General features: G+C 71.2%; 44 protein-coding genes and 1 pseudogene (1 of these 45 running past the window's edge). 33 read left to right on the top strand and 12 right to left on the bottom strand.

Annotated elements, in window-relative coordinates; translation table 11 throughout:
- Positions 1-326: 326 nt before the first annotated feature.
- The 6 genes from ACGFYN_RS33045 to ACGFYN_RS33020 all read left to right on the top strand — a co-directional run bounded on the left by ACGFYN_RS33045 (position 327) and on the right by ACGFYN_RS33020 (position 5,533).
- A complete protein-coding gene (locus ACGFYN_RS33045; RefSeq protein ID WP_393869596.1) occupies positions 327-905 on the top strand; it encodes a TraR/DksA family transcriptional regulator in 579 nt (192 codons plus the stop codon).
- Between the two features lie 61 nt (positions 906-966).
- Positions 967-1,542 (top strand): signal peptidase II, encoded by a 576-nt coding sequence (gene lspA, locus ACGFYN_RS33040; RefSeq protein ID WP_393869595.1) that lies wholly within the window; start codon positions 967-969, stop codon positions 1,540-1,542.
- A gap of 77 nt (positions 1,543-1,619) precedes the next feature.
- Positions 1,620-2,564, top strand: a complete 945-nt coding sequence (locus ACGFYN_RS33035; protein ID WP_393869594.1) for an RluA family pseudouridine synthase — start codon at positions 1,620-1,622, stop codon at positions 2,562-2,564.
- Positions 2,561-3,043, top strand: coding sequence for a GNAT family N-acetyltransferase (locus tag ACGFYN_RS33030; protein ID WP_393869593.1), 483 nt, complete (start codon positions 2,561-2,563; stop codon positions 3,041-3,043). Before ACGFYN_RS33035 ends, ACGFYN_RS33030 begins: the two co-directional genes overlap by 4 nt.
- 74 nt (positions 3,044-3,117) lie before the next feature.
- Positions 3,118-4,704: a Na+/H+ antiporter gene (locus tag ACGFYN_RS33025; RefSeq protein WP_393869592.1), complete on the top strand. Its 1,587-nt coding sequence runs from the start codon at positions 3,118-3,120 to the stop codon at positions 4,702-4,704.
- A gap of 88 nt (positions 4,705-4,792) precedes the next feature.
- On the top strand, positions 4,793-5,533 hold the full coding sequence (locus ACGFYN_RS33020; protein ID WP_393869591.1) for an SDR family NAD(P)-dependent oxidoreductase: 741 nt from the start codon (positions 4,793-4,795) through the stop codon (positions 5,531-5,533).
- Between the two features lie 107 nt (positions 5,534-5,640).
- On the opposite strand, the gene ACGFYN_RS33015 is transcribed toward ACGFYN_RS33020, so the two are convergent.
- Positions 5,641-6,795 (bottom strand): mechanosensitive ion channel family protein, encoded by a 1,155-nt coding sequence (locus tag ACGFYN_RS33015; RefSeq protein WP_393869590.1) that lies wholly within the window; start codon positions 6,793-6,795, stop codon positions 5,641-5,643.
- A 52-nt stretch (positions 6,796-6,847) separates the two neighbouring features.
- Here ACGFYN_RS33015 and ACGFYN_RS33010 point away from each other — a divergent pair, with 52 nt between their 5' ends.
- Positions 6,848-7,474 (top strand): dienelactone hydrolase family protein, encoded by a 627-nt coding sequence (locus ACGFYN_RS33010; RefSeq protein ID WP_393869589.1) that lies wholly within the window; start codon positions 6,848-6,850, stop codon positions 7,472-7,474.
- Between the two features lie 4 nt (positions 7,475-7,478).
- Here the strand turns inward: ACGFYN_RS33010 and ACGFYN_RS33005 are convergent, their stop codons facing one another.
- The 5 genes and pseudogenes from ACGFYN_RS33005 to ACGFYN_RS32985 all read right to left on the bottom strand — a co-directional run bounded on the left by ACGFYN_RS33005 (position 7,479) and on the right by ACGFYN_RS32985 (position 12,720).
- The gene (locus tag ACGFYN_RS33005; RefSeq protein ID WP_393869588.1) at positions 7,479-7,817 is read right to left on the bottom strand and encodes a hypothetical protein; all 339 of its coding nucleotides are present in this window, start codon (positions 7,815-7,817) and stop codon (positions 7,479-7,481) included.
- A 103-nt stretch (positions 7,818-7,920) separates the two neighbouring features.
- A pseudogene (locus ACGFYN_RS33000) lies at positions 7,921-9,590 on the bottom strand (alkaline phosphatase D family protein).
- Between the two features lie 122 nt (positions 9,591-9,712).
- On the bottom strand, positions 9,713-10,522 hold the full coding sequence (locus ACGFYN_RS32995) for a thioredoxin domain-containing protein (RefSeq protein WP_393869587.1): 810 nt from the start codon (positions 10,520-10,522) through the stop codon (positions 9,713-9,715).
- 108 nt (positions 10,523-10,630) lie between these two features.
- Positions 10,631-11,326, bottom strand: coding sequence for a hypothetical protein (locus ACGFYN_RS32990; protein WP_393869586.1), 696 nt, complete (start codon positions 11,324-11,326; stop codon positions 10,631-10,633).
- Between the two features lie 68 nt (positions 11,327-11,394).
- On the bottom strand, positions 11,395-12,720 hold the full coding sequence (locus ACGFYN_RS32985) for a DUF2252 domain-containing protein (protein ID WP_393869585.1): 1,326 nt from the start codon (positions 12,718-12,720) through the stop codon (positions 11,395-11,397).
- Between the two features lie 204 nt (positions 12,721-12,924).
- Between ACGFYN_RS32985 and dnaE the strand changes: the two genes are divergently transcribed.
- Positions 12,925-16,464 carry a DNA polymerase III subunit alpha gene (gene dnaE / locus ACGFYN_RS32980; RefSeq protein WP_393869584.1) on the top strand — a complete coding sequence of 1,180 codons (3,540 nt, stop codon included), beginning with the start codon at positions 12,925-12,927 and terminating at the stop codon, positions 16,462-16,464.
- An 85-nt stretch (positions 16,465-16,549) separates the two neighbouring features.
- Here the strand turns inward: dnaE and ACGFYN_RS32975 are convergent, their stop codons facing one another.
- Positions 16,550-16,714, bottom strand: coding sequence for a hypothetical protein (locus ACGFYN_RS32975; RefSeq protein WP_393869583.1), 165 nt, complete (start codon positions 16,712-16,714; stop codon positions 16,550-16,552).
- 236 nt (positions 16,715-16,950) lie between these two features.
- Here ACGFYN_RS32975 and ACGFYN_RS32970 point away from each other — a divergent pair, with 236 nt between their 5' ends.
- The 4 genes from ACGFYN_RS32970 to ACGFYN_RS32955 all read left to right on the top strand — a co-directional run bounded on the left by ACGFYN_RS32970 (position 16,951) and on the right by ACGFYN_RS32955 (position 20,909).
- Positions 16,951-18,165 carry an NYN domain-containing protein gene (locus tag ACGFYN_RS32970; protein ID WP_393869582.1) on the top strand — a complete coding sequence of 405 codons (1,215 nt, stop codon included), beginning with the start codon at positions 16,951-16,953 and terminating at the stop codon, positions 18,163-18,165.
- Between the two features lie 123 nt (positions 18,166-18,288).
- Entirely contained in the window at positions 18,289-19,263 is a 975-nt protein-coding gene (locus ACGFYN_RS32965) for an ABC transporter ATP-binding protein (RefSeq protein ID WP_393869672.1), read from the top strand.
- Positions 19,264-19,363: 100 nt separating this feature from the next.
- Entirely contained in the window at positions 19,364-20,185 is an 822-nt protein-coding gene (locus ACGFYN_RS32960) for an ABC transporter permease (RefSeq protein WP_393869581.1), read from the top strand.
- Positions 20,186-20,219: 34 nt separating this feature from the next.
- Positions 20,220-20,909, top strand: coding sequence for an AAA family ATPase (locus tag ACGFYN_RS32955; protein WP_393869580.1), 690 nt, complete (start codon positions 20,220-20,222; stop codon positions 20,907-20,909).
- 253 nt (positions 20,910-21,162) lie between these two features.
- Here the strand turns inward: ACGFYN_RS32955 and ybaK are convergent, their stop codons facing one another.
- From ybaK to ACGFYN_RS32935, 4 genes are all read right to left on the bottom strand, one after another.
- Positions 21,163-21,666, bottom strand: coding sequence for a Cys-tRNA(Pro) deacylase (ybaK, locus tag ACGFYN_RS32950; RefSeq protein WP_393869579.1), 504 nt, complete (start codon positions 21,664-21,666; stop codon positions 21,163-21,165).
- 12 nt (positions 21,667-21,678) lie between these two features.
- Positions 21,679-22,419 carry an LON peptidase substrate-binding domain-containing protein gene (locus ACGFYN_RS32945; protein WP_393869578.1) on the bottom strand — a complete coding sequence of 247 codons (741 nt, stop codon included), beginning with the start codon at positions 22,417-22,419 and terminating at the stop codon, positions 21,679-21,681.
- Between the two features lie 11 nt (positions 22,420-22,430).
- The gene (locus ACGFYN_RS32940) at positions 22,431-23,477 is read right to left on the bottom strand and encodes a hypothetical protein (protein WP_393869577.1); all 1,047 of its coding nucleotides are present in this window, start codon (positions 23,475-23,477) and stop codon (positions 22,431-22,433) included.
- Between the two features lie 136 nt (positions 23,478-23,613).
- Positions 23,614-25,191, bottom strand: coding sequence for an oxidoreductase (locus ACGFYN_RS32935; protein WP_393869576.1), 1,578 nt, complete (start codon positions 25,189-25,191; stop codon positions 23,614-23,616).
- A gap of 164 nt (positions 25,192-25,355) precedes the next feature.
- Between ACGFYN_RS32935 and hisD the strand changes: the two genes are divergently transcribed.
- From hisD to ACGFYN_RS32885, 10 genes are all read left to right on the top strand, one after another.
- Positions 25,356-26,681: a histidinol dehydrogenase gene (gene hisD, locus ACGFYN_RS32930; RefSeq protein WP_393869575.1), complete on the top strand. Its 1,326-nt coding sequence runs from the start codon at positions 25,356-25,358 to the stop codon at positions 26,679-26,681.
- Positions 26,678-27,793 (top strand): histidinol-phosphate transaminase, encoded by a 1,116-nt coding sequence (locus tag ACGFYN_RS32925; RefSeq protein WP_393869574.1) that lies wholly within the window; start codon positions 26,678-26,680, stop codon positions 27,791-27,793. The genes hisD and ACGFYN_RS32925 overlap by 4 nt, the downstream gene beginning before the upstream one ends.
- A complete protein-coding gene (hisB, locus tag ACGFYN_RS32920) occupies positions 27,790-28,383 on the top strand; it encodes an imidazoleglycerol-phosphate dehydratase HisB (RefSeq protein ID WP_007381383.1) in 594 nt (197 codons plus the stop codon). The genes ACGFYN_RS32925 and hisB overlap by 4 nt, the downstream gene beginning before the upstream one ends.
- Positions 28,380-28,544: a hypothetical protein gene (locus ACGFYN_RS32915; protein WP_393869573.1), complete on the top strand. Its 165-nt coding sequence runs from the start codon at positions 28,380-28,382 to the stop codon at positions 28,542-28,544. Before hisB ends, ACGFYN_RS32915 begins: the two co-directional genes overlap by 4 nt.
- A complete protein-coding gene (gene hisH / locus ACGFYN_RS32910; RefSeq protein WP_393869572.1) occupies positions 28,535-29,182 on the top strand; it encodes an imidazole glycerol phosphate synthase subunit HisH in 648 nt (215 codons plus the stop codon). The genes ACGFYN_RS32915 and hisH overlap by 10 nt, the downstream gene beginning before the upstream one ends.
- On the top strand, positions 29,179-29,904 hold the full coding sequence (priA, locus tag ACGFYN_RS32905; protein ID WP_393869571.1) for a bifunctional 1-(5-phosphoribosyl)-5-((5-phosphoribosylamino)methylideneamino)imidazole-4-carboxamide isomerase/phosphoribosylanthranilate isomerase PriA: 726 nt from the start codon (positions 29,179-29,181) through the stop codon (positions 29,902-29,904). Before hisH ends, priA begins: the two co-directional genes overlap by 4 nt.
- On the top strand, positions 29,901-30,293 hold the full coding sequence (locus ACGFYN_RS32900; RefSeq protein WP_393869570.1) for a RidA family protein: 393 nt from the start codon (positions 29,901-29,903) through the stop codon (positions 30,291-30,293). The genes priA and ACGFYN_RS32900 overlap by 4 nt, the downstream gene beginning before the upstream one ends.
- Positions 30,294-30,325: 32 nt before the next feature.
- Positions 30,326-31,081: an imidazole glycerol phosphate synthase subunit HisF gene (hisF, locus tag ACGFYN_RS32895; RefSeq protein ID WP_393869569.1), complete on the top strand. Its 756-nt coding sequence runs from the start codon at positions 30,326-30,328 to the stop codon at positions 31,079-31,081.
- Between the two features lie 148 nt (positions 31,082-31,229).
- Positions 31,230-31,820, top strand: a complete 591-nt coding sequence (locus ACGFYN_RS32890; protein WP_393869568.1) for an ArsR/SmtB family transcription factor — start codon at positions 31,230-31,232, stop codon at positions 31,818-31,820.
- Positions 31,813-33,069, top strand: coding sequence for an MFS transporter (locus ACGFYN_RS32885; protein ID WP_393869567.1), 1,257 nt, complete (start codon positions 31,813-31,815; stop codon positions 33,067-33,069). Before ACGFYN_RS32890 ends, ACGFYN_RS32885 begins: the two co-directional genes overlap by 8 nt.
- Before the next feature lie 7 nt (positions 33,070-33,076).
- On the opposite strand, the gene ACGFYN_RS32880 is transcribed toward ACGFYN_RS32885, so the two are convergent.
- A complete protein-coding gene (locus ACGFYN_RS32880; RefSeq protein WP_393869566.1) occupies positions 33,077-33,712 on the bottom strand; it encodes a TIGR03085 family metal-binding protein in 636 nt (211 codons plus the stop codon).
- Between the two features lie 83 nt (positions 33,713-33,795).
- On the opposite strand from ACGFYN_RS32880, the gene hisI reads away from it, so the two are divergent.
- From hisI to lgt, 11 genes are all read left to right on the top strand, one after another.
- Positions 33,796-34,188 (top strand): phosphoribosyl-AMP cyclohydrolase, encoded by a 393-nt coding sequence (hisI, locus tag ACGFYN_RS32875; RefSeq protein ID WP_393869565.1) that lies wholly within the window; start codon positions 33,796-33,798, stop codon positions 34,186-34,188.
- Between the two features lie 11 nt (positions 34,189-34,199).
- Complete coding sequence (locus tag ACGFYN_RS32870) at positions 34,200-35,678, top strand: anthranilate synthase component I (protein WP_393869564.1); 1,479 nt, start codon at positions 34,200-34,202, stop codon at positions 35,676-35,678.
- Between the two features lie 70 nt (positions 35,679-35,748).
- Positions 35,749-36,390 (top strand): TIGR02234 family membrane protein, encoded by a 642-nt coding sequence (locus tag ACGFYN_RS32865; protein WP_393869563.1) that lies wholly within the window; start codon positions 35,749-35,751, stop codon positions 36,388-36,390.
- A gap of 144 nt (positions 36,391-36,534) precedes the next feature.
- A complete protein-coding gene (locus tag ACGFYN_RS32860) occupies positions 36,535-36,795 on the top strand; it encodes an HGxxPAAW family protein (RefSeq protein ID WP_393869562.1) in 261 nt (86 codons plus the stop codon).
- Between the two features lie 88 nt (positions 36,796-36,883).
- The gene (locus ACGFYN_RS32855) at positions 36,884-37,333 is read left to right on the top strand and encodes a DUF2752 domain-containing protein (RefSeq protein WP_393869561.1); all 450 of its coding nucleotides are present in this window, start codon (positions 36,884-36,886) and stop codon (positions 37,331-37,333) included.
- Between the two features lie 145 nt (positions 37,334-37,478).
- On the top strand, positions 37,479-38,288 hold the full coding sequence (gene trpC, locus ACGFYN_RS32850; protein WP_393869560.1) for an indole-3-glycerol phosphate synthase TrpC: 810 nt from the start codon (positions 37,479-37,481) through the stop codon (positions 38,286-38,288).
- A 21-nt stretch (positions 38,289-38,309) separates the two neighbouring features.
- On the top strand, positions 38,310-38,525 hold the full coding sequence (gene trpM, locus ACGFYN_RS32845; RefSeq protein WP_393869559.1) for a tryptophan biosynthesis modulator TrpM: 216 nt from the start codon (positions 38,310-38,312) through the stop codon (positions 38,523-38,525).
- Between the two features lie 60 nt (positions 38,526-38,585).
- Entirely contained in the window at positions 38,586-39,869 is a 1,284-nt protein-coding gene (gene trpB / locus ACGFYN_RS32840; RefSeq protein ID WP_393869558.1) for a tryptophan synthase subunit beta, read from the top strand.
- Entirely contained in the window at positions 39,866-40,684 is an 819-nt protein-coding gene (trpA, locus tag ACGFYN_RS32835) for a tryptophan synthase subunit alpha (protein ID WP_393869557.1), read from the top strand. The genes trpB and trpA overlap by 4 nt, the downstream gene beginning before the upstream one ends.
- 88 nt (positions 40,685-40,772) lie before the next feature.
- Positions 40,773-41,546, top strand: coding sequence for a DsbA family protein (locus tag ACGFYN_RS32830; RefSeq protein WP_393869556.1), 774 nt, complete (start codon positions 40,773-40,775; stop codon positions 41,544-41,546).
- Positions 41,547-41,628: 82 nt separating this feature from the next.
- Positions 41,629-42,540 carry the 5' portion of a prolipoprotein diacylglyceryl transferase gene (gene lgt, locus ACGFYN_RS32825; RefSeq protein WP_393869555.1) on the top strand. The gene runs 111 nt beyond the window's last position, so the window shows 912 of its 1,023 coding nt (coding positions 1-912); the start codon lies at positions 41,629-41,631; its stop codon lies off the right edge, out of view.

Raw genomic sequence — 42,540 nt, 5'->3', positions numbered from 1 at the left:
CCGCAGGTAGGGAGACCGCAGGCGGTAAGGCTGCGGGTAAGGAGACCGCAATCGAAAGGGCCGCGGACAAGGCGTCCGCAGTCGGCAAGGCCGCAGGTAGGGAGACCGCAGGCGGTAAGGCTGCGGGTAAGGAGACCGCAATCGAAAGGGCCGCGGACAAGGCGTCCGCAGTCGGCAAGGCCGCAGGCAGGGAGACCGCAGGCGGCAAGACCGCAGGTAAGGAGACCGCTGCCGATAGGGCTGCGGGCAAGGCGTCCGTAGTCCGCAAGGCCGCGGGGAAGAAGGCCGTGGCCGGCGGGCGGGCGGATGAGGGGAGCGCGGTCGAGGTGGGTAAGGCCACGCGCGCCAAGGGTGCGGGTGTGGGCAGGAAACGTACGGCCAAGACGGTGGGTGCGGCGGAGGCCGCGGAGGAGACGGGAGCCACGACGGTGGTTGCGAAGAAGACTCCAGGCACGGCCACGGCGGCGAAGACAGCCCTGCCCAAGGCGCGAGTCGCCGCGGCGGAACCCGGCGAGCTCGCGGTACGCCCCGGTGAGGACCCCTGGACCCCGAAGGAGGTCGAGGAGGCGCGGGCCGAACTGCACGCCGAGGCGACCCGGCTGAACGAAGAGATCACCTCGTCCGAGAACGCCGTGGCCGGCCTGATGCGGGACTCCGGCGACGGCGCGGGTGACGACCAGGCGGACACCGGCACCAAGAACATCACCCGCGAGCACGAGCTGGCCCTCGCTGCCAACGCGCGCGAGATGCTCGAACAGACCGGCCGCGCCCTGCAGCGGCTGGACGCCGGTACCTACGGTCTGTGCGAGAACTGCGGCAACCCGATCGGCAAGGCCCGGATGCAGGCGTTCCCGCGGGCCACGCTGTGCGTGGAGTGCAAGCAGAAGCAGGAACGCCGGTACTGATGGGGGCGGGAGGCGTGTCGTACCCTCGTCCTCAGTCAGGTATCTAGGTTGAGGGACTCACGTGGCAGAGGCGGAGCGCATCATCGGTACCCCGGACACCCCGGAGGCAGCGGGGACCGAGCCGGAGCAGGGCGGTCCCGCACGCCCTAGGGGCAAGCGCCGTATCGTCGTGCTGTTCGCGGTCGCCGCGTTCGCGTACGCCCTCGACCTGATCAGCAAGATGATCGTGGTCGCCAAGCTGGAGCACCACGCGCCGATCCAGCTCATCGGAGACTGGCTGAAGCTCGAGGCGATCCGCAACGCGGGCGCGGCCTTCGGCTTCGGCGAGGCCTTCACCGTGATCTTCACGGTGATCGCGGCGGCCGTCATCGTGGTGATCGCCCGGCTCGCCCGCAAGCTCTACAGCCTGCCCTGGGCGATCGCGCTCGGCCTGCTCCTCGGCGGCGCCCTCGGCAACCTCACCGACCGCATCTTCCGCTCGCCCGGCGTCTTCGAGGGCGCGGTCGTCGACTTCATCTCGCCCAAGGGCTTCGCGGTCTTCAACCTGGCCGACTCGGCGATCGTGTGCGGCGGCATCCTGATCGTGCTGCTGTCGTTCAAGGGGCTCGACCCGGACGGCAGCGTCCACAAGGACTGAGCGCGAGGACCGGGCGCCGCGGGCTTGATCCACAGGCTCCGGTCCGGGCCGTCGGCCCCGTCCGGCATACTCGACGGGTGAGCACGATTCCCGAGATCCGTACCCTGCCCGTGCCCGACGGCCTGGAGGGCGAGCGCGTCGACGCCGCCATCTCCCGCATTTTCGGCTTCTCCCGGACCAAGGCGGCCGAGCTCGCCGCCGCGGGGAAGGTCACGGTCGACGGATCGGTGGTCGGGAAGTCTGAGCGGGTGCACGGTGGGGCCTGGCTCGAGGTCGAGATGCCGCAGGCGGCCGCGCCCGTGCAGATCGTCGCCGAGCCCGTCGAGGGCATGGAGATCGTGTACGACGACGATGACGTGGTCGTGATCGTCAAGCCGGTCGGCGTCGCCGCCCACCCGTCGCCCGGCTGGACCGGTACGACCGTCATCGGGGGGCTGGCCGCCGCCGGCTACCGCGTCTCCACCTCCGGCGCCGCCGAGCGCCAGGGCATCGTGCACCGCCTCGACGTGGGCACCTCGGGCCTGATGGTGGTCGCCAAGTCGGAGCGGGCGTACACCTCGCTCAAGCGGCAGTTCAAGGAGCGCACGGTCGACAAGCGGTACCACACGCTCGTCCAGGGCCACCCCGACCCGACCAGCGGCACCATCGACGCGCCCATCGGCCGCCACCCCAACCACGACTACAAGTGGGCGGTCACGGCCGACGGCAAGGCCTCCGTCACGCACTACGACCTGATCGAGGCGTTCCGCGCGGCCTCCCTGCTCGACGTGAAGCTGGAGACCGGCCGCACCCACCAGATCCGCGTCCACATGGCGGCCCACCGCCACCCCTGCGTCGGCGACCTCACCTACGGCGCCGACCCGACGCTCGCCAAGCGCCTGCATCTGACCCGCCAGTGGCTGCACGCCGTGCGGCTCGGCTTCGAGCACCCCGGTGACGGGCAGTGGGTCGAGTTCGAGAGCGACTACCCGGCCGACCTCCAGAAGGCCCTGGACCAGGTCCGTGAGGAGACGTACGGATGAGCACGCACGCGTACGAGGTGCGTGTCGCCGAGGACCCCGCCGATCTGGAGACGTGTTTCGCCCTGCGCAAGGATGTCTTCGTCGCCGAGCAGGGCGTGCCCGAGGACCTGGAGTACGACGAGTACGACGCCGTGGCCGTGCATGTGCTGGCTGTGCGGGGGGACGGCGTGCCGCTCGGCACCGGGCGCCTGCTGCACGGCGAGGCGGCCGCCAAGAAGACCGACGGCGACCTGACGGTGGGCTCGCTCGGGCGGCTCGCGGTGACCCGGGACGCGCGCGGGCTCGGCGTCGGCGCGGCGCTGGTGCGGGCCATCGAGGACGCGGCACACGCGCGTGGGCTGGCGGCCGTCGACCTGCACGCGCAGTCGCACGCGCTGGGGTTCTACGAGCGGCTCGGATACGAGGCGTACGGACCGGAGTACCCGGAGGCGGGCATCCCGCACCGCGCCATGCGGCGCGCCCTGCGGCCCACGGGCTGAAGGCGCTGGTCCGCGCGGCGGCGTGGCAGGCTTGAGGTCTGCTGCCGTACGTCGACCTGCCCGGAGCGCTGACCGTGGATCAGTTGGCCCTGCTGTTCGTGCTGTTGCTCGGGGCCCTGGTGAGTGTCCCGCTGGGAGACCGGTTCGGGCTGCCCGCGCCGGTGCTGATGACGCTGCTGGGGATCGTCCTCGCCGTGGCGGACTTCGTGCCGAACGTCGACGTGCCGCCGGACCTGATCCTGCCGCTGCTGCTTCCACCGCTGCTGTACGCGGCGGTGCGGCGCACCTCCTGGCGGCAGTTCGCGGCCAACCGCCGGCCCATCTTCCTGCTGGCGGTGGCGCTGGTCTTCGTCACCACGGTGTGCGTGGCCGTCGTGGCGCACAGCATCGTGCCGGGGCTGCCGGTCGCCGCCGCCGTCGCGCTCGGCGCGCTCGTGGCGCCGCCCGACCCGGTCGCCGCGACCGCCGTCGCCGGGCAGTTGGGGCTGCCCCGCCGGATCGTGTCCATCCTGGAGGGCGAGGGCCTGTTCAACGACGTGACGGCGATCGTGCTGTACCACGTCGCGGTCGCCGCCGCCGTCAGCGGTGACTTCCATCCGGGGCGGGCCGCGCTCGACCTGGTGCTGTCCGCCGTCGTCGCCGTCGCCATCGGTGTGGCCCTGGGGTGGAGCGCCAACCGGCTCCTCGATCTGCTCGGCGACGCGACCCTCCAGGTCGGCCTGACACTGCTCGTGCCGTACGCGTCGTACGTCCTCGCCGAGGAGCTGCACGGCTCCGGTGTGCTCGCCGTCCTCACCACCGCGCTGTTCCTCTCCGAGTACGGCACCGACCCCGACGACGTGATGACGCGGCTCGCCGGGCACACGTTCTGGGACATCGTCGACACGCTCGTCACGGGCGTCGCCTTCGGTCTGATCGGTCTCGAACTGCACAACGCGATCCGGACGGCGTCCGGGCGCTGGAGCGAGATGCTCGGATGGGCCGGGGTGATCGTGGTCGTGGTGGTCGTCGTACGGCTGGTGTACCTGCTGCCGGCGACCTGGCTGACCAAACGGCTGCACGCCAAGCGGGACCACGACGAGGACATCCCGATGAGCTGGCGGGAGACCGTCATCATGTGGTGGGCGGGGATGCGCGGGGTGGCCTCGGTGGCGCTGGCGCTGGCGATCCCGCTGGAGACCGAGGACGGCTCGTCCTTTCCCGACCGGGACGAGATCGTGTTCATCGCCTTCGGCGTGATCATGGCGACGCTGGTGCTCCAGGGGCTGACCCTGCCGTGGCTGGTGAAGCGGCTGGGCGTGCAGGCCGACACGGAGCGGGAGAAGGACTTCGAGCGGGAGCTCGCGGTGCGCGCGGCCAAGGCGGCCAAGCGGAGGCTGCGGGAGATCGAGGAGGTCGAGGAGCTGCCGGAGGAGCTGTCCGAGCAGATGCTGCGGCGGGCCTTCGAGATCGGGGTGCGGATCAGCCCCGAGATGGGCGAGGAGGAGCGGCGGGAGGCGCATGAGATGCGGATGCGCCGGCTCAAGCGGATGCGCCGGATCCAGGGCGAGTTGCTGAGCGCCGCGCGGCACGAGGTGCTGGCCGCACGCAGTGAGCCGGGGGCGGATCCGGAGATCGTGGACCGGGTGCTGCGCCATCTCGACGTGCGCAGTCTGCGGTGAGCCGCGCCGCCTCGTCGCTTCAGCGGTGGCCTGAAACGCCGAGTCCATACCGATCGCGGACGGTGGCGAGGCTTCGTAGAGTCGCCTCATGGCTCGCAATGTGGTGATCAGTGGCGGCGGTACGGGAATCGGGCTCGCCGCGGCCCATGTCTTCGCAGCGGACGGGGATCGGGTCCTGCTGCTCGGGCGCCGGGAGGACGTGCTCAAGAAGGCCGGGGTGCCGGGCGCGTGGACCTACGCGGCCGACCTGAGCGACACGGCCGCCGTGCGCGGTGTCGCCGGCTTCGTGGCGCAGGAGTTCGGGACGGTGGACGTGCTCATCCACAGTGCCGGGGGCACCGGGCAGCTGGAGCCCGGGTCCGCGAGCGACGACCCGCTCGACCGGGTCGCGCACGACTGGATCGTCAACTTCCGGATCAACACCCTGACCGCCGCGCTGCTCACGGAGGCGCTGAAGGACCGGCTCGCCTCGCCGGGCGGGCGGGTGCTGTTCGTCAGCTCCATCGCGGCGTACCGCGGGTCCGGTACCGGTGCGTACGGGGGCGCCAAGGCCGCGCTGCACCCCTACGCCCATGACCTGGCACGGGAGTTGGGGCCGCGCGGGATCACCGCGAACGTGGTCGCGCCGGGCTACATCGAGGACACCGAGTTCTTCGGGCCGCGGATCGACCCGGCGCGGCGCGAGCGGCTCGTCGCCGACACCTCGACCGGGCGCGCCGGTACGCCCGGTGACGTCGCCTCGACCCTGCACTGGCTCGCCTCCCCGGGCGCGGGCCATGTCACCTCGCAGGTCGTACAGGTCAACGGGGGCGCGGAGCGCGGGAACTGAGGCCGTACGGGCGGACCCCTACGGCCTCGGCGGCACTCCGCTGCCCCGGCCGCACCGCGTTGTCTCGGCCGCCGCACCGCGTTTTGTCTCGGCCGCGCCGCGTCGTCTCAGCCGCGCCCCGTCCGCGGCGGCTCGGGGACGCGGTGCGCGGTGGCGCCGCCGTCGGAGTGGCTGTCGCGGTGCCACTCGCGGTGGCCGTCGTGCTGTCCGTCCGCGGTGGGCCAGCCCGCAGGCAGGGCAGCCTCCGCCGTGTTGACGCGGGGCAGGGCGTACGGGTGCCTCTTGCACAGCCAGTCGAGCATCTGCTCGCGCACCGTGACCCGGACCGTCCAGATGTCGTCCGCGTCCTTGGCCGTCACCAGGGCGCGGACCTGGACGGTGTTCGGTGTCGAGTCGGTGACCACCACACCGCAGGCACGGCCGTCCCAGGCCGGGCACTCGCGCAGGATGTCCCGCAGCTTCTCGCGCATCTCCTCGATCGGCGCGGTGTGGTCCAGGTGCCAGTAGACGATGCCCGTCATCTGGTTGCCTCCGCGCGACCAGTTCTCGAACGGCTTCGAGGTGAAGTACGACACCGGCATCGTGATCCGGCGCTCGTCCCAGGTCCGTACGGTCAGGAAGGTCAGGGTGATCTCCTCGACCGTGCCCCACTCGCCGTCGACCACGACCGTGTCGCCGATCCGCACCATGTCGCCGAAGGCGATCTGGAACCCGGCGAACATGTTGCTGAGCGTCGACTGGGCGGCGACACCGGCGACGATGCCGACGACGCCGGCCGAGGCCAGCAGTGACGCCCCGGCCGCCCGCATGGCCGGGAACGTCAGCAGCATGGAGGCCACGGCCACCACGCCGACGATCGCGGTCACCACGCGCATGATCAGCGACACCTGGGTCCGCACCCGGCGCACCCGGGCGGCGTCGTGGTGGACGCGGGCGTAGCGGTTGTACGAGGTCTCCACGATGGCGGCCGCGATGCGCACGACCAGCCACGCGGTGGCACCGATCAGCACCAGGGTCAGCGCCTGGCCGATGCCGACGCGGTAGTCCCTGAACTTCTGTGCCTGGTCGTAGGAGCCTCTCAGCAACGCGGCGCAGATCACCAGCTGGTAGGGCACCCGGGCACGGCGCAGCAGCCCCCACAGCTGCGTCTCCCGGTGCCGTTCGTCGGCCTTGCGCAGCAACTGATCGGTGGCCCAGCCGATGACCAGCGTGAGCACGACCGAGCCGCCGACCACGATCAGCGGACGCAGTACGTTCTCCATGCCTCGAACGTAACCGGCTCAGGGGGGTCATGAACATGTGAGTTGAAGCTCGATGAGGGTACGGCCGCGGGCAGGCGTTGTCGGACCCGGCTGGCACCATGGCCTCATGAACATCATGCTCTTTCACTCGACCTACGGCCTCAGGCCCGCGGTGCGCGAGGCCGCGGACCGGCTGCGCGGCGCCGGGCACGAGGTGTGGACCCCGGACCTCTTCGACGGGCGTACGTTCGAGACGGTCGAGGAGGGCATGGCCTTCAACGAGGAGATCGGCAAGGAAGAGCTGCTCAAGCGGGCCGTCCTGGCCGCCGCTCCGTACTCGGAGCGAGGACTTGTGTACGCCGGGTTCTCGCTCGGCGCCTCCGTCGCGCAGACCCTCGCGCTCGGCGACGAGAGAGCCCGCGGACTGCTGCTCCTGCACGGCACGTCGGACATCGCGCCGAACGCCGCGGTGGACGACCTGCCGGTCCAGCTGCACGTGGCCGAGCCCGACCCCTTCGAGACCGACGACTGGCTGAGCGCCTGGTATCTGCAGATGGGCAGAGCGGGCGCGGACGTCGAGGTGTACAGATACGCGGGCGCCGGCCACCTCTACACCGACCCCGCCCTGCCGGACTACGACGAGGAGGCGGCCGAGGCCACCTGGCGGGTGGCGCTCGGCTTCCTCGACAGCCTCCGGTAGATCGTCAGCACGCCTTCGGCGGGTGGACGAGCGAGGGGAAGTGCCCGGACCAGACCCAGGACGTCGGCTTGGCGTTGTAGAGCCTGAACCACCGCTCCCCGGAGGGGGTGTGGGTCGTCGAGCACGCGATCCGCAGCGTGGTGCCCCTCGGCTCCACGCGGTATCTCGTCGAGGACGAGGTGGGCTGCGCGTACAGGGGAGCGGACTCGGCGGTGGTCAGGTTGACGAACGCCGGCGCCGCCGCCGCTTCCCGGGCCTGTGCGGAGGTGGCGGTCAGCCCGGCGAGGGCCAGCGTGGCGCCGAGAACTGCCGTCTTCGTCAGGACACTTCGGGGGGTGGCCATATGACTCCAATCGTGAACGGAACCGACGGACCGCCAGTGCAGCGGCCCGCCAGTTTGTTCGACGGAGTCAAGATCTCCGCGGTTGCTCCGCGTCCCCGTCTTTTTACACGGGGTCGTAGCTGCGCTCGACCTTCTGCGTGCCGGTGCGTGTGCGGTACGAACGCACCCAGCTGGAGGTCGCGTTCTTGTCCGTGCGGTCGGACAGGACGTAGTAGTCCATCTGCGCGCGGTCGGCGGTGATGTCCAGGACGCCGTAGCCGTGGCGGTCGGTGTCGACCCAGTGGACGTGCCGGTTGGCGGCGCGGATGATCGGCGAGGCGATCGCGGAGACGGTGCCCTCGGGGACCTTCACGATGTCGTCGAGGTTGTCGGAGGTCACCGAGGTGATGACGAACTCCGTGGCGGCGGAGGCCGACAGCGGGTACGTTCCGGCGTCCACCGGCACGTCGTTGGCCCACGCCATGTGGATGTCGCCGGTCAGGAAGACGGTGTTGCGGATCGCGTTGGAGCGCAGGTGGGCCAGCAGCTCGCGGCGGTCGTCCGTGTAGCCGTCCCACTGGTCGGTGTTGAGCGCGAGGCCCTCCTGCGGCAGCCCGAGCAGCTTGGCGAGCGGCTTGAGCAGGTCGGCGGAGAGGGAGCCGATGGCGAACGGCGAGATCATCACCGAGTTGCCGACCAGCCTCCAGGTGGTGTCGGAGGCCTTCAACCCGGCCTTCAGCCAGCCCAGTTGGGCCCGCCCGGTGATCGTACGGTCCGGGTCGTCGACCGAACCGCTGGCCGTGGACGCCTGCTGGGAGCGGAAGGAGCGCAGGTCCAGCAGCGACAGGTCGGCGAGCTTGCCGAAGCGCAGTCGGCGGTAGGTGGTGCCCTCGATGGCCGGGCGGACCGGCATCCACTCGAAGTAGGCCTGCTTGGCGGCCGCCTTGCGGTCGGTCCAGGTGCCCTCGGCGCCCTCGGTGTGGTTGACCGCGCCGCCGGACCACGCGTTGTCGGCGAACTCGTGGTCGTCCCAGATCGCGACGACCGGCGCCTTGTGGTGCAGGGCCTGCAGGTCCGGGTCGGTCTTGTACTTGCCGTGCCGGGTGCGGTAGTCGGCGAGCGTGATGATCTCGTTCGTGGGCGCGTGCGGGCGGACGACCGTGCCACGGGCCGCGTACTCGCCGGACTTGTACTCTAGGATTAGTCGCCGAGGTGCAGCCAGGCGTCCAGGTCGCCGCGGGCCGCGAGATGGCGGTACGAGGCGAAGTAGCCGCCCTCCCAGTTGGCGCAGGAGACCACGCCGAAGCGCAGGCCGGGCACCGCGGCGTCGGCGGCGGGCGCGGTGCGGGTGCGCGCGACGGGGGAGTCGGTGCCGCCGGCCGAGAAGCGGAACCAGTAGTCGGTGGCGGGCGTGAGGCCGCGTATGTCCGCCTTGACGGTGTGGTCGGAGGCCGCGGTCGCGGTGGTCGTGCCCTTGGCCACGATGTCGGTCAGCGACTTGTCCCGGGCGACGATCCAGCTGACCGGGGTGTCGGGACCGAGCCCGGAGCCGGGGGCCGCCTCGGACGTGGGGGTCACCCGGGTCCACAGCAGGACGCCGTCGGGCAGCGGGTCGCCGGAGGCGACACCGTGCAGGAAGGCGGGCGTGTCCGCGGCGGCGCGGGCCGGCAGAGCGGCGGCGAGCGGGCCTGCCAGGACAGCAGTCGCCGCCGCGGCCTTGACGACCGTACGGCGGCGGGGCGTAAGCGAGTTGAGGCTCTGGTTCGCCTCTGACGATCTGTATCGACTGGTCACGGGCGACCAGGTTACTGGCTGGTATGCGCTGGAGCGGGCGAACGCGGAAAGTTCGCCCGCTCTTCACGGGGGATCCGAATTCCCAGGTGGAGCAAGGGCTTTCCCGGGATCTCGGCGGTGGATCAGGCCTTGAGGGCCGCGCCCACGACCTTGTTGAAATCGGCCACGGTCAGCAGCGGGCTGCCGTTGTTGAGCTGCTTGCCGTTCATGACGAAGCCCGGGGTGCCGGTCACGCCGTCCTTGTTGTCGTCGAAGGTCTTCGACATGGCCATCGCCCAGGGGTCGTAGGTGCCGTTCTTGACCGCGTTCTGGAACTGGGTGTTGTTCTTGAGCGCGGGGACGGTGTTCGCGACCTTGATGAGGTAGGCGTCGTCCTTGAACTTGTCCTGCGTCTCGTCCGGGTGCCACTTCGCCGAGTACAGCGCGGTCTTGTACTGGAGGAACGCGTCGTCGCTGACGTTCAGCGCGGCACCCAGGGCGCTCAGCGCGTTCTTGGAGCCCTCGCCGTTGTCGTGGCTGTCGATGAACGTGGCGCCGACGTACTGGAACTTGTACTTGCCGGCGTCGAGGTCCTTCTTGAAGGTCGGGCCGACCGTCTGCTCGAACTGGGCGCAGACCGGGCAGCGCGGGTCCTCGTAGACCTTGAGGGTCTTCTTGGCGGTGGCCTTGCCGATGACGACGGTCGTGCCGTTCTTGCCCGTGGTGTTGGCCGGCGCGACGACCTTGTCCTTCTTCGCGGCCTCCCAGTGGCTGGGCTTGTTGGCCTGGACGACGGCGTAACCTATGCCGCCGGCCGCCGCCAGGACGACCACGACCGAACCGGCCACGATGGCCTGCCGCTTGGCCTTGGCCCGCTTGGCCTGGCGCTCGCGCTCCTCACGCAGCCGCTCGCGGGCGGCCGACTTCGAGGCCTGGCTGTTTCGCTTGCTCATGTTGGTGTTCTCCATGTGGGACGCGCAGATGTCGTGCGCGGAATACGTGTGGGGGACTGGTCGTGCTCAGGAATGCCGGTCGGGCGACCGGAAGGGGTCGCTCAGACCTCAGACCTGGGCGAGCGAGCACGGCGGTCCACGCCGTCCCAGGGAGTGCACGAGGAGCCGGTCGCGGGCGCCGGCGGCGGGCGGGCCGGGGCGCCCGAGGCGCCGGACCGCGGTGGCCGGCCGCACGGCGACCGCCGCGACCGCGAGCAGCAGCGGCCGGAACGTCGTCGCGGCGGCCGCCCGCACCAGCTGGGTCAGGGCGCGCTCGCCGCGGCGCAGCCAGGCGGCGGCGAGCAGGCCGACACCGAGGTGCGCGCCGAGCAGCAGCCAGGCGGTGGCCGGGTCCGCGTGGGCGAGCAGCGCCGCGAAGCGGTCGGTGCCGGTGCCTTCGGTCACTCGGGTCAGCGGGGTGCCGACCTGGGTGCCGGTGCCGCACAGCAGGTTCCAGCCGACGGAGCGCAGCGGGCCGGCCACCGGTCCGCCCGAGGGGCCGTAGCAGACGTGCTGGCCGGTGGTGAAGACCGTGTCGGCGGCCAGCTCCAGCGGGATCAGCAGGGCGGCGATCGGGCCGAAGCCGCGCTCGCGGCCGGCCAGGGCGTAGGAGACCGCGAACACGGCGGCGGCGACCGCGGCCACCGTGTTCAGCGGCAGCGGGATCTGCGACAGCAGCACGTGCGACGCGGTGCTGAGCGTCACGACGAGTGCCGTGAACAGCGCCGCGCGAAGCGCCCTGAGTCGGATCCCGGATATGTCCATAGCGAGGAAGAGTCTGTCATGCGCTCCGGTAAGGGACCCCTAAAAGGTCCCTGTGAGAGTACGGAACGTCACAGACCCGGAATCCGGCCGTTGCGGAACAGGTCGACGAAGATCTGGTGGTCGGCACGCGCGCGTGCGCCGTAGCTGTGCGCGAAGTCCGTCAGCAGGTCCGCGAAGCCGTCCTCGTCGGCGGCGATCGCCGCGTCGATGGCGCGCTCGGTGGAGAACGGCACCAGGGACTCGCCGGAAGTGTCGTCCGCCGCCGCGTGCATGGTGGCCGTGGCCCGGCCGAGGTCGGCGACGACCGCGGCGATCTCCTCCGGGTCGTCGATGTCGCTCCAGTCCACGTCGACCGCGTACGGCGAGACCTCGGCGACCAGCTGTCCCGCGCCGTCCAGCTCGGTCCAGCCCAGCCACGGGTCGGCGTGCGCCTGCAGGGCGCGCTGCGAGATCACCGTGCGGTGGCCCTCGTGCTGGAAGTAGTCGCGGATCGCGGGGTCGGTGATGTGCCGGGAGACGGCGGGGGTCTGGGCCTGCTTGATGTAGATCACCACGTCGTTCTCCAGGGCGTCGCTGTGGCCCTCGAGAAGGATGTTGTACGACGGCAGGCCGGCCGAGCCGATGCCGATGCCGCGCCGTCCGACCACGTCCTTGACGCGGTACGAGTCCGGGCGGGCCAGCGACGCGTCCGGCAGCGTCTCCAGATAGCCGTCGAAGGCCGCGAGGACCTTGTACCGGGTCGCCGCGTCCAGCTCGATCGAGCCGCCGCCGGGGGCGAAGCGGCGCTCGAAGTCGCGGATCTCCGTCATCGAGTCCAGCAGCTCGAAGCGGGTCAGCGAGCGGGCGGCGCGCAGGGCGCCGAGCAGCGGGCCCTCGGCGGTGTCCAGCGTGAACGGCGGCACCTCGTCGCTCTTCGCGCCGGTCGCCAGGGCGTGGATCCGCTCGCGGTACGCGCCCGCGTACACCCGCACCAGCTCGGTGATCTGGTCGTCGGCGAGCGCCTTGGCGTACCCGATCAGGGCGATGGAGGCGGAGAAGCGCCTGAGGTCCCAGGTGAAGGGGCCGACGTAGGCCTCGTCGAAGTCGTTGACGTTGAAGACCAGGCGGCCGTTGGAGTCCATGTACGTGCCGAAGTTCTCCGCGTGCAGGTCGCCGTGGATCCATACGCGCGAGGTGCGGTCGTCCAGGTACGGGCCGCCCCGCTTCTCGGCGCCGAGATCGTGGTAGAAGAGGCACGCCGTGCCCCGGTAGAACGCGAACGCCGAGGCCGCCATCTTCCGGAACTTCACCCGGAACGCGGCCGGGTCCGCGGCCAGGAGCTCGCCGAAGGCGGTGTCGAAGACGGCGACAATCTCCTCGCCGCGCTGCTCGTCGTTGAGCTGGGGTACCGACATCGCGGGGTGCCTCCTGGTGCCTGGATGTGTACGACGGCGTTTCGTCGTTTCCAACGGGTGAGGACCCGCGGAAGTGCCCGCGATCCTCGCTGTGAAGGTACGCGGGGGAGCCCTCGGAGTGTCAGTGCCGAGGCATAGACTTCGGCGCTGACCCCAGAACTCTCCGACCGCCTGCCACCGACCGTTTTCCATGGAGGCCACACCGTGTCAAAGCCGCCGTTCACGCACCTGCACGTCCACACCCAGTACTCGCTGCTGGACGGTGCCGCGCGGCTCAAGGACATGTTCAACGCGTGCAACGAGATGGGGATGACGCACATCGCCATGTCCGACCACGGCAACCTCCATGGGGCGTACGACTTCTTCCATTCCGCCCAGAAGGCCGGAATCACCCCGATCATCGGGATCGAGGCGTATGTCGCACCCGAGTCGCGGCGCAACAAGCGCAAGATCCAGTGGGGCCAGCCGCACCAGAAGCGCGACGACGTCTCCGGCTCCGGTGGATACACGCACAAGACGATGTGGGCCGTGAACAGGACGGGCCTGCACAACATCTTCCGTCTCTCCTCCGACGCCTACGCCGAGGGCTGGCTGCAGAAGTGGCCCCGGATGGACAAGGAGACGATCTCCCAGTGGTCCGAGGGGATCGTCGCCTCCACCGGCTGCCCCTCCGGCGAGGTCCAGACCCGGCTGCGCCTCGGTCAGTTCGACGAGGCCCTGAAGTCGGCCGCCGACTACCAGGACATCTTCGGCAAGGACCGCTACTTCCTGGAGCTGATGGACCACGGCATCGACATCGAGCACCGGGTCCGTGACGGTCTGCTGGAGATCGGCAAGAAGCTCGGCATCCCGCCCCTGGTCACCAACGACTCGCACTACACGTACGCGCACGAGGCGACCGCCCACGACGCCCTGCTGTGCATCCAGACCGGCAAGAACCTCTCCGACCCGGGACGCTTCAAGTTCGACGGCACCGGCTACTACCTGAAGTCCACGGACGAGATGTACGCCATCGACTCCTCGGACGCCTGGCAGGAGGGCTGCCGGAACACGCTGCTCGTCGCCGAGATGATCGACACCTCCGGCATGTTCGAGAAGCGCGACCTGATGCCCAAGTTCGACATCCCCGAGGGCTACACCGAGGTCACCTGGTTCAAGGAGGAGGTCCGCCTCGGCATGGAGCGCCGCTTCCCCGGCGGCGTCCCCGACGACCGCCAGAAGCAGGCCGAGTACGAGATGGACGTCATCATCTCGATGGGCTTCCCCGGCTACTTCCTCGTGGTCGCCGACTTCATCATGTGGGCCAAGAACAACGGCATCGCGGTCGGCCCCGGCCGAGGCTCCGCGGCCGGTTCGATCGTCGCCTACGCCATGGGCATCACCGACCTCGACCCGATCCCGCACGGTCTGATCTTCGAGCGGTTCCTCAACCCCGAGCGCATCTCGATGCCCGACGTCGACATCGACTTCGACGAGCGCAGGCGCGTCGAGGTGATCAGGTACGTGACGGAGAAGTACGGCGCCGACAAGGTCGCCATGATCGGGACCTACGGCAAGATCAAGGCCAAGAACGCGATCAAGGACTCCGCGCGCGTGCTGGGCTACCCGTACGCGATGGGCGACCGCCTCACCAAGGCCATGCCCGCCGACGTCCTCGGCAAGGGCATCGACCTGGACGGCATCACCAACCCCTCGCACCCGCGCTACAACGAGGCGGGCGAGATCCGGGGGATGTACGAGAACGAGCCGGACGTGAAGAAGGTCATCGACACCGCCAAGGGCGTCGAGGGCCTGGTCCGGCAGATGGGCGTGCACGCCGCCGGCGTGATCATGTCCAGCGAGACCATCACCGAGCACGTGCCCGTCTGGGTCCGGCACAGCGACGGCGTGACCATCACGCAGTGGGACTACCCGAGCTGCGAGTCGCTCGGCCTGCTGAAGATGGACTTCCTCGGCCTGCGCAACCTGACGATCATGGACGACGCCGTCAAGATGGTGAAGTCCAACAAGGGCGTCGACCTGGAGCTGCTGAGCCTCCCGCTGGACGACCCGACGACCTTCGACCTGCTCCAGCGCGGCGACACCCTCGGCGTCTTCCAGTTCGACGGCGGCCCCATGCGCTCCCTGCTGCGCCTGATGAAGCCCGACAACTTCGAAGACATCTCCGCCGTGTCGGCGCTCTACCGTCCGGGCCCGATGGGCATGGACTCGCACACGAACTACGCGCTGCGCAAGAACAAGCTCCAGGAGATCACCCCGATCCACAAGGAGCTCGAGGAGCCCCTCGAAGAGGTCCTGGCGGTCACCTACGGCCTGATCGTCTACCAGGAGCAGGTGCAGAAGGCCGCCCAGATCATCGCCGGCTACTCGCTCGGCGAGGCCGACATCCTGCGCCGCGTGATGGGCAAGAAGAAGCCCGACGAACTGGCGAAGAACTTCACCATCTTCCAGGCCGGCGCCCGCAAGAACGGCTACAGCGACGAGGCGATCCAGGCCCTGTGGGACGTGCTGGTCCCCTTCGCCGGCTACGCCTTCAACAAGGCGCACTCCGCCGCGTACGGACTGGTGTCGTACTGGACGGCGTATCTCAAGGCCAACCACCCCGCCGAGTACATGGCGGCGCTGCTGACCTCGGTGAAGGACGACAAGGACAAGTCGGCCGTCTACCTCAACGAGTGCCGCCGCATGGGCATCAAGGTGCTCCCGCCGAACGTCAACGAGTCGGTGCACAACTTCGCCGCCCAGGGCGACGACGTGATCCTCTTCGGCCTGGAGGCCGTGCGCAACGTCGGTACGAACGTGGTCGAGTCGATCATCAAGAGCCGCAAGGCCAAGGGCAAGTACGCCTCCTTCCCCGACTACCTCGACAAGATCGACGCGGCCGCCTGCAACAAGCGCACCACGGAATCGCTGATCAAGGCGGGCGCGTTCGACACCATGGGCCACACCCGCAAGGGCCTCACCGCGCACTACGAGCCGATGATCGACAACGTGGTCGCGGTCAAGCGCAAGGAGGCCGAGGGGCAGTTCGACCTCTTCGGCGGCATGGGCGAGGAGGAGTCCAGCGAGCCCGGCTTCGGCCTCGACGTGCAGTTCACCGAGGAGGAGTGGGACAAGACCTATCTGCTCGCCCAGGAGCGGGAGATGCTCGGTCTCTACGTCTCCGACCACCCGCTCTTCGGCCTGGAGCACGTGCTGTCGGACAAGGCCGACGCGGGCATCGCCCAGCTCACCGGAGGTGAGCACTCGGACGGCGCGGTCGTCACCATCGGCGGCATCATCTCGGGCCTCCAGCGCAAGATGACCAAGCAGGGCAACGCCTGGGCGATCGCCACCGTCGAGGACCTCGCCGGCTCCATCGAGTGCATGTTCTTCCCGGCGACCTATCAGCTGGTGTCGACCCAACTCGTCGAGGACGCCGTGGTGTTCGTCAAGGGCCGCCTCGACAAGCGCGAGGACATCCCCCGGTTGGTGGCGATGGAACTCCAGGTCCCTGACCTGTCGAACGCGGGCACCAACGCGCCCGTGATCCTCACCATCCCGGCCACCAGGGTCACCCCGCCGATGGTCAGCCGCCTCGGCGAGATCCTCAGTCACCACAAGGGCGACAGCGAGGTCCGGATCAAGCTCCAGGGCCCGACCAGGACGACGGTCCTGCGCCTCGACCGGCACCGGGTCAAGCCCGATCCGGCGCTGTTCGGCGATCTGAAGGTGCTGCTCGGCCCCTCCTGCCTGGCAGGCTGAGCACGTGCACGCGCGAGGGGCGCACCCTTTCACGGGGGTGCGCCCCTCGGCTGTGCCTGGGTCTCAACAACCCGTTATGAAGATGTCAGTTGTGGCCGAAGCTCTTCTGCCGGCCCTTGCGCGGCATGTCACTCGGGGTGACCTGCAGGGGACGCTGCTCGGCCGGCGCGTCCATCGAGGGCTGCTGGGCCTGCTGCTGCCCACGCTCGGACTGCGGCTGCTTACGGTTCTGTTTCTTGTTCTTGGCCATGGTGATCTACCTCCTGTGGGGGATCTGGGGGCCAGGACCGGGATCAGATTCACATAGGCTGGCAGGGAGCGCATTTCGGATAATTACCGTCCGTGACAGGCCTTGTCGGAGTGCGAGTGCGCAGCTCGTGACCCGAAACGCCACGCCGAAGATCGAGTTCGGGCCGTTAAGCCCCGCGCAGTCGGGCAGACTCGAAGGAAGCCCGAAGCAAACCTCCCGGAAAGAGGGTGGATCGCGTGGACCGCTGCATCGTCCTTGTCGACGCCGGGTATCTGCTGGGGGCCGCTGCCAGTCTCCTCGCGGGGGAGCCCTCGCGTTCGCGGATCACCGTCGACCACACCGCCCTCATCCAGGCCCTGCGCGAACGCGCCGAGTCCGACACGGAACGGCCGCTGTTGCGCATCTACTGGTTCGACGGCGCCCCCGACCGCGTCCCCCAGCCCGAGCACCGCAGGCTGCGCGTGATGCCCCGGGTCACCGTCCGGCTCGGCGCCCTGACCCGCAGCGACGGACGCTGGGCCCAGAAGGGCGTGGACGCCGCTATGCACGCCGAGCTCACGGAGCTGGCCCGCAACCGCGCCTGCTCCGACATCGTGCTCGTCACCGGTGACGGCGACCTGCTGCCGGGCATGATGGCCGCCAAGGAGCACGGAGTCGCCGTACACCTGTGGGCCGTGCAGGCCGCCGACGGCGACTACAACCAGTCCGAGGACCTGGTCGCCGAGGCGGACGAGCGGCGCGTGCTGGACCGCACCTGGATCACCAAGGCCGTACGGGCCAAGGAGCTCGGCGGGGTCTGTGCGCCGCCGCCCGTGCCACGGCCCGAGATCGCCGCGATCCTCTCCGCCCCGCTGCCGGACAGCCTGCTCGCCCAGGCGCCCGAGCGGACCGCCGAGGAGACCGAGCACACCTCGGCCGCTGCCGCCACCGGGAACGGCACGCAGGAGCGGGTGCCCACCGCCAAGGGCGTGCCCACCCCCAAGGACCTGGCCGCGCTGCGCGCCCCCGGGGTGCAGCCCGCCCCGCACCCGCCGACCGCGACCCTGCGCTGGTCCTCCGACAAGGGCTGGGTGGACCGGCCGCCCGCGGAGCCGGCCGACGCCGCCTCGATGCCGACGCTCGCGCAGCTGACCTCGGCGGAGCAGCGGTGGGCCGACCGCGAGGAGGACATCACCACGGTCGGCGGCGATCCCTACGAGGTGGGGCAGGTGTTCGCGCGGCGGTGGATGGAGCGGCTGGGCGACCAGAGCCATCTGCAGAAGCTGTCCGCGATGTACCCCCGGGTCCCGCACCGCGTCGACGGGGAACTGCTGCGCTACGCCGCCCGCTTCGGGCTGCTCGCCCACAAGGACGACCAGATCGACGAGCACGACCGGTACGCGATCCGGGCCGGGTTCTGGCGGGAGATCGACGTGCGTACGGCCGCGGAGCACGCGCCCGCGGGCGAGTAGGTCTTTTACCGGCGGATTTGCCGTTATGGACCAACCCGAGGGCGGACGGGCGTTCCGGACCCCGTACCCTCGTCGTTTGTGGGTACGCGCGCGGCACAGGCACTTCGGCACCGTGGTGATGTCGTGTGCGCGGTGCGCGGACTGACCAAGACCTATCCGGCGGTACGAGGGCGGCGGGGCACCCCGGCCACTCCCGCGGTACGGGCCACCGACGATGTGCACCTCGACATCCGCCGCGGCGAGATCTTCGGCCTCCTCGGGCCGAACGGCGCGGGCAAGTCCACTCTCGTACGGCAGCTGACCGGGCTGATGCGGCCCGACGCCGGGCGCGTCGAGATCCTCGGGCACGACATCGTGCGGCACCCGGAGCGGGCCGCGCGGATCCTCGCCTACCTGGGCCAGGAGTCGAGCGCGCTGGACGAGCTGACCGTGTCCCTGGCCGCCGAGACGACCGGGCGGCTGCGCGGGCTCGAGGCACGGCAGGCACGGGCCGAGCGGGACGCCGTACTGGAGGAACTGGGGCTCACGGCGATCGCCGGGCGCCCGCTGAAGAAGCTGTCCGGCGGGCAGCGGCGGCTCGCGTGCCTCGCCGCCGCGCTGGTCGGGGAGCGCCCGCTGCTGGTGCTCGACGAGCCGACCACCGGGATGGATCCGGTGGCCCGGCGGGCCGTGTGGGGGGCCGTGGACCGGCGGCGGGCCGAGCGCGGGACGACGGTGCTGCTGGTCACCCACAACGTCATCGAGGCCGAGACGGTCCTCGACCGGGTCGCCGTGCTCGACCGGGGGCGGGTGATCGCCTGCGACACTCCCGCCGGGCTCAAGGAGCAGGTCGCCGGGGAGGTGCGGGTCGAGCTGGTGTGGCGCGAGACGGCGCCGCTGCACGTGCCCGAGGTCGCGGCACTGCGCGAGCGGGCCGTCGAGTCCGGGCGCCGCTGGACGCTGCGGCTCGTCCCGGAGGAGGCCCGGGCGGTCGTCGCCACCGTGACGGGCGGCAGCGCCTTCGCGGCGCTCGACGACTTCACACTGGCCACGCCCAGTCTCGAGGACGTGTACCTGGCGCTGGGCGGCGCCGCGCAGCAGGGGTTGGTGAAGGCATGAGTCACATCATGAGCGCGCGGGACGTCATGTTCGTATGGTCTCTACGCGGACTGCGCAGAAGCGCCTCAGTGAGCCCGAGCCGGAAGGGGGGCAGCGCGACGTGAGTGTCGTACCCGCCGATGTCCTGCCGGGCGGTGCCCTGGCCGTGGACGAGGCCGACCGCGGCGCGGCCGAGCTAGGGCCGCGGGCGCGGATGTGGCCGGCCCTCGCCGCCGTGTACCGGGCGCAGCTGTCCCGCGCGCGGGTGGCCCGCATCCCGCTGCTGTTCGTGGCCACCTTCCAGTCGATCGGGATCATGATCCTGATGCGCGGGGTCGTGGACGGCGGGGGCGAGGCCGAGTCGGTGGTGGCCGGCTCCGCGGTGCTCGTGGTGGCGTTCGTCGCGCTGAACCTGCTCGCCCAGTACTTCGGGCAGCTGCGGGCCAGCGGCGGGCTCGACCACTACGCGACGCTGCCGGTGCCGCCCGCGGCCGTGGTGCTGGGGGCGGCGGGCGCGTACGCCTCGTTCACGGTGCCCGGGACCGTGATCACGGCGGTGTTCGGGTGCGTGCTGTTCGGGCTGCCGATGGCGCACCTGTGGGTGCTCGTCGCGGTGATCCCGCTGGCCGGGGCGGCGCTGTCCGGACTGGGGGCGGCGCTGGGGCTGCTGGCGCCGCGGCCCGAGCTGGCCACGCTGCTCGGGCAGTTGGGCATGTCCGCCGCGCTGCTGCTCGGGGTGCTGCCGGCCGACCGGATGCCCGAGGCGGTGCGGTTCGCGCGGGACCTGCTGCCGTCGACGTACGGCGTCGAGGCCTTCGCGCGGACCTTCGGGGAGCATCCGGACTGGGCCTTCGTCCTCGGTGACCTCGCCGTCTGCGGGGCGGTCGGAGTCGTCTCGCTCGCCGTCGCCACCTGGGCCTACCGCCGGGCGGCCGTCCGGTGACGCGCCGCACAGACGGGCCTGGCACGATGGCAGTGTGACCGCACCGTTGACTCCGCCTCCTCCGCCGCATGAACAGTCCTCACAGAACTCGTGGCAGCCGCCGGCTGCCGGGCATGTGGCGCCCGCGCCCCATGACGCCGTCTGGCACGGCACGTACGGACAGGACGGGCCCGGAATGAAGACCGAAGTGCGCGAGGCCGCCGTGGTCACGGTGGTCGTGGCGGTCGCCGGGGCGTTGCTGGGTGTCCTGTGGTGGTGGCTGGCGCCGCATGTGCCGCTGGTCGCGGACGTGGTCGACAAGCGCTGGATCGTCTATCTCTCGGACAGCGAAGGGGAGCAGGCGATCGGGGTGGACGGAACGTTCACGCTGCTCGCGGTGGGCTTCGGCGTGGTGAGCGCGCTGGCCGTCTTCCTGTGGCGGCGGCGCGGGGGCGTGCCGCTGGTGGTGGCGCTCGGCGTCGGCGGGCTGCTCGGATCGCTGCTGGCCTGGAAGGTCGGCGTGTGGCTCGGGCCCACGCAGGACGTGATCGCCCATGCGAAGGCCGTGGGCAAGGGCGTCGTGTTCTCCGCGCCGCTGAAGATGGGCGCGAAGGGCGCCCTGCTGGCGTGGCCGCTGGCCGCGCTGGTGGTGCATCTGGGGCTGATGGCACTGTTCGGGCCGCGTGATCCGGAGTCGTACCCGGAGCCGGGCGCGAAGGATCCTTACGGGGCGCCGCTGCGTTGACCCGCGGCGCGGCCGCGGTCGGCTGCCGTGCGCGAGGGGCTCTGCCCTCTGGCCCTGTTCGGCCCTGGACGGACCTCGTTCCCGAACGCCGGACGGGCTGAGAGCCGGCTGACCGGCGTTCGAGGGGTGTCGAGGCGTTACGCCGGGCGGTGGCCGTGGTTCGAGCGGCCCTTCTTGGTGCGCCACTTGCGTTTTCTGGTTTTCTTCGACATGCCTCTCGTAATTAACCGAGACAGGACCCGCCGTCGAGGGGTCACGCACGGCCGATGGGGGCCACGACCGCTTCGGTGAGCCCGGTGAGGTCCTCGGGGGAGAGCTCCACCTCCAGGCCGCGGCGGCCCGCCGAGACGCAGATGGTGGCGTGGGCGGAGGCCGAGGCGTCCAGGACCGTCGGGAGCTTCTTGCGCTGGCCCAGGGGGGAGATGCCGCCGCGGACGTAGCCCGTGGTGCGTTCGGCCAGGGACGGGTCCGCCATGGTGGCGCGTTTGCCGCCCACCGCCGAGGCCAGGGCCTTGAGGTCGAGCTGGCCCGCCACCGGGACCACGGCGACCGTCAGGGTGCCGTCCACGTCCGCCACCAGGGTCTTGAAGACACGGTCCGGTGAGACGCCCATCGCCTTCGCCGCCTCCTCGCCGTAGGAGGGGTGGGAGGGGTCGTGGTCGTAGGAGTGGACCGTGTACGCGGTGCCGGCCGCTGTCAGGGCCACCGTCGCGGGGGTGCCGCCCGGCTGCTGCTGCTTCTTCTGCTTCTTCGCCATGCCGCGGTTCCTCTAGTTGAGGCTCGTCCGGCCGCGCGTCAGCTCCGACGCCGGCAGTGACGGCAGGCTACGGATGATCGCGGTCTCGGTGCGAAGGAGTTTCAGCTCGTCGCGCAGCCGGGACGAGGTGTCCGGGGCCTGGAGCAGGCGCTGCTTGGTCGGGGTGTCGAGCATCATCGCCGCGGCGACCAGGTAGGAGACCACGGACGGTTCGTCCGGCAGTTCGGCGCCGGTCGACAAGGAGCGCTCGCGCGCGCCCGCCAGGCGCTTCTGGTACTGGCGGAAGGCGCGCAGTACGCCCTCGGCCAGCGCGCCCGCCTCGTCGCCCGGGTCCTCGGTGAGTTCCTCCAGCTCCGCCGTCAGGAACGGGCCCGAGCTGTCCACGGACAGCAGGCGCACCCGGGTGGTGCCGGTGGCCAGGACCTCGAAGGTGCCGTCCGCGCGTTCGCGGATGGTCGCCGCGTCGGCCACGCAGCCCGTCGCGTGGAACGACTTCTCCGGGTCGGGCCCGAAGCCGGCCGCGGGTCCGCGGTCGGGCAGCGCCGTGGGGTCGGGCATGCCTGGTGCGCTCGGTGCCACCTCGTGGCCGTCGCGGATCGCCACGACGGCGAACCGCCGCGGCTCGTCCTCGGGAGCCTTGAGCAGCTCGCGCATCATGGCGCGATAGCGCTCCTCGAAGATGTTCAACGGCAGCACCAGCCCCGGGAACAACACCGAGTTCAGGGGGAAGAGCGGGAGACGGACGGTGGTCACGGCGCAAAAGCCTAGTGGTCGCCGGAGCGGGCGCGTCCGGCGCGTTCACTTCGTGGATGTCCGGAGGGGGGCAGAGGGCCCGCCGCACGGGCGCGGATCTCGCCACGCACACGGAGGAAGAGCGCCAGCGGGTCGTCCGACGAGCGGTCCCAGGGGAAGGACGTCGCGTAAGGGCCGATCCGGTGAGCCTCGGTGAGGGCCTCCTGCCAGCGCTCCAGCCGGAAGAGGACGTACATCAGCTTGTTGCGGATCGGGGACGGCCAGGGGTCGGCCGCCGGGAAGCGGGCCGAGAGCGCGATCGCCCGGTCGGCCGCCGCGTGCAGCCGGTCGCGCGGCACGGTCCCGGAGGTGCCGTCGCCGTCGGTGAGACAGGCCAGGGCCGCCCGCGAGGGCAGTGCCTGGATCAGGGAGTCGGGCAGGGCGTCCTGCGCGGCCAGGTCGGCGAAGTCGAAGCACTCGCGGTGCGAGCCCTGCCAGGACGCGGCCAGGTAGCGCAGAGCCGCGACATGGCAGCCGTAGTGGTGCGGGGCGCGGCGCAGCGCCGCCTCCCAGAGCTCGCCGAAGTACTTGTGGCCGGCCCGGGTGCCGCGCGCGTGGTCCAGCGCGATCCGCCACGGCACCGGGTCGCGGTCGTCGCCGCGCGCGGCCGCCGTGATCAGAGGGCTCACCTCGCGCAGCAGCTCCGCGCGGGCGGGGGAGTCCCAGGCGCGGTCCACCTCGAGCTGCGCCCGGACGAGGATCAGGTCCGGGTCGTGCGGGTCGTCGGCCGTCCACCGTTGGAGCCATTCGGGGCGCGAGCGGGCGAAGGCCGCCAGGCGTCTCGCGTTCCGGTCGCGCATCTCCCAGTCGGCGGACGCGCGGGTGCCGGCCAGCAGGGCGGCCGCGGGCGCGTGCTCGCCGCGCGCGGCCGCGACCAGCGCCTGGCCGAGGCCGTCGTCGGGCGCGTCGAGCAGCACCTCGTCGTCGGCGGGCAGCGAGGCGCCGTCGAGGGGCTGCAGGGCCCGGGAGGCGCGGGCCGTGCGATTGAAGGGATGCAGCAGAGCCATGGTGACGACCATTGAAAGACCGCAGGTCACGCATGCGCCAGCGGCTATGCGTAATCCGCGGAAAGTTGTACGCGAACCGGTCAAGACAGAGTAAAGGTAAATTGTTCAACTACTGTCCCGCATCTGTGGCCACAGTGAACAGGCCGGATCAATTCCGGCGCAACAGACGCGTGGCCCCCGCAGCCACCGTCGTCGCCAGGATCCAGCCCAGCAGCACCAGGGCCGCGGCCAGCCACTGCCAGCCGCCGCGCAGCTGCCACTGGCCGGCCTGGCCCAGATCGATGAACGGGAGCAGCAGGTCCAGGGCGAACAGCGCCGGGTTCCACAGCGGATGCTGCCCGGGCTGCACCGGCGGATGGCTGGCGTGCGCGAAGGCCAGCGAGCCCGCCGCCCACAGCACCGCCATCCACACCGCGGCCCGCCCCGGCCGGTAGCCGTAGGCCACCGTCCAGTCCTGTGCGTAGCCCCAGAGCTTGGCGGCCGGCGGCAGGCTCTCGCGGCGCCGGCGCTGCTTGGCCAGCAGCACCTCGCGGGCGTCCTCGTCCTCGCCGCCGTTGCGCAGCACGGAGGCCAGGCGCTCGTACGGCTCCGGGTTGTACTCGGCGGTCGCCGCGGCCACCCAGTCCAGCCGCTCGGTCAGCGGGAAGGGGCCCTGCGGCACCAGGTTCTCGTAGGTGAAACCGCCCATGTGCAGGTTGCCCGGGCCCGGCCAGGCGCTCGCCCGGTCGACCAGGTTGCCGACCCGCGCGCCCGACAGGGTGACCTTGCCGCGCTGCGGCCGCTCGCCGAGGAAGCGCAGCTCGGGCGTCTGGACCCGGCGCATCGACAGCTCCTGGTCGTCGGTGAAGGCGAACCGGGCCCGCTCGAAGTCGACCGAGTCCCCGAACCGCCCGTCGTCCAGGCGTATCCCGCCCCGGCACTCGAACCGCTGGATCCGCGTCCCGCGCGCGGGGGTCGCGCCGCTCGACAGGGAGGTACCGACGCCCGCCGGGGTGAGGTACAGCGTGCGGCCCACGGTCAGCTGGGGCGCGTTCAGCGCGAGCCGGGTGTACGGGTTGGCCAGCCGGGCGCCGCGCAGGCTCAGCGAGACGCCGATCTTGGCGCTGCGCAGGCTGAGTTCGCCGTGCGACTCCAGCAGCTCGGCCTGGAGGTCCTGGCCCACCGTCATGCCGTCGCCGGCGATGGAGCGGTCGCTGCGGTCGCGGTGCACGATCGCCTGGTTGAGCAGCAGGTCCGTGCCGATGTGCGCGTCGGTCAGCCGGATGCCGCCCAGGAAGCGGCAGCGCGGGAGGTGCAGATCGCCCTCGGTGTGGACGCGGGCCGCCTCCAGGCGGGGCACCGAGCAGTTCACCAGGCGCACGGTCGTGAAGCGGGCCTCCGGCAGCAGCACGTCCCGCTCGAAGCGGCAGGCGCGCATCTCGACGTACGGCACCACCGTGCCGCCGGCCAGGTCCAGGCTGCCGTTGATCTGCACCCCGCGCAGTTTCAGGGAGGACACCCGGCCGGCCAGCGCGGGCGGGCCGTCGAGCAGCAGCCAGCACACGATGCGCGCCCGCACGGCCCGCTCGGGTCCCCAGGGGTGTCCGCCGTGCGGATCGTCGGCCGCGGTGTCCCCGCTGCTCAGGTCGTACACGCTGCCGTTGCGGAAGGCCTGCCACATGCCGGCCTCCGCCGCGGTCAGGTCCTCCGGCAGGTCTCCGGCACGCAGGCCGGCACCCTCAGTCACCGCTCCCCGCTCCTCCAGTCGTGTGTTCGCACAACCGTTCATGCCCGCTGAGTAACATCCGAAGCACAGGACGTGAAGGTGATCTTCCGGGTTCCACGCGCGTTCTGTATCAGCCATTGATACGCGCGAACGGCGCCTGACCCGGGTCTGAGAGAATTGGGTACGTGATCTCCCGAATCGATCTGCGCGGCGACGCCCTTCCCGAGGGACCCGCCCTGCGAGACCTGCTGCCCCGAGCCGACTTCGACGTCTCGGCCGCCCTGGAGAAGGTGCGTCCGATCTGCGAGGCCGTGCATCATCGGGGCGACGCGGCGCTGATCGACTTCGCCGAGAAGTTCGACGGCGTCCGGCTCGACCGGGTGCGGGTGCCCGCCGAGGCGCTGACGAAGGCCCTCGACGAGCTCGATCCGGCCGTGCGCGCGGCCCTGGAGGAGTCCATCCGGCGCGCCCGGCTCGTCCACCGCGAGCAGCGCCGTACGACCCGTACGACCAAGGTCGTGCCCGGCGGCTCCGTCACCGAGAAGTGGGTGCCGGTCGAGCGGGTCGGGCTGTACGCGCCCGGCGGCCGGTCGGTCTACCCGTCCTCCGTGATCATGAACGTCGTGCCCGCCCAGGAGGCAGGCGTCCCCTCGATCGCCCTGGCCTCGCCCGCGCAGGCCGAGTTCGGCGGCCTGCCGCACCCGACGATCCTCGCCGCCTGCGCGCTGCTCGGCGTCGACGAGGTGTACGCCGCCGGTGGCGCGACCGCGGTCGCGATGTTCGCGCACGGCACGGAGTCCTGCCCGCCCGCCAACATGGTCACCGGCCCCGGCAACATCTGGGTCGCCGCCGCCAAGCGCTACTTCACCGGCAAGATCGGCATCGACGCCGAGGCCGGCCCGACCGAGATCGCGATCCTCGCGGACGACACGGCCGACCCGGTGCACGTCGCCTCCGACCTGATCAGCCAGGCCGAGCACGACCCGCTCGCCGCCGCCGTCCTGGTCACCGACTCCGTCGCGCTCGCGGACGCTGTCGAGAAGGAGCTGGAGCCCCAGGTCGCGGCCACCAAGCACATCGAGGACCGGATCCGTCCGGCGCTCGCGGGCCGGCAGTCCGCGATCGTCCTGGTCGACGGCGTCGACGAGGGCCTGCGGGTCGTCGATGCCTACGGCGCCGAGCACCTGGAGATCCAGACCGCCGACGCCACCGCGGTCGCCGACCGCGTGCAGAACGCGGGCGCGATCTTCATCGGCCCCTGGGCGCCGGTCTCCCTCGGCGACTACGCGGCCGGCTCCAACCACGTGCTCCCGACCGGTGGTTGCGCCTGCCACACCTCGGGCCTGTCCGTGCAGTCCTTCCTGCGCGGCATCCACATCGTCGACTACACGAAGGACGCGCTGGCCGAGGTCGCGCACCACGTGGTCACGCTGGCGGAGGCGGAGGACCTGCCGGCGCACGGCGCGGCGATCAAGGCGCGGTTCGGATGGAAGGTTCCCGAGAGCAAGTGACCGGCATCGACGATCTCCCCGTACGGGACGAGCTGCGCGGCAAGTCCCCCTACGGCGCGCCCCAGTTGGACGTGCCCGTACGGCTGAACACGAACGAGAACCCCTACCCGCTGCCCGAGCCGCTGGTCGAGCGGATCGCCGAGCGCGTGCGCGAGGCCGCCCGCGACCTCAACCGCTACCCGGACCGGGACGCGGTGGAGCTGCGCACGCAGCTCGCCAAGTACCTCACGGACACCTCCGGTCACGAGGTCGGCCTCGCCAACGTCTGGGCGGCGAACGGCTCCAACGAGGTCATCCAGCAGCTGCTGCAGACCTTCGGCGGACCGGGCCGTACCGCGATCGGCTTCGAGCCGTCGTACTCGATGCACGCGCTCATCGCGCGCGGCACCGGCACCGGCTGGATCTCCGGCCCGCGGGGCGAGGACTTCACGATCGACCTTCCGGCGGCCGAGAAGTGGATCGCCGAGCACAGGCCGGACGTCGTCTTCGTCACCACCCCCAACAACCCCACGGGCAACGCGGTCCCGCGCGAGACGGTCCTCGCGCTGTACGAATCCGCGCAGGCGGCCAAGCCGTCGATGGTGGTCGTGGACGAGGCGTACATCGAGTTCAGCCACGGCGACTCGCTGCTGCCGCTGATCGAGGGCCGGCCGAACCTCGTCGTCTCGCGGACCATGTCCAAGGCGTTCGGCGCCGCGGGCCTGCGCCTCGGCTACCTCGCCGCGCACCCGGCCGTCGTCGACGCCGTCCAGCTGGTACGGCTGCCGTACCACCTCTCGGCGGTCACCCAGGCGACCGCGCTGGCCGCCCTGGAGCACACCGACACGCTGCTGAAGTACGTCGAGCAGCTGAAGTCGGAACGGGACCGGCTGGTGAGCGAGCTGCGCGCGGCCGGTTACGACGTGGTCGAGTCCGACGCGAACTTCGTGCAGTTCGGCAGGTTCGACGGCGAGGGCGGCTCGCACGCGATCTGGCGGAAGATCCTCGACCGGGGCGTCCTGGTCCGGGACAACGGCATCCCGGGGTGGCTGCGGGTGTCCGCGGGAACCCCCGAAGAGAACGACGCGTTCCTCGACGCGGTCCGTGAATTGAAGAAGGAGCAGAGCGCATGAGCCGCGTTGGAAGAGTCGAGCGGGTGACCAAGGAGACGTCGGTGCTCGTCGAGATCGATCTCGACGGCAGCGGCAAGGTCGAGGTGTCGACGGGGGTCGGCTTCTACGACCACATGCTCGACCAGCTCGGCCGGCACGGACTGTTCGACCTCACCGTGAAGACCGAGGGCGACCTGCACATCGACTCCCACCACACCATCGAGGACACCGCCCTCGCGCTGGGCGCCGCCTTCAAGCAGGCGCTCGGCGACAAGGTGGGGATCTACCGCTTCGGCAACTGCACGGTCCCGCTGGACGAGTCCCTCGCCCAGGTCACCGTCGACCTCTCCGGCCGCCCCTACCTCGTGCACACCGAGCCCGAGAACATGGCGCCGATGATCGGCGAGTACGACACCACGATGACCCGGCACATCCTGGAGTCCTTCGTCGCCCAGGCCCAGATCGCGCTGCACGTGCACGTGCCGTACGGGCGCAACGCGCACCACATCGTGGAGTGCCAGTTCAAGGCGCTGGCGCGAGCCCTGCGTTACGCCTCCGAGCGCGACCCGCGCGCGGCCGGCATCCTCCCGTCCACGAAGGGCGCGCTGTGAACGGCCTGTCGACCCTCCTGATCGTCGTCGGCCTCTTCCTGGTCGGCGGCATCATCTCCTTCGCCAAGCAGCAGATGCCGAAGCAGCTGATCGTGCTGTTGTCGATCGGTGCGGCGATGTGCCTGGTCGCCGGTGTGGTGCGGCTGGAGGTGTGGAATTGAGCGTCCGCAAGAAGGTCGTCGTCTTCGACTACGGCTTCGGCAACATCCGCTCGGCGGAGCGCGCCCTCGCGCGCGCGGGCGCGGACGTCGAAGTAACGCGTGACTACGACACGGCCATGAACGCCGACGGCCTGCTGGTACCGGGCGTCGGCGCCTTCGCCGCCTGCATGCGGGGCCTGAAGGAGGCGCGCGGCGACTGGGTCGTGGACCGCCGGCTGTCCGGCGGCCGCCCGGTCATGGGCATCTGCGTGGGCATGCAGATCCTCTTCGCGCGCGGCATCGAGCACGGCGTGGAGACCGAGGGCCTCGACGAGTGGCCCGGCGCGGTCGAGCCGCTCCAGGCCGAGGTCGTGCCCCACATGGGCTGGAACACCGTCGAGGCGCCGGCCGACACCGAGCTGTTCGCCGGCCTGGACGCGGACGCGCGCTTCTACTTCGTGCACTCCTACGCCGTCCACGACTGGTCCCTAAAGACGCGCAACTCGACGATGCGCGCCCCCAAGGTGAGCTGGTCGACGCACGGCAAGCCCTTCGTGGCGGCCGTCGAGAACGGCGCGCTGTGGGCCACCCAGTTCCACCCCGAGAAGTCCGGCGACGCCGGAGCACAGCTCCTCACCAACTGGATCGGAACACTGTGAGCAAGCTCGAACTCCTCCCCGCCGTCGACGTCCGCGACGGCCAGGCCGTCCGCCTCGTGCACGGCGAGTCCGGCACGGAGACCTCGTACGGCTCCCCGCTGGAGGCCGCGCTCGCCTGGCAGCGGTCGGGCGCCGAGTGGCTGCACCTGGTCGACCTGGACGCCGCGTTCGGCACGGGCGACAACCGCGAGCTGATCGCCGAGGTCGCCCGGGCGATGGACATCAAGGTGGAGCTCTCCGGGGGCATCCGCGACGACGCCTCGCTGGCGGCCGCCCTCGCCACCGGGTGTACCCGGGTGAACCTGGGCACGGCCGCCCTGGAGTCCCCGGAGTGGGTCGCCAAGATCATCGCCGAGCACGGCGACAAGATCGCGGTGGGCCTGGACGTGCGCGGCACGACGCTGCGCGGCCGCGGCTGGACCCGCGACGGCGGCGACCTCTACGAGACGCTGGAGCGCCTCGACAAGGAGGGCTGCGCGCGGTACGTCGTCACCGACATCGCCAAGGACGGCACCCTGCAGGGCCCCAACCTGGAGCTGCTGCGCAACGTGTGCGCGGTGACCGACCGCCCGGTGGTGGCCTCAGGCGGCGTGTCGTCCCTGGACGACCTGCGGGCCATCGCCGAGCTGGTACCCCTCGGTGTCGAGGGCTCCATCGTCGGGAAGGCCCTGTACGCGAAGGCGTTCACCCTGGAAGAAGCCTTGGAGGCTGTGTCGTCATGACGTCCGAAGCCGTACGGCGGGTGCAGAGCGGAAGTCCCTGGGAAGAGTCCTTCGGTTTCGCGCGCGCCGTGGCGGTGGGCGACCGCGTGCTGGTGGCGGGCACGACGTCCTTCAAGGGCACCGTGCTGTACGGAGAGGGCGATCCGTACGAGCAGGCCAAGGTGGCTTTCACCGGCGCGCTCGAGGCGATCGGCGAGTTCGGGCTCGGTGTCGAGTCCGTGATCCGTACCAGGATGTTCCTGACCCACAGCAGGGACGTCGACGAGGCGGGACGGGCCCACAAGGAGTTCTTCGACTCCGTGCGGCCGGTCTCGACCCTGCTGGTCGTGGAGGGCTTCGTCGACCCGCGCATCCTGGTCGAAGTGGAACTGGAAGCCTTCCGAGGCTAGAGCTACTGGTTGTTATAAGGAGCCGTGGATTCATGACCCTGGCGGTCCGAGTCATCCCCTGCCTGGACGTGGACAACGGCCGGGTCGTCAAGGGCGTCAACTTCCAGAACCTGCGCGACGCGGGCGACCCCGTCGAGATGGCCAAGGTGTACGACGCCGAGGGCGCCGACGAGCTGACGTTCCTGGACATCACCGCGTCGTCGGGCAACCGCGAGACGACGTACGACGTGGTGCGCCGCACCGCGGAGCAGGTGTTCATCCCGCTCACCGTCGGCGGCGGCGTCCGCACGGCGGAGGACGTGGACAAGCTGCTGCGGGCCGGCGCGGACAAGGTCGGCGTCAACACGGCGGCCATCGCCCGCCCCGACCTGATCCGCGAGATCGCCGAGCGGTTCGGCCGGCAGGTGCTGGTCCTCTCGGTGGACGCGCGCCGCACGCCCGAGGGCACCTTCGAGGTGACCACCCACGGCGGCCGCAAGGGCACCGGCATCGACGCCGTGGAGTGGGCGCACCGGGCCGCCGAGCTCGGCGCCGGCGAGATCCTCCTGAACTCGATGGACGCGGACGGCACGAAGGACGGCTACGACCTGGAGATGATCGCGGCTGTCCGCAAACACGTGACGGTCCCGGTGATCGCCTCGGGCGGCGCCGGAAAGCTCGCCGACTTCTCTCCGGCCATCGGGGCGGGCGCGGACGCGGTCCTCGCGGCATCGGTCTTCCACTTCGGCGACCTGCGGATCGGCGAGGTCAAGGGGGCACTGCGGGGAGCCGGGCACCCCGTGCGGTGACGTCCCCGTAGAGGCGTTGTAAGCCCCGGCCTCAAGGAGGCCGGGGCTTACTGACGGAGGAGGCCGGGGCTTACTGACGCACAGATGCGCAAGAGAAGTTCCGCAAAATATATTGTGCAATTTCTCTTTCGCATCTAGCGTCACGGGTATGCCTGAGACGGAGCGAGACCGCCGCATCAAGGACGTGGGCACCCTCAAGGCCCTCGCCCACCCGCTGCGCGCACAGCTGTACCGGCTGCTCACCATCGCGCGGACGGCGACCGCCTCCCAGCTCGCCGACCAGGTGGACGAAGCCGTCTCGCTGGTCAGCTACCACCTGCGCAAGCTGGCCGAGCACGGGCTGATCGAGGAGGCCGAGGCGCGGAGCGAGGACGGCCGCGAGCGGTGGTGGCAGCCCGCCTCCGAGGGGGTGAGCATCCGCGACGAGGACTTCAGGGACGCCCCGGAGAAGGCCGCCGCGCACACCGCGGCCAGCCGTCTCTTCTTCGAGCAGCGCGCCGACATGTTCCGGCGCTACCTCGACGAGCGCGCGCACTGGAGCGACGCGTGGACGACGGCCTCCGAATCCGCCGAGTGGCTGCTGCGCCTCACCCCGGCCGAACTGGCCGGGCTGTCCAGGGAGATGTACGACGTCGTGCGCCGGTACGAGGAGCGCGGACGCGCCGCCGTCGCGGAGGGCGACACCGAGGACCGTGAGCACGTCGCGGTGCACACCTACGGCTTCCCGTTCCGTGTCTGAGACCGCGCTCGACGGCGCCCCGACGGCTTTTGCCGAACTCCCCGCCCACCGCGACGCCAACGTCCTGCGCTGGCTCGCCGCCTTCACCTTCTCGATGGTCGGCGACAGCGTCTACTACATCGCCCTGTCCTGGGCCGCCGTACAGGCCGGTACGGCCTCGCAGGCGGGGCTGGTGATGACGGTGAGCGCGCTGCCGCGAGCGGTGCTGATGCTGGGCGGCGGGGTGGTCGCCGACCGGCTGGGGCCGCGGCGGGTGGTGATCGGCAGCGACGCCGTGCGCTGCGCGGCCGTTCTCGCGGTGGCCGCGCTGCTGTTCCTCACCGGCCCCGGCCTGTGGCCGCTGGCGCTGCTCGCGCTGGTCTTCGGCACCGTCGACGCCGTGTTCCTGCCGGCCGTGGGCGCCCTCCCCGCGCGCGTGACGCACCGTGGCCAACTCGCGCGCGTGCAGGGCATGCGAGGGCTCGCGATCCGGTTCGCGAGCGTGGTCGGCGGCCCGCTCGGCGGGCTCGGTGTGGCGCTGGGCGGGGCGACGGCCGCGTTCGTGCTCGCGGGGCTACTGATCGCCGTGTCTGTGCCGCTGCTGGTCCGCGTACGGATGCGCGAGCTGCCGCCGGACGACACGCCCGGCGCGCGCAAGGCGACCGCCCGGGAGGACCTCGTGGCCGGCCTGCGCCACATCCGCCGGCACCGCGTGCTCGCACCGCTGATGCTGGTCATAGCCCTCGGCGACCTCGGCTTCGTCGGACCGCTCAACGTCGGACTGACGCTGCTCTGCGACGAGCGCGGCTGGGGCGCGGCCGGCATGGGCTGGGTGCTCGCGGGCTTCGGCGTCGGCGCGGGCGCCGCCGCGCTGCTGCTGACCGTACGGGGCCGGCTGCCGCACGCCGGGCGGGTCGCCGGCTGGTCGATCATGGCGGGCTCGGTGGCGGTCGGCGCGCTCGCGTTCGCCCCGACCGTCGCCCTCGCCGTCGGTACGGCCCTGCTGATCGGGCTGCTCACCGGGCTCAGCGGCGCGATGTGCGGGGCCTTGCTGCAGACCCAGGCCGACCCTGCCTGCCTCGGTCGGGTGACCGCCGTCGCCAGCCTGGTCAGCCTGGGTCTCACCCCGCTCAGCATGCCGCTGTCGGCCACCGCGATCGGCGCCTGGGGTACCGGCCCGGTCTTCGTGGCCAGCGCCGTCGTGTGCGGCCTCGGCGGCGTGGTCGCCCTGTGCGTGCCCGCACTGCGCCGCGCCGAGCTGCCCCGCTGAACGCCCCCTAGATCCCCAACTGCTTCGCCTCGTGGAGCTTGGCCACCGCGTCCTTGTCGCCCTCCAGCTCCACGTGGGCGGCGTTCTGGCGGCCGTAGGAGAACAGGAGGAGTTCCGAGGGCTCGCCGGTGACCGTGACCACGGGAGTGCCGCGGTGGGCGACCGCCGTCTGGCCGTCCGGGCGGCGCAGGACGAGGCCGGTGGGGGCGCCGCGGCCCATCAGGCGGGCCGAGCGTTCGAGCCGGGACCACAGGGCGTCCTGGAAGACCGCGTCGAGTTCGCGTGGCGTCCAGTCGGACTGCGCGCGGCGGACGTCCTCGGTGTGGACGTAGAACTCCACCGTGTTCGACATCTCGTCGACCTGCTTGAGCTGGAACGGCGAGAAGCGGGGCGGACCGGTGCGGATGAGCTGGATCAGCTCCTCGTACGGCTTCGCGGCGAACTCCGCCATCACCCGCTCCAGGCGGGACGCGAGCTGCTTGATCAGGATGCCGCCGGCGGCATCGGGGCGGCGCTCGCGCACCACCACGTGCGCGGCGAGGTCGCGGGTCTGCCAACCCTCGCAGAGAGTCGCGGCGTCCGGGCCCGCGGCCTCCAACAGGTCGGCCAGAAGAAGTCGTTCACGCTTGGCGAAAGTCGACATGCAATCAGCCTACGACCACGCCGAGGGTCCGCCCAGTGGACTCGTCGCCATGACTGTCGGTGTCGCGCGGCACAATGGCACCCATGACCAGTACGCCACCGGCCAGCAGCCTCGACCCGGAGATCGCCGCGCGCCTCAAGCGCAGTGCCGACGGGCTCGTCCCCGCCATCGCCCAGCAGTACGACACCGGTGAGGTGCTCATGCTCGGCTGGATGGACGACGAGGCGCTGCATCGCACCCTCACCACCGGCCGCTGCACCTACTGGTCCCGCAGCCGCCGGGAGTACTGGGTCAAGGGCGACACCTCCGGCCACTTCCAATGGGTCAGGTCCGTCGCGCTGGACTGCGACGCGGACACCGTGCTGGTCAAGGTCGACCAGGTCGGCGCCGCCTGCCACACCGGCGCGCGCACCTGCTTCGACGCCGACGTGCTCCTCAAGGACGCCGATTCCGGGCCGTCCGGCGCCGATCAGTAAGGTCAGCCGCCATGGACCTCGAGACGTTCCGCAAGCTGGCCACCGACCGCCGTGTCATCCCGGTCACCCGCAAGCTCCTCGCCGACGGCGACACCCCGGTCGCGCTCTACCGCAAGCTCGCCGCCGAGCGCCCGGGGACCTTCCTGCTGGAGTCCGCGGAGAACGGCCGCTCCTGGTCCCGGTACTCGTTCGTGGGCGTGCGCTCCGCCGCCGCCCTGACCGCGCGCGACGGCCAGGCGCACTGGCTGGGCGTCCCGCCCGTCGGCGTCCCCACGGACGGCGACCCCCTCGCGGCCCTGCGCGCCACCATCGAGGCCCTGCACACCCCGCACCAGGATGGCCTGCCCCCCTTCACCGGCGGCTTGGTCGGCTATCTCGGCTACGACATCGTGCGCCGCCTGGAGAAGATCGGCCCCGGCGAGCGGGACGACCTCGGGCTGCCCGAGCTGACCATGCTCCTGACCAGCGACCTCGCCGTGATGGACCACTGGGAGGGCTCGGTCCTGCTGATCGCCAACGCGATCAACCACAACGACCTCGACACGGGCGTCGACGAGGCCCACGCCGACGCCGTCGCCCGCCTCGACGCCATGGAGGCGGACCTCACGCGCGCGGTCGCCCAGCCGCCCGCCGTCCTCCCGCCCTCCGAGCTCCCCGAGTACACCGCCCTGTGGGGCGGCCCCGACTTCCGGGTGGCCGTCGAGGACATCAAGGAGCGCATCCGCGCGGGCGAGGCCTTCCAGGTCGTCCCCTCGCAGCGCTTCGAAACGCCGTGCACGGCAAGCGCGTTGGACGTCTACCGGGTGCTGCGGGCCACGAACCCGTCGCCGTACATGTACCTGTTCCGGTTCGACGGCTTCGACGTCGTGGGATCCAGCCCGGAAGCCCTGGTGAAGGTCGAGGACGGGCAGGCCATGGTGCACCCCATCGCCGGCACCCGGCCGCGCGGGGCGACCCCGCAGGAGGACCAGGTCCTCGCCGACGAGCTGATGGCCGACCCCAAGGAGCGCGCCGAGCACCTGATGCTCGTCGACCTCGGCCGCAACGACCTGGGACGGGTCTGCGAGCCGGGCACCGTCGAGGTCGTCGACTTCATGTCCGTCGAGCGGTACTCGCACGTGATGCACATCGTCTCCACCGTCACCGGCAGGGTCGCCGGGGGCCGCACCGCCTTCGACGTCCTCACGGCCTGCTTCCCGGCCGGCACCCTCTCCGGCGCGCCCAAGCCCCGCGCGATGCAGATCATCGACGAACTCGAGCCGTCCCGCCGGGGGTTGTACGGCGGCTGCGTCGGCTACCTCGACTTCGCGGGCGACTCCGACACCGCCATCGCCATCCGCACGGCCCTGCTGCGCGGCGGCACGGCGTACGTCCAGGCGGGCGCCGGCGTCGTCGCCGACTCCGACCCGGTCGCCGAGGACCAGGAGTGCCGCAACAAGGCGGCGGCGGTCCTGCGCGCGGTCCACACCGCGAACAGGCTCGGCAAGTAGGGCGTTTGCGGGCAGTGGGGCGCTTCTCACGTGAACCCCGGGTGACGGTTCACGGGGGGTTCGGGTGATAGTGGAGTACGTGACTGCTGCTCCTCACCCCCGTTCCGAAGCCGATGGACCCGCACGGGCCGGCCGCCGGAGTCTCGCCATTGCCCTGCTGTGCGGTGCGCTCGGCGCGGCCGTCGCGCTGCTCTCCACCCGGCAGCGCTGGTCGGAGGGCACCACGACGGTGGCCGGCGGCGCCTTCTCCCTGACCGCCAAGGGCAGCGACGTCACGGGCGTCCCCGCGGCGCTCGCCATAGTGGGCCTCGCCGCGCTCGTCGCCGTCTTCGCCGTCCGCAGGGCCGGCCGCCTGCTCGTCTCCGCCCTCCTCGCGCTCTCCGGCGCCGGCACCATCGCCGCGGCCCTGCTCGGCGTCTCCGACACCTCCGCGCTCGACGAGAAGGCCGCGCAGGCCGCCGGCGACACCTCGGCCACCGTCGGCGCCCTCAGCCACACCGCCTGGCCGTACGCCGCGGCCGCGGGCGGTGCCCTGATCCTCGTGGCCGGCCTGCTCGCCCTGCGCTACGGCCGCCAGTGGCCCGCGATGTCCGGCCGCTACGAACGCACCGGGGCGCCGAAGCCCCGCCGCAGGCCCGCGGTCGTCGACCCCGACCGGCCCGAGGACATCTGGAAGGCGCTGGACCGCGGCGAGGACCCCACCGGGGCGTAGCCTCTGCGCGGGGCGGACCGAGTCCGATCCGCGACCGGAGCCGACGCGCGATGGGCCACCCCCGAGCGGCGCGCCTGTGCGCGTGCGGGACAATGTCCCGTGAGCGTCCGGCTCAGACACGAAAACAGCAATGAGGAGCAAGCAATGGCGGGCAGCAGCCACGGTCACACCCCGGCCGCCTGGACCGGTGTCATGATCGCGTTCGTCGGTTTCTGCGTCTCCGGCGCCTTCATGGTGGCGGCTCAGCCCGTGGGCTTCTGGGCCGGCATGGGCATCGTGGTCGTGGGCGGCGTCGTCGGCTGGGTCATGAGCGCGATGGGCATGGGTCAGCCGAAGGACGCGCACAAGGACTTCCAGGACGCGCTGGCGCAGAGCCAGGCCGCCGCGAGCGCGACGAAGAGCTGACCCCGTACGGCTTCCGCGCGTACCGCTGAGGGGCGATCCGGTGCCGGATCGCCCCTCACGCGCGCGTGGCGGCCCTGCCGGGGGGACAATGCTGGACGTGAACGCCGAGAGCCAGTTCCCGACGCCGGCGACCGCCTCGCCCACGGTGGTGTCCCGGCTCGCCGTGCCCGCCGGACTGCTCGCTGCCGTCGCCGGTGCCTTCGTCTACGTGGGGACCGTGGACCCGAACCAGCCCGGCCACTACCCCGTCTGCCCGCTCTACCGGTTCACCGGCGTCTACTGCCCCGGCTGCGGTGGCCTGCGCAGCGCGTACTCCTTCATCCACGGCGACTTCCTGGCGGCCCTCCAGGACAACGCCCTCGCGGTCGCCGGCTATCTGGGATTCGCCCTGCTGTGGACCGTATGGGTGGTGCGTGCGGCCCGCGGCCGTCCGCTGCGCCTGGACCTCGGGCCGGTCCATCTGTGGACCCTGGGGACGTTGGCGCTGGTCTTCACGGTTGTCCGGAACCTGCCGGTCGGTGGCTGGCTCCACCCTTGATCAACAGGGGAACGTCCAGGTAGTGGGACCGGCGTCAACCGGATGCGAGGCCTACGCCTTCCTCCGGATACCATCGCAGTGACCACCGGTTTTCCCCCTGGGTCAACCTCTTGAACAGTCAACTGTCTGAAAGGGGGCCTCTCGCGTGAGTGTGCTCGACGAGATCATCGACGGAGTCCGTGCCGACCTCGCGGAGCGGCAGGCGCGCGTCAGCCTCGACGAGCTCAAGGAGCGCGCGGCGAAGGCTCCCGCGGCCAAGGACGGGCTGGCCGCGCTGCGCGGCGAGGGTGTCAAGGTCATCTGTGAGGTCAAGCGGTCCAGCCCCTCCAAGGGCGCGCTGGCCGCCATCGCCGACCCGGCGGGACTCGCCGCCGACTACGAGGCGGGCGGCGCCGCCGTCATCTCCGTCCTGACCGAGGAGCGCCGCTTCGGCGGCTCGCTGGCCGACCTGGAGGCCGTGCGGGCCCGGGTCGACATCCCGGTGCTGCGCAAGGACTTCATCGTCACGTCGTACCAGCTGTGGGAGGCCCGTGCGTACGGCGCCGACCTCGCGCTGCTCATCGTCGCCGCCCTGGAGCAGTCGGCCCTGGAGTCGCTGATCGAGCGCGCGGAGTCCATCGGGCTCACCCCGCTCGTCGAGGTCCACGACGAGGACGAGGTCGAGCGGGCGGTCGACGCGGGCGCGAAGGTGATCGGCATCAACGCGCGCAACCTCAAGACCCTCGAGGTCGACCGGGGCACGTTCGAGCGCGTCGCCCCTGAGGTCCCGGCGCATCTCATCAGGGTCGCCGAGTCCGGCGTCCGCGGTCCGCACGACCTCATCGCGTACGCCAACGCCGGCGCCGACGCGGTCCTCGTGGGCGAGTCCCTGGTCACCGGCAAGGACCCGAAGTCCGCGGTCTCCGACCTGGTCGCGGCGGGCGAACATCCCGCACTGCGGCACGGCCGGGGCTGATTCCCGGCTAGGCTTGCCCCGATGACTCTCACCGTGACCACCATGGACCGGCACGCCCGCCTCGCGCGCGGCTGCCGCCCTCGCGGCTGCCGCGCCCCGGCCCGCCGCGTACACGGCCGCAGAGTCAGGTACGTCATCGGAGACGAACCGGGCCAGGTGAACGGCCGGCGATGGCAGCGCCCCTCAAGGGGCGCGGGGAACTGCGCGGTCAACCACAACGATCCCGCAGCCGACTGACAACCCCCCGCCCCACGGCGACCAGCGCATTCAACTGCCAACTCACCGTGAGGTACACGCATGCCCAGCGACTTCTTCATCCCCGACCCGGAGGGTCAGGTCCCCACCCCCGAAGGCTACTTCGGGGCATTCGGCGGCAAGTTCATCCCGGAGGCCCTCGTCGCCGCCGTGGACGAGGTGGCCGTCGAGTACGACAAGGCCAAGCACGACCCCGAGTTCGCCCGTGAACTCGACGACCTGCTGGTCAACTACACCGGCCGGCCCAGCGCCCTCACCGAGGTGCCACGCTTCGCCGAGCACGCCGGCGGTGCCCGGATCTTCCTGAAGCGGGAAGACCTCAACCACACCGGCTCCCACAAGATCAACAACGTCCTCGGCCAGGCCCTGCTCACCAGGCGCATGGGCAAGACCCGCGTCATCGCCGAGACCGGCGCCGGCCAGCACGGCGTCGCGACCGCCACGGCCTGCGCGCTGTTCGGCCTCGAGTGCACGATCTACATGGGCGAGATCGACACCGAGCGCCAGGCCCTGAACGTGGCCCGCATGCGCATGCTCGGCGCCGAGGTCGTCGCCGTGAAGTCCGGCAGCCGGACGCTCAAGGACGCCATCAACGAGGCCTTCCGCGACTGGGTCGCCAACGTCGACCACACCCACTACCTCTTCGGTACGGTCGCCGGCCCGCACCCCTTCCCGGCCATGGTCCGCGACTTCCACCGCGTCATCGGCGTGGAGACCAGGCGCCAGCTCCTGGAGCGCGCCGGCCGTCTCCCGGACGCCGCCGTCGCCTGCGTGGGCGGCGGCTCCAACGCCATCGGCCTCTTCCACCCCTTCATCCCGGACGCCTCCGTCCGCCTGATCGGCTGCGAGCCGGCCGGGCACGGAGTGGAGACGGGCGAGCACGCGGCCACGCTGACCGCGGGCGAGCCCGGCATCCTGCACGGCTCCCGCTCCTACGTCCTCCAGGACGACGAGGGCCAGATCACCGAGCCGTACTCCATCTCGGCCGGTCTGGACTACCCGGGCATCGGCCCGGAGCACTCCTACCTCAAGGACAGCGGCCGCGGCGAGTACCGCGCGGTCACCGACGACGCGGCGATGCAGGCCCTGCGCCTGCTGTCGCGCACCGAGGGCATCATCCCGGCGATCGAGAGCGCGCACGCCCTCGCGGGCGCCCTCGAGGTCGGCAAGGAGCTGGGCAAGGACGGCCTGATCGTCATCAACCTGTCCGGCCGCGGCGACAAGGACATGGACACGGCCGCCCGCTACTTCGGCCTGTACGACACCGACGCGGAGGTCGCCGCCAACGAGGCCGACACCGCCGAGATCGAAGGGGACGCCAAGTGAGCGGCAACATCCAGCTGTTGGCGGACACCCTCGCCGGCGCCAAGGCCGAGGGCCGCTCCGCGCTCATCGCCTACCTCCCGGCCGGCTTCCCGACCGTGGACGGCGGCATCGAGGCGATCAAGGCGGCCCTGGACGGAGGCGCGGACGTCGTCGAGGTCGGCCTGCCGCACAGCGACCCGGTCCTCGACGGACCCGTCATCCAGACCGCCGACGACATCGCCCTGCGCGGCGGCGTCAAGATCGCGCACGTCATGCGCACGGTCAAGGAGACCTACGCGGCCACCGGGAAGCCGATCCTGGTCATGACGTACTGGAACCCCATCGACCGCTACGGCGTCGAGCGCTTCACCGCCGAGCTCGCCGAGGCGGGCGGCGCGGGCTGCATCCTGCCCGACCTGCCGGTGCAGGAGTCGGCGCTGTGGCGGGAGCACGCCGAGAAGCACGGGCTGGCCACGGTCTTCGTGGTCGCCCCCAGCAGCAAGGACGAGCGGCTCGCCCAGATCACCGGCGCGGGCACCGGCTTCGTCTACGCGGCCTCGCTGATGGGCGTCACAGGCACCCGCGCGTCGGTCGGCGCCCAGGCGCACGACCTGGTCGAGCGCACCCGGGCCACCGGCACGGGCCTGCCCGTCTGCGTCGGGCTCGGAGTCTCCAACGCCGAGCAGGCCGCCGAGGTCGCGGGCTTCGCCGACGGCGTGATCGTCGGCTCGGCCTTCGTCAAGCGGATGCTGGACGCCCCGGACCACGCGGCCGGTATCGAGGCCGTCCGCGACCTCGCCGCCGACCTCGCGAAGGGCGTGCGCGGACAGGCGTAGCCGGGCATCTCATGTCACCCGGGTCCCCCTTACGAGTGGATCTGGGACCGGGGAGGCGCATTGCGCCTCCCCGGTTCGTTCTGGGGGTGTGAGCGAGAAGAACCGTGAGGGAAAGCGCACCGCCCGGGAGCGGCTGGCGGACGAGCGCGAGAAGCAGAAGGCCGCTGACAGGCGACGGCGGACGCTGATCGTGGGCGCCGGCGTCGTCTGTGTCCTGGGCCTTGCCGCCGTGATCGGCGTGGTCGCCGCGAACTCGGGCAAGGACGAGGCCAAGGCGTCCGGCCCGGCCGTGGCGCCCTCCGGGGCCCAGGGCAAGGACAGCCTCGCGATCCCGGTGGGCAAGGACGGCGCCAAGTCGACGCTCACGATCTGGGAGGACTTCCGCTGCCCGGCCTGCATGGCCTTCGAGGCGGCGTACCGCCCAACCCTCCACGAGCTGACCGACTCCGGGCAGATGAGGATCGAGTACCACCTGGTCAGGCTGATCGACGGCAACCTCGGCGGCACCGGCTCGCTGCGCGCGGGCAACGCCGCCGCGTGCGCCCAGGACGCCGCGAAGTTCCGCGACTACCACGACGTCCTGTACGCGAACCAGCCGAAGGAGACCGACGACGCCTTCGGGGACAACGGCAAGCTGATCGACCTGGCGGGCAAGGTGAAGGGCCTCGACACGGCCGCCTTCCGCTCGTGCGTCGACGACGGCAAGCACGACAGCTGGGTGAACAAGTCCAACGCCGCCTTCAAGGCGGGCCGTTTCGGCGGGACACCGACGGTCCTGCTCGACGGCAAGAACATCTACCAGGACCAGACGATGACGCCCGCGAAGCTGAAGCAACTGGTGCAGCAGGCGAACAAGGGGTAAGAGTTTCACGCCCGCCCGTTATGGAGCCGTAGCCGGTCCGCCTGCCGTCGGGCCCGCCGGGCACGGTAGCGTCGACCTTGCCATGGAAGAACTTGCCTACATTCCGAGCCCGTCGCGCGGGGTGCTGTACCTCGGCCCCATCCCGCTGCGTGGCTACGCGTTCTGCATCATCATCGGCGTCTTCGTCGCGGTCTGGCTCGGCAACAAACGCTGGATCGCCCGCGGCGGACGGACCGGCACGGTGGCCGACATCGCTGTCTGGGCGGTGCCCTTCGGCCTCGTCGGCGGCCGGCTGTACCACGTCATCACGGACTACGAGCTGTACTTCAGCGAGGGCCGTGACTGGGTGGACGCCTTCAAGGTGTGGGAGGGCGGGCTCGGCATCTGGGGCGCGATCGCTCTCGGCGGCCTGGGCGCCTGGATCGGCTGCCGCCGACGCGGCATCCCGATGCCCGCGTACGCCGACGCCGTCGCACCCGGCATCGCCTTCGCCCAGGCGATCGGCCGCTGGGGCAACTGGTTCAACCAGGAGCTGTACGGCAGAGAGACCCATGTCCCCTGGGCGCTGCACATCACGTCCTCGACGGACGGCCGCGTGCCCGGGTACTACCACCCGACGTTCCTCTACGAGTCCCTGTGGTGCGTCGGCGTCGCCTTCCTGGTCATCTGGGCCGACCGCCGCTTCAAGCTCGGGCACGGACGGGCGTTCGCGCTCTACGTCGCCGCCTACTGCGTGGGCCGGGCCTGGATCGAGTACATGCGCGTCGACGACGCCCACCACTTCCTCGGCCTGCGGCTGAACGACTGGACCGCGATGATCGTGTTCCTGCTCGCGGTGGCGTACATCGTGCTGTCGTCCAGGATCCGGCCGGGCCGGGAGGCCGTGGTCGAGCCGGGCGCCCTGGAGGAACGGGCCGAGGCGGAGGCTGCCGCCGGCGACAAGACCGAGGTCGAGGACAAGTCCGAGGACGAGGCCGAGGCCGAGGACGAGGCC

This window comes from Streptomyces sp. NPDC048419, from assembly GCF_043200415.1.
In the GTDB taxonomy this organism is placed as follows: Bacteria; Actinomycetota; Actinomycetes; order Streptomycetales; family Streptomycetaceae; genus Streptomyces.
This window is presented reverse-complemented; position numbering and strand designations above follow the sequence as displayed.

Excerpts from the sequence above, each read along its gene's own strand:
- ACGFYN_RS33030 (WP_393869593.1), top strand. The coding sequence starts at position 2,561 with ATGAGCACGCACGCGTACGAGGTGCGTGTCGCCGAGGACCCCGCCGAT.
- ACGFYN_RS33020 (WP_393869591.1), top strand. The coding sequence starts at position 4,793 with ATGGCTCGCAATGTGGTGATCAGTGGCGGCGGTACGGGAATCGGGCTC.
- ACGFYN_RS33015 (WP_393869590.1), bottom strand. The coding sequence starts at position 6,795 with ATGGAGAACGTACTGCGTCCGCTGATCGTGGTCGGCGGCTCGGTCGTG.
- ACGFYN_RS33010 (WP_393869589.1), top strand. The coding sequence starts at position 6,848 with ATGAGGGTACGGCCGCGGGCAGGCGTTGTCGGACCCGGCTGGCACCAT.
- ACGFYN_RS33005 (WP_393869588.1), bottom strand. The coding sequence starts at position 7,817 with ATGGCCACCCCCCGAAGTGTCCTGACGAAGACGGCAGTTCTCGGCGCC.
- ACGFYN_RS32995 (WP_393869587.1), bottom strand. The coding sequence starts at position 10,522 with ATGAGCAAGCGAAACAGCCAGGCCTCGAAGTCGGCCGCCCGCGAGCGG.
- ACGFYN_RS32990 (WP_393869586.1), bottom strand. The coding sequence starts at position 11,326 with ATGGACATATCCGGGATCCGACTCAGGGCGCTTCGCGCGGCGCTGTTC.
- ACGFYN_RS32985 (WP_393869585.1), bottom strand. The coding sequence starts at position 12,720 with ATGTCGGTACCCCAGCTCAACGACGAGCAGCGCGGCGAGGAGATTGTC.
- ACGFYN_RS32975 (WP_393869583.1), bottom strand. The coding sequence starts at position 16,714 with ATGGCCAAGAACAAGAAACAGAACCGTAAGCAGCCGCAGTCCGAGCGT.
- ybaK (WP_393869579.1), bottom strand. The coding sequence starts at position 21,666 with ATGGCGAAGAAGCAGAAGAAGCAGCAGCAGCCGGGCGGCACCCCCGCG.
- ACGFYN_RS32940 (WP_393869577.1), bottom strand. The coding sequence starts at position 23,477 with ATGGTCGTCACCATGGCTCTGCTGCATCCCTTCAATCGCACGGCCCGC.
- hisB (WP_007381383.1), top strand. The coding sequence starts at position 27,790 with ATGAGCCGCGTTGGAAGAGTCGAGCGGGTGACCAAGGAGACGTCGGTG.
- ACGFYN_RS32900 (WP_393869570.1), top strand. The coding sequence starts at position 29,901 with ATGACGTCCGAAGCCGTACGGCGGGTGCAGAGCGGAAGTCCCTGGGAA.
- hisF (WP_393869569.1), top strand. The coding sequence starts at position 30,326 with ATGACCCTGGCGGTCCGAGTCATCCCCTGCCTGGACGTGGACAACGGC.
- ACGFYN_RS32890 (WP_393869568.1), top strand. The coding sequence starts at position 31,230 with ATGCCTGAGACGGAGCGAGACCGCCGCATCAAGGACGTGGGCACCCTC.
- ACGFYN_RS32880 (WP_393869566.1), bottom strand. The coding sequence starts at position 33,712 with ATGTCGACTTTCGCCAAGCGTGAACGACTTCTTCTGGCCGACCTGTTG.
- hisI (WP_393869565.1), top strand. The coding sequence starts at position 33,796 with ATGACCAGTACGCCACCGGCCAGCAGCCTCGACCCGGAGATCGCCGCG.
- ACGFYN_RS32870 (WP_393869564.1), top strand. The coding sequence starts at position 34,200 with ATGGACCTCGAGACGTTCCGCAAGCTGGCCACCGACCGCCGTGTCATC.
- ACGFYN_RS32860 (WP_393869562.1), top strand. The coding sequence starts at position 36,535 with ATGGCGGGCAGCAGCCACGGTCACACCCCGGCCGCCTGGACCGGTGTC.
- ACGFYN_RS32855 (WP_393869561.1), top strand. The coding sequence starts at position 36,884 with ATGCTGGACGTGAACGCCGAGAGCCAGTTCCCGACGCCGGCGACCGCC.
- trpM (WP_393869559.1), top strand. The coding sequence starts at position 38,310 with ATGACTCTCACCGTGACCACCATGGACCGGCACGCCCGCCTCGCGCGC.
- trpB (WP_393869558.1), top strand. The coding sequence starts at position 38,586 with ATGCCCAGCGACTTCTTCATCCCCGACCCGGAGGGTCAGGTCCCCACC.